The organism is Paenarthrobacter nitroguajacolicus (assembly GCF_007786235.1).
GTDB lineage: Bacteria > Actinomycetota > Actinomycetes > Actinomycetales > Micrococcaceae > Arthrobacter > Arthrobacter nitroguajacolicus_A.
The window spans coordinates 230,687-286,757 of the sequence record NZ_VNFK01000001.1 but is presented as its reverse complement, the minus strand read 5'-3'; the positions used below and the strand labels follow the sequence as shown (position 1 = coordinate 286,757).

General features: G+C 62.8%; 57 protein-coding genes (2 of these 57 cut by a window edge). 31 read left to right on the top strand and 26 right to left on the bottom strand.

Annotated features, from left to right (window positions below):
• On the bottom strand, positions 1-2,043 hold the 5' portion of the coding sequence (locus tag FQP90_RS01300) for a hypothetical protein (RefSeq protein ID WP_144647921.1). Its footprint begins 246 nt before the window's first position; only the first 2,043 of its 2,289 coding nucleotides appear in the window; its start codon is at positions 2,041-2,043; its stop codon lies beyond the left edge, outside the window.
• A gap of 326 nt (positions 2,044-2,369) precedes the next feature.
• Between FQP90_RS01300 and FQP90_RS01295 the strand changes: the two genes are divergently transcribed.
• The gene (locus FQP90_RS01295) at positions 2,370-2,804 is read left to right on the top strand and encodes a CBS domain-containing protein (RefSeq protein ID WP_144647919.1); all 435 of its coding nucleotides are present in this window, start codon (positions 2,370-2,372) and stop codon (positions 2,802-2,804) included.
• Between the two features lie 43 nt (positions 2,805-2,847).
• Here FQP90_RS01295 and FQP90_RS01290 read toward each other — a convergent pair whose 3' ends face one another.
• Positions 2,848-3,144, bottom strand: coding sequence for a hypothetical protein (locus tag FQP90_RS01290; protein ID WP_144647917.1), 297 nt, complete (start codon positions 3,142-3,144; stop codon positions 2,848-2,850).
• A gap of 87 nt (positions 3,145-3,231) precedes the next feature.
• Here FQP90_RS01290 and FQP90_RS01285 point away from each other — a divergent pair, with 87 nt between their 5' ends.
• Positions 3,232-5,628: a Tex family protein gene (locus FQP90_RS01285; protein WP_144647914.1), complete on the top strand. Its 2,397-nt coding sequence runs from the start codon at positions 3,232-3,234 to the stop codon at positions 5,626-5,628.
• Between the two features lie 3 nt (positions 5,629-5,631).
• On the opposite strand, the gene FQP90_RS01280 is transcribed toward FQP90_RS01285, so the two are convergent.
• From FQP90_RS01280 to FQP90_RS01270, 3 genes are all read right to left on the bottom strand, one after another.
• Positions 5,632-6,651, bottom strand: coding sequence for an alpha/beta hydrolase (locus FQP90_RS01280; protein WP_144647912.1), 1,020 nt, complete (start codon positions 6,649-6,651; stop codon positions 5,632-5,634).
• The gene (locus FQP90_RS01275) at positions 6,648-7,040 is read right to left on the bottom strand and encodes a DUF1622 domain-containing protein (protein ID WP_144647910.1); all 393 of its coding nucleotides are present in this window, start codon (positions 7,038-7,040) and stop codon (positions 6,648-6,650) included. Before FQP90_RS01275 ends, FQP90_RS01280 begins: the two co-directional genes overlap by 4 nt.
• A gap of 118 nt (positions 7,041-7,158) precedes the next feature.
• The gene (locus FQP90_RS01270) at positions 7,159-8,073 is read right to left on the bottom strand and encodes an MSMEG_6728 family protein (protein WP_144647909.1); all 915 of its coding nucleotides are present in this window, start codon (positions 8,071-8,073) and stop codon (positions 7,159-7,161) included.
• A gap of 82 nt (positions 8,074-8,155) precedes the next feature.
• Between FQP90_RS01270 and FQP90_RS01265 the strand changes: the two genes are divergently transcribed.
• The 3 genes from FQP90_RS01265 (at position 8,156) to FQP90_RS01255 (ending at position 10,438) form a co-directional block, all read left to right on the top strand.
• On the top strand, positions 8,156-9,187 hold the full coding sequence (locus FQP90_RS01265) for an adenosine deaminase (RefSeq protein WP_144647907.1): 1,032 nt from the start codon (positions 8,156-8,158) through the stop codon (positions 9,185-9,187).
• Positions 9,188-9,331: 144 nt separating this feature from the next.
• Complete coding sequence (locus FQP90_RS01260) at positions 9,332-10,135, top strand: pullulanase X25 domain-containing protein (RefSeq protein WP_144647905.1); 804 nt, start codon at positions 9,332-9,334, stop codon at positions 10,133-10,135.
• Between the two features lie 18 nt (positions 10,136-10,153).
• Positions 10,154-10,438 carry an acylphosphatase gene (locus FQP90_RS01255; protein WP_144647903.1) on the top strand — a complete coding sequence of 95 codons (285 nt, stop codon included), beginning with the start codon at positions 10,154-10,156 and terminating at the stop codon, positions 10,436-10,438.
• On the opposite strand, the gene FQP90_RS01250 is transcribed toward FQP90_RS01255, so the two are convergent.
• Both FQP90_RS01250 and FQP90_RS01245 read right to left on the bottom strand, forming a co-directional pair.
• On the bottom strand, positions 10,435-10,836 hold the full coding sequence (locus FQP90_RS01250; RefSeq protein ID WP_144647901.1) for a type II toxin-antitoxin system VapC family toxin: 402 nt from the start codon (positions 10,834-10,836) through the stop codon (positions 10,435-10,437). The two genes, FQP90_RS01255 and FQP90_RS01250, sit on opposite strands and share 4 nt — an antisense overlap.
• Positions 10,833-11,099, bottom strand: coding sequence for a type II toxin-antitoxin system Phd/YefM family antitoxin (locus FQP90_RS01245; RefSeq protein WP_144647899.1), 267 nt, complete (start codon positions 11,097-11,099; stop codon positions 10,833-10,835). Before FQP90_RS01245 ends, FQP90_RS01250 begins: the two co-directional genes overlap by 4 nt.
• 83 nt (positions 11,100-11,182) lie before the next feature.
• Here FQP90_RS01245 and FQP90_RS01240 point away from each other — a divergent pair, with 83 nt between their 5' ends.
• Positions 11,183-11,785 carry a TetR/AcrR family transcriptional regulator gene (locus tag FQP90_RS01240; protein WP_144647897.1) on the top strand — a complete coding sequence of 201 codons (603 nt, stop codon included), beginning with the start codon at positions 11,183-11,185 and terminating at the stop codon, positions 11,783-11,785.
• Positions 11,782-12,843: an SDR family oxidoreductase gene (locus tag FQP90_RS01235; protein WP_144647895.1), complete on the top strand. Its 1,062-nt coding sequence runs from the start codon at positions 11,782-11,784 to the stop codon at positions 12,841-12,843. Before FQP90_RS01240 ends, FQP90_RS01235 begins: the two co-directional genes overlap by 4 nt.
• On the opposite strand, the gene FQP90_RS01230 is transcribed toward FQP90_RS01235, so the two are convergent.
• Positions 12,789-13,697, bottom strand: coding sequence for a ribokinase (locus tag FQP90_RS01230; protein WP_144647893.1), 909 nt, complete (start codon positions 13,695-13,697; stop codon positions 12,789-12,791). The genes FQP90_RS01235 and FQP90_RS01230 overlap by 55 nt on opposite strands.
• A 33-nt stretch (positions 13,698-13,730) precedes the next feature.
• Positions 13,731-14,504 carry a GntR family transcriptional regulator gene (locus FQP90_RS01225; RefSeq protein WP_144647892.1) on the bottom strand — a complete coding sequence of 258 codons (774 nt, stop codon included), beginning with the start codon at positions 14,502-14,504 and terminating at the stop codon, positions 13,731-13,733.
• Between the two features lie 135 nt (positions 14,505-14,639).
• Between FQP90_RS01225 and FQP90_RS01220 the strand changes: the two genes are divergently transcribed.
• Entirely contained in the window at positions 14,640-16,100 is a 1,461-nt protein-coding gene (locus FQP90_RS01220) for an MFS transporter (RefSeq protein ID WP_144647890.1), read from the top strand.
• Between the two features lie 93 nt (positions 16,101-16,193).
• Positions 16,194-17,192, top strand: a complete 999-nt coding sequence (locus FQP90_RS01215) for a nucleoside hydrolase (RefSeq protein ID WP_144647887.1) — start codon at positions 16,194-16,196, stop codon at positions 17,190-17,192.
• A 70-nt stretch (positions 17,193-17,262) separates the two neighbouring features.
• On the opposite strand, the gene FQP90_RS01210 is transcribed toward FQP90_RS01215, so the two are convergent.
• Positions 17,263-18,015: an ArsR/SmtB family transcription factor gene (locus FQP90_RS01210; protein WP_144647885.1), complete on the bottom strand. Its 753-nt coding sequence runs from the start codon at positions 18,013-18,015 to the stop codon at positions 17,263-17,265.
• A 400-nt stretch (positions 18,016-18,415) separates the two neighbouring features.
• Here FQP90_RS01210 and FQP90_RS01205 point away from each other — a divergent pair, with 400 nt between their 5' ends.
• Genes FQP90_RS01205 through FQP90_RS01185 form a run of 5 tightly spaced genes read left to right on the top strand, consistent with a single transcriptional unit; the run spans position 18,416 to position 24,757 of the window.
• Positions 18,416-20,479 carry a beta-galactosidase gene (locus FQP90_RS01205; protein ID WP_144647883.1) on the top strand — a complete coding sequence of 688 codons (2,064 nt, stop codon included), beginning with the start codon at positions 18,416-18,418 and terminating at the stop codon, positions 20,477-20,479.
• A 9-nt stretch (positions 20,480-20,488) separates the two neighbouring features.
• Positions 20,489-21,469: an ABC transporter permease gene (locus FQP90_RS01200; RefSeq protein ID WP_144647881.1), complete on the top strand. Its 981-nt coding sequence runs from the start codon at positions 20,489-20,491 to the stop codon at positions 21,467-21,469.
• Positions 21,463-22,395: a carbohydrate ABC transporter permease gene (locus tag FQP90_RS01195; RefSeq protein WP_244296419.1), complete on the top strand. Its 933-nt coding sequence runs from the start codon at positions 21,463-21,465 to the stop codon at positions 22,393-22,395. Before FQP90_RS01200 ends, FQP90_RS01195 begins: the two co-directional genes overlap by 7 nt.
• A gap of 5 nt (positions 22,396-22,400) precedes the next feature.
• Positions 22,401-24,050, top strand: coding sequence for an ABC transporter substrate-binding protein (locus FQP90_RS01190; protein ID WP_144647879.1), 1,650 nt, complete (start codon positions 22,401-22,403; stop codon positions 24,048-24,050).
• Between the two features lie 5 nt (positions 24,051-24,055).
• Positions 24,056-24,757, top strand: coding sequence for a YesL family protein (locus tag FQP90_RS01185; protein ID WP_144647877.1), 702 nt, complete (start codon positions 24,056-24,058; stop codon positions 24,755-24,757).
• Here FQP90_RS01185 and FQP90_RS01180 read toward each other — a convergent pair.
• From FQP90_RS01180 to FQP90_RS01165, 4 genes are all read right to left on the bottom strand, one after another.
• Positions 24,754-26,091, bottom strand: coding sequence for an amidohydrolase family protein (locus FQP90_RS01180; protein WP_144647875.1), 1,338 nt, complete (start codon positions 26,089-26,091; stop codon positions 24,754-24,756). The two genes, FQP90_RS01185 and FQP90_RS01180, sit on opposite strands and share 4 nt — an antisense overlap.
• Before the next feature lie 143 nt (positions 26,092-26,234).
• Positions 26,235-26,738 carry a DinB family protein gene (locus tag FQP90_RS01175; protein WP_144647873.1) on the bottom strand — a complete coding sequence of 168 codons (504 nt, stop codon included), beginning with the start codon at positions 26,736-26,738 and terminating at the stop codon, positions 26,235-26,237.
• A complete protein-coding gene (locus FQP90_RS01170) occupies positions 26,735-27,166 on the bottom strand; it encodes a VOC family protein (RefSeq protein ID WP_144647871.1) in 432 nt (143 codons plus the stop codon). Before FQP90_RS01170 ends, FQP90_RS01175 begins: the two co-directional genes overlap by 4 nt.
• A 36-nt stretch (positions 27,167-27,202) precedes the next feature.
• Positions 27,203-27,973 (bottom strand): SDR family NAD(P)-dependent oxidoreductase, encoded by a 771-nt coding sequence (locus tag FQP90_RS01165; RefSeq protein ID WP_167510390.1) that lies wholly within the window; start codon positions 27,971-27,973, stop codon positions 27,203-27,205.
• A 160-nt stretch (positions 27,974-28,133) separates the two neighbouring features.
• Between FQP90_RS01165 and FQP90_RS01160 the strand changes: the two genes are divergently transcribed.
• Positions 28,134-28,823 carry a hypothetical protein gene (locus FQP90_RS01160; RefSeq protein ID WP_144647867.1) on the top strand — a complete coding sequence of 230 codons (690 nt, stop codon included), beginning with the start codon at positions 28,134-28,136 and terminating at the stop codon, positions 28,821-28,823.
• Positions 28,824-28,872: 49 nt separating this feature from the next.
• On the opposite strand, the gene FQP90_RS01155 is transcribed toward FQP90_RS01160, so the two are convergent.
• Both FQP90_RS01155 and FQP90_RS01150 read right to left on the bottom strand, forming a co-directional pair.
• The gene (locus tag FQP90_RS01155; RefSeq protein ID WP_144647865.1) at positions 28,873-29,373 is read right to left on the bottom strand and encodes a GNAT family N-acetyltransferase; all 501 of its coding nucleotides are present in this window, start codon (positions 29,371-29,373) and stop codon (positions 28,873-28,875) included.
• A 134-nt stretch (positions 29,374-29,507) separates the two neighbouring features.
• Entirely contained in the window at positions 29,508-31,853 is a 2,346-nt protein-coding gene (locus FQP90_RS01150) for a glycoside hydrolase family 3 N-terminal domain-containing protein (RefSeq protein ID WP_144647863.1), read from the bottom strand.
• 200 nt (positions 31,854-32,053) lie between these two features.
• Between FQP90_RS01150 and FQP90_RS01145 the strand changes: the two genes are divergently transcribed.
• Genes FQP90_RS01145 through FQP90_RS01130 form a run of 4 tightly spaced genes read left to right on the top strand, consistent with a single transcriptional unit; the run spans position 32,054 to position 35,944 of the window.
• Positions 32,054-33,160: a Gfo/Idh/MocA family protein gene (locus FQP90_RS01145; RefSeq protein ID WP_144647861.1), complete on the top strand. Its 1,107-nt coding sequence runs from the start codon at positions 32,054-32,056 to the stop codon at positions 33,158-33,160.
• A gap of 25 nt (positions 33,161-33,185) precedes the next feature.
• Positions 33,186-34,148, top strand: coding sequence for a PmoA family protein (locus FQP90_RS01140; protein ID WP_144647859.1), 963 nt, complete (start codon positions 33,186-33,188; stop codon positions 34,146-34,148).
• Between the two features lies 1 nt (position 34,149).
• Complete coding sequence (locus FQP90_RS01135) at positions 34,150-34,896, top strand: cupin domain-containing protein (protein WP_144647857.1); 747 nt, start codon at positions 34,150-34,152, stop codon at positions 34,894-34,896.
• 25 nt (positions 34,897-34,921) lie between these two features.
• On the top strand, positions 34,922-35,944 hold the full coding sequence (locus FQP90_RS01130) for a LacI family DNA-binding transcriptional regulator (protein ID WP_144647855.1): 1,023 nt from the start codon (positions 34,922-34,924) through the stop codon (positions 35,942-35,944).
• 18 nt (positions 35,945-35,962) lie between these two features.
• On the opposite strand, the gene FQP90_RS23545 is transcribed toward FQP90_RS01130, so the two are convergent.
• Entirely contained in the window at positions 35,963-36,370 is a 408-nt protein-coding gene (locus FQP90_RS23545) for a hypothetical protein (protein WP_244296417.1), read from the bottom strand.
• Positions 36,371-36,637: 267 nt separating this feature from the next.
• On the opposite strand from FQP90_RS23545, the gene FQP90_RS01120 reads away from it, so the two are divergent.
• Positions 36,638-37,375, top strand: coding sequence for a GAF and ANTAR domain-containing protein (locus FQP90_RS01120; protein ID WP_144647853.1), 738 nt, complete (start codon positions 36,638-36,640; stop codon positions 37,373-37,375).
• A gap of 96 nt (positions 37,376-37,471) precedes the next feature.
• Here the strand turns inward: FQP90_RS01120 and FQP90_RS23210 are convergent, their stop codons facing one another.
• Positions 37,472-38,005, bottom strand: a complete 534-nt coding sequence (locus FQP90_RS23210) for a TetR/AcrR family transcriptional regulator (protein WP_167510389.1) — start codon at positions 38,003-38,005, stop codon at positions 37,472-37,474.
• A 286-nt stretch (positions 38,006-38,291) separates the two neighbouring features.
• Here FQP90_RS23210 and FQP90_RS01110 point away from each other — a divergent pair, with 286 nt between their 5' ends.
• The 4 genes from FQP90_RS01110 to FQP90_RS01095 all read left to right on the top strand — a co-directional run bounded on the left by FQP90_RS01110 (position 38,292) and on the right by FQP90_RS01095 (position 42,413).
• Positions 38,292-39,656 carry an MFS transporter gene (locus tag FQP90_RS01110; RefSeq protein WP_144647849.1) on the top strand — a complete coding sequence of 455 codons (1,365 nt, stop codon included), beginning with the start codon at positions 38,292-38,294 and terminating at the stop codon, positions 39,654-39,656.
• Between the two features lie 262 nt (positions 39,657-39,918).
• Complete coding sequence (locus FQP90_RS01105) at positions 39,919-40,914, top strand: NADP-dependent oxidoreductase (RefSeq protein ID WP_144647847.1); 996 nt, start codon at positions 39,919-39,921, stop codon at positions 40,912-40,914.
• A 29-nt stretch (positions 40,915-40,943) separates the two neighbouring features.
• Positions 40,944-41,798: an alpha/beta fold hydrolase gene (locus tag FQP90_RS01100; RefSeq protein ID WP_144647845.1), complete on the top strand. Its 855-nt coding sequence runs from the start codon at positions 40,944-40,946 to the stop codon at positions 41,796-41,798.
• A gap of 12 nt (positions 41,799-41,810) precedes the next feature.
• Positions 41,811-42,413, top strand: coding sequence for a TetR/AcrR family transcriptional regulator (locus FQP90_RS01095; protein ID WP_144647843.1), 603 nt, complete (start codon positions 41,811-41,813; stop codon positions 42,411-42,413).
• Positions 42,414-42,426: 13 nt separating this feature from the next.
• Here the strand turns inward: FQP90_RS01095 and FQP90_RS01090 are convergent, their stop codons facing one another.
• Positions 42,427-43,614, bottom strand: coding sequence for a TerC family protein (locus tag FQP90_RS01090; RefSeq protein WP_144647841.1), 1,188 nt, complete (start codon positions 43,612-43,614; stop codon positions 42,427-42,429).
• Between the two features lie 182 nt (positions 43,615-43,796).
• On the opposite strand from FQP90_RS01090, the gene FQP90_RS01085 reads away from it, so the two are divergent.
• Both FQP90_RS01085 and FQP90_RS01080 read left to right on the top strand, forming a co-directional pair.
• Entirely contained in the window at positions 43,797-44,240 is a 444-nt protein-coding gene (locus FQP90_RS01085) for a hypothetical protein (RefSeq protein ID WP_144647839.1), read from the top strand.
• Entirely contained in the window at positions 44,237-44,542 is a 306-nt protein-coding gene (locus FQP90_RS01080) for a winged helix-turn-helix domain-containing protein (RefSeq protein ID WP_144647837.1), read from the top strand. Before FQP90_RS01085 ends, FQP90_RS01080 begins: the two co-directional genes overlap by 4 nt.
• Positions 44,543-44,594: 52 nt before the next feature.
• On the opposite strand, the gene FQP90_RS01075 is transcribed toward FQP90_RS01080, so the two are convergent.
• The 5 genes from FQP90_RS01075 to FQP90_RS01055 form a co-directional block, all read right to left on the bottom strand.
• Positions 44,595-45,665: a hypothetical protein gene (locus tag FQP90_RS01075; RefSeq protein WP_144647835.1), complete on the bottom strand. Its 1,071-nt coding sequence runs from the start codon at positions 45,663-45,665 to the stop codon at positions 44,595-44,597.
• A 103-nt stretch (positions 45,666-45,768) separates the two neighbouring features.
• Entirely contained in the window at positions 45,769-46,173 is a 405-nt protein-coding gene (locus FQP90_RS01070; protein WP_144647833.1) for a DUF6188 family protein, read from the bottom strand.
• Positions 46,170-46,676: a hypothetical protein gene (locus tag FQP90_RS01065; RefSeq protein WP_144647831.1), complete on the bottom strand. Its 507-nt coding sequence runs from the start codon at positions 46,674-46,676 to the stop codon at positions 46,170-46,172. The genes FQP90_RS01070 and FQP90_RS01065 overlap by 4 nt, the downstream gene beginning before the upstream one ends.
• Positions 46,677-46,916 (bottom strand): PLD nuclease N-terminal domain-containing protein, encoded by a 240-nt coding sequence (locus FQP90_RS23205; RefSeq protein ID WP_167510388.1) that lies wholly within the window; start codon positions 46,914-46,916, stop codon positions 46,677-46,679.
• Between the two features lie 110 nt (positions 46,917-47,026).
• The gene (locus tag FQP90_RS01055) at positions 47,027-47,893 is read right to left on the bottom strand and encodes a hypothetical protein (RefSeq protein ID WP_144647827.1); all 867 of its coding nucleotides are present in this window, start codon (positions 47,891-47,893) and stop codon (positions 47,027-47,029) included.
• A gap of 292 nt (positions 47,894-48,185) precedes the next feature.
• Between FQP90_RS01055 and FQP90_RS01050 the strand changes: the two genes are divergently transcribed.
• Together FQP90_RS01050 and FQP90_RS01045 are read left to right on the top strand one after the other, a co-directional pair.
• Entirely contained in the window at positions 48,186-51,080 is a 2,895-nt protein-coding gene (locus tag FQP90_RS01050; protein ID WP_144647825.1) for an NPCBM/NEW2 domain-containing protein, read from the top strand.
• Between the two features lie 238 nt (positions 51,081-51,318).
• Positions 51,319-52,044, top strand: coding sequence for a hypothetical protein (locus FQP90_RS01045; protein WP_144647823.1), 726 nt, complete (start codon positions 51,319-51,321; stop codon positions 52,042-52,044).
• A 703-nt stretch (positions 52,045-52,747) separates the two neighbouring features.
• Here the strand turns inward: FQP90_RS01045 and FQP90_RS01040 are convergent.
• On the bottom strand, positions 52,748-53,335 hold the full coding sequence (locus FQP90_RS01040; protein WP_144647821.1) for a hypothetical protein: 588 nt from the start codon (positions 53,333-53,335) through the stop codon (positions 52,748-52,750).
• Between the two features lie 31 nt (positions 53,336-53,366).
• Entirely contained in the window at positions 53,367-53,870 is a 504-nt protein-coding gene (locus FQP90_RS01035) for a MarR family winged helix-turn-helix transcriptional regulator (RefSeq protein ID WP_144647819.1), read from the bottom strand.
• A 96-nt stretch (positions 53,871-53,966) separates the two neighbouring features.
• Between FQP90_RS01035 and FQP90_RS01030 the strand changes: the two genes are divergently transcribed.
• From FQP90_RS01030 to FQP90_RS01020, 3 genes are all read left to right on the top strand, one after another.
• Entirely contained in the window at positions 53,967-54,857 is an 891-nt protein-coding gene (locus FQP90_RS01030; protein WP_144647817.1) for an EamA family transporter, read from the top strand.
• 233 nt (positions 54,858-55,090) lie between these two features.
• Entirely contained in the window at positions 55,091-55,507 is a 417-nt protein-coding gene (locus FQP90_RS23740) for a serine hydrolase (protein WP_144647815.1), read from the top strand.
• 26 nt (positions 55,508-55,533) lie between these two features.
• On the top strand, positions 55,534-56,071 hold the 5' portion of the coding sequence (locus tag FQP90_RS01020; protein ID WP_144647813.1) for a serine hydrolase. It continues 191 nt past the right edge of the window; 538 of the gene's 729 nt are visible here — the first part of the coding sequence; the start codon lies at positions 55,534-55,536; its stop codon lies beyond the right edge, outside the window.

The window sequence follows — 56,071 nt, the reverse complement described above, 5'->3', positions numbered from 1 at the left end:
TTGCTGATAACTGGCGAGGCCGGCATCCGTCAGCGCAAGCGCCCGCTCGGGGTCGGCGCTGTGGTGCTTGACCATCTTTTCGTCCTTGCGGCGGTAGAAGTCATCTCCCACGGATTGCGCGACGGCGGTGGCCGCCTTGATGCCCAAAGGCTCACCGCCGAAACGCTCGGCTGCTTCAGTGAGGGCATCCAACCCCTTGCTCAAGTGCGGCGACATGGACCCCTCGAAAGCCAAGGTCAGGCCCACCTCACGGGTAAAGAACTCGGGAGCAAACCTGTCCTCTTCCCGTGTGACCGGGAAGCCGACACGCACGGGCAGGGTGTTGGACGCCTGGACGATGCCCTCCGTGGAGTACACGGCCCGGATCAAGTACTGGCCGGGTTCATCGAATGCGAAGCCCTCCACTCCGTAGGCGAGTTGCACCAACTGGCTGTACCGGTCGCTGCCATCGCTGTCGCCATCCGGAGCAGGGCCCAGCGTGACCATCTCAGGGAGGCCATAGAAGCACACCACCGATTCATGCAGCACGATGGTCCCGTTGGGTTTCTGGACGTAAACCGTGGTGTTTCCGTAGCGCGGATCCAACCTGGCGTCCACCATCACCGGAACGTCGCTGGTGTTGCGCAGCCGGAACTCTATGGAGACCGGCTCCATGTAGTCGAAGAGGCTCTTCGCTGACAGTGTCAGTTCAACGTCGCTGCCCGGCCCGGTCACGGTCATGGCGCCCGCAGGGGATTCCAGATGACCGCCGGATGCCCAGGGATCGCCGCCCATGATCACCGCCGCGCGGTCGCCGTGACGCATATGGAGTAGTTCGTCGTCGTCGAACCGGAAGCGGAAGTTGCCCCAGAAGGCGTCTGTGCCGTTGCGCTGATCGTATTTCCAGTCGTAATTCATCCAGGACAAGGAGTCCGGCCTGGCTTTGTCCCAAGCATGCAGGAAGTTGAAAGCGTGCCCTGCCTCGTGGACCCAGGTGTACAGGAAGTGGCGCATGGCCCACGCCTGGTCCTGGTTTGCGGGGTTGGAAACCAGGTTGGTGAACCATGAGTGGTTGCGGAAGACCGCGAAACCTTGGCGATCCGGTCCGCGACCAGCGCCGCCGAAGCCCGCGGCGGCGTCGAACATGATGCCACCCACACCGGCACTGTCGAAAATCCCGGCCTGTATGCCCCACATGTTCCAGGCTGGCCAGCCTGAGTTGAACTTGCCGAACGACGTTTCCATCGCGTCGTGCAGTTCGCCGACGTTCCACGAAGCGAACCCGGCGGCGCTGTCGTCAATCACCGTATGGACCGGATCAACGGTGACGGCGATCCCGGCATCCCGGTAGGACGATTCGATGGTGATGGTCCGGTTGGATAGATCGGCAGGACGGTTATTGTGCGCGTGGCTGTTGTAGACCGGCACCTTTGGTTCCACATCCACCGATGAGCAGTAGTCCAGCTCCAGGGTGATGTCGCGGAAGGAATCCGAGCGGTAGGAACAGGAATACGGCTTTCCCGCCACGCCACCGGCCGTGAACGTGGCGACGGCTCCAGTGATGGCACCGCCGGACCATGACACCAGGATGTCCACGGTGGTGGCCAGATGGGTTCCTTTCCAGTAACGCACGGTTCCGGAGATACGGGCGTTGCACCGGGTGATGGACACCGTGGGGTTGTCCACGATCCAGGACTCGACATACGTCTTCACCAGTTGGAAGCGGCCGCCGACCCGTACGAACCGCGTGCTGTAGAAGTCGCCGCTGACCTTGTTCAGGACGGGAGATTCAACGTTCCGGCGCGGATCAACGTCCAATCGGAGGTCAAGCGAACTTCCAATCAGGGCAGGTCCACCTTGAGTCCCTTCGTAGCGACCGCTGATGGCTGACGAACGCCAGCATTTCCACCAATCGTCGGGTGGCCAGGGGATCGGTACGGGATGCGGAACGGGCAGCGGCTCCGGAAACGGCGAAGGGCCCGGTGGGAATGGTGGGACGGGGACGGGCGTGGGGCCGTCCGGGACAGGGGTGAATTGGGAACTGGGGACGTTGGGGGTGTCCATGGGGGGATCTTTCTCGCTCTGCAAGCAACCAGTAAAACGTCCGCACCGGCGCGGTCGCGCAGGTGCGATTTGACGGTTCGAGGCGTGGCGGGTGCGCGTGAGGAGAGCTCGAAAGGAGTCGATGTGGCCTATGCCCAGAAGCCGTATGTAACCCAAGTTGAGGATACTCCAGCGAATGGATTATATCTAGGGAATCCTTGGTGTTTTCTTGCTCCACAGGTGCCACGATCGTCTGGTCAGGGGTTCCCTCCGAGCGTAGGCTGACCTCATCGGCGTCGGTGCCGAGAGGCCCCTCGTCGATGACCCCAATCGATGAAGGAGTACCCATGAGTGCCGTACGTGAATTCATGACCACCAATGCCCAGTGCATAGAAGAGGACAAGACTCTTCAGGAAGCCGCCATGCTCATGAGGGACCTGGACTGCGGTTCACTTCCTATCTGCGGCCACGACGGCAAGCTCACCGGCTTCATCACCGACCGCGACATCGTGGTCAAGTGTTTGGCCGAAGGCAAGGACGCCCGCGAAGTCCGTGCCAGTGAGCTGGCCACCGGCAAACCGTACTGGGTTGATGCCGATGCCAGTGTTGACGAGGCCGTGGCCATGATGGAGGACCATCAAGTTCGCCGCCTGCCTGTCATCAGCGACCACAAGCTGGTTGGCATCATCAGCCAAGGCGACATCGCCCGCAACCACTACGCCGAGCAGCGCCTGGGCGAAATGGTGGAGCACATCTCCGCCAAGGAGCACATGGCCCACTAGGGCGCACCGTGACAACAACCGCCAGCCGCCGCGAGGCACTCCTCTAGAGGAACGCCTCGCGGCCCGTTCCTTCACGCAGCACGAGTTCGCCGTCTTCGATCGAGACGATCAAGCTTTTTGGCTTTCCTGCGAGCTTCTTCGTGGCGCTGAGTTTCCGGCTGCTGACCTCGACGCCCACGGTGGCACCTTTGGCCGGCAGTTCCACCGTGACTTCGTCAGCCATTCCCAACAGCATCTTGGTGGATACACCATGCTCGGACACGGCTTCCTTGCCGTTGACGGTCACAGTCACGTCATCGGAAACAAACCCGTCCTGAAGGATGATGAGCAGTTCCTGCATGGTCCAACTACAGCACTAACAGGGCCGCCGGGATAGGCCTGCCGGGTACCCGGACCTGAAACTGTCAGCCGGGTGAGGCAAACTGTCATGGTGACTTCAAATCTCCAACACCAGTCAGCTGACTCTGCCATCCACGCCCTGATCGCCGAAGAACTCGGCGTCAAGGCCTGGCAGGTCAAGGCCGCAGTGGAACTGCTCGACGCCGGATCCACCGTTCCCTTCATCGCCCGCTACCGTAAGGAAGTCACCGGGACGCTCGATGACACCCAACTGCGCGACCTTGAGGAGCGGCTTCGCTACCTTCGTGAACTGGAGGAACGCCGCAAGACTGTCCTCGAGGCGATTGCCGCTCAAGACAAACTAACCCCCGAACTGGAGGCCGCCGTCGTCGCGGCCGATACCAAGGCCCGGCTGGAAGACATCTACCTTCCCTTCAAGTCCAAGCGCCGCACCAAAGCCCAGATCGCCCGCGAGGCAGGTTTGGAGCCGCTGGCCGACGTCCTCCTCGCCGACCCGCAACGTGACCCCGCCACCGAAGCCGCCAAATACCTGAACGCCGAGCACTCCATCGAAGATGCAACCACGGCGCTCGCGGGTGCCCGCGCCATCCTGGTGGAGCGTGTGGGGCAAGACCCGGACCTCGCGGAAGACCTGCGAGAACGACTGTGGAAGCAAGGGCGCATGGTGTCCCGCGTCAAGAAGGGCATGGAGGCCGAGGGCCAGAAGTTCAAGGACTACTTTGAGTTCACGCAGGTTCCATCCGGCATGCCGTCGCACCGTGTGCTTGCCCTCTTGCGTGGTGAGAAGGACGGGGTGCTTGAGCTGGATCTCGCCGAAGCGGACCCCGCCGACGACGACGCCCTGGCCGCCGCTCGCGGCAAGTACGAGAACGCTGTGGCCAAGTGCCTTGGGGTCGCCAACCAGGGGCGTCCCGCCGATACCTGGCTGATGCAGACCGCGCAGCTCGCCTGGCGTGGCCGGATACTGGACCGCCTCACCACGGACCTTCGCGGGCGCATGTTCGCTGATGCGGAAGATGAAGCGGTCCGTGTTTTCGCCGCCAACCTCCGGGACGTGCTGCTCGCCGCCCCCGCGGGTAACCGGGCCACCCTGGGCCTGGACCCGGGACTGCGCACCGGCGTGAAGGTGGCAGTGGTGGATGGCACCGGCAAGGTGGTCACCACTGACACTATTTATCCGCACGCGCCCGCCAAAAAGTGGGACGAAGCCTTGGCCACCCTCGGCCGGCTCGCCAAGCAGTACAACGTGGAACTTGTGGCGATCGGCAACGGAACGGCATCCCGCGAGACGGACAAGCTGGCCACGGAGCTCATCAAATCCCTGGAAGCCGCCGGCTCCAAGGGGATCCAGAAGCTCGTAGTCTCCGAGGCCGGAGCTTCGGTGTACTCCGCGTCTGCGCTCGCCGCCTCGGAACTGCCCGGCATGGACGTTTCGCTCCGCGGCGCTGTCTCCATTGCCCGTCGCCTGCAGGATCCCTTGGCCGAACTCGTGAAGATCGAACCAAAGTCCATCGGCGTGGGGCAGTATCAGCACGACGTCACCGCAGCGAAGCTGGATCGCTCCCTGGATGCCGTGGTGGAGGATTGTGTGAACGCCGTGGGCGTGGATGTGAACACCGCCTCGCCGGCGCTCCTGAGCCGAGTGGCCGGCGTAGGCCCGCTGCTGAGCGAGAACATTGTGGCCTACCGGAACGAGAATGGTCCGTTCGCCAAGCGCAGCGACCTCAAGAAGGTTCCCCGGCTGGGCGCCAAGGCGTTCGAACAGTGCGCCGGCTTCCTCCGGATCACCGGGGGAGCGGAGCCTCTGGACGCCTCCAGCGTGCACCCCGAAGCGTATTCCGTGGCCCGCAAAATCCTGGTGGCAGCGGGAGGCGGACCCGCCACGGCGTTGGATCCGCAGGCGTTCGTTGATGGCATCTTCGGCCTGCCAACGGTCAAGGACATCATGTCCGAGCTGGAGAAGCCCGGCCGCGATCCCCGTCCCGCGTTCAAGGCCGCGTCGTTTTCTGAAGGCATCGAGAAGATCTCCGACCTCAAGCCCGGAATGATCCTGGAAGGCACAGTGACCAACGTTGCCGCCTTTGGCGCCTTCGTGGACGTCGGAGTGCACCAGGACGGACTGGTCCACGTGTCGGCACTGTCCAACAAGTTCGTCTCGGATCCGCGGGAAATCGTGAAGTCCGGCCAAGTGGTTCGCGTCAAGGTGCTTGAGGCCGATCCTGAACGCAAGCGCATCTCCCTGACCCTGAGGCTCGACGACGAACCGGGCGCTGCCGGTGGGCGCACCTCCGGCGGTCGTGCCTCGGGAGCGCAGCGATCAGGTGGACAGCAGGGCCAGCGTGGTGGAAACCAAGGCCGGCCCCCGCAGGGCAACCCCCGCCAGGGCAAGCCCCAGCAAGCGCCGGCCGCTCCCGCCAACACAGCCATGGCTGAGGCGCTGCGAAGGGCCGGACTCGGTAAGTAGCTCCTAGAGGCCCGCGGTCCTGGCTGCCCACTGCACTGCATCCGCCGGTTGCAGTGCAGTGGGCAGCCAGCGGCCTATGCGGGCGAAGGCATCCCGCCGAATGGGTTCGGGCGACAGGAAGATGTCGTGGAACGCGTTCGGTAACCGGCTCACTGTGACGGTGTCAGCCAACGACAGCGAGCGGTGGGCCACGGCGTCAACGTTCAGCGCGACGTCGGCCGTGAGGGCGTCCGCGGACCATTTTGGCTGAAGGTAGCTCTTGTCCGAGAGCAGCACCAGTACGGGTACGTCGATACCAAGGCCCGCTGCCACGGTGGCTTGGCCACGGAACACTGCGTCGAGGAAAGCCGGCGTGATAGGGAAACCTCTGTCCGGCCGCCACTCGAGGTTGTACTCCCATTCGCCGTCCAAAGCGGCGGACACGGCGCGGGTGTAGATGCCCGGATCCACCGGCGGCAGGGGGGCCAACGGATGGAGCTTGGCGTGGAGTCCCACCAGAGGCGCAATGGCACGCCGGCCAAGTTCGGTGGCTTGGAATTCCAGCCACGGGCTGTTGAGGATCAGGGCCGAAGCGACGCCGGGGTGACGATGGGCCCACAAGCTCAGGGTGAGACCACCCGTGGAGTGGCCCAGCAGAATGAGGGGCCTGTCCCGGCCAGGAACACCAGTACGACCCATGGCTTCGAGGGCTGCTTCGATGTCGGCGTCGTAGTCGGCCAGGTTGGTGACGAAACCTGGCACGAGCCCAGGAGCGAGACTGCGGCCGTAGTTGTGCAGATCCAAGGCGTAGAACTGTGCGCCGGCACGATGCCAGAATTCTGCAAGGTGGCGCTGGAAGAAGTAGTCGGACCAGCCGTGCACGTAGAGGACGTCAGCATCGATACGCATGCCTTCCGGCCCGTCCAACCATTGCGGACCGGAACCGACGTACCGCACCAAGGTGGCGACAGCGCCGTCGTCGAGTTTCAGCGTTTGCTGTTCAAAGCCTTCGCCAAGAATGTCCGGTCCCCACGGCTGCGTCATGAAGTTGATCGTAGCCTCTCACCGGCGTCGGGCTTTTGTTCTTTCTGCCAGGGCCAGCGGCCGGTGATTTCCAGTTCGAGGGAGAAACTGAGGAACGTACGGATCAGCACAATGATCGCCAGGACCCCGACGCTCTCAAAGGTGGGGGTGACCGCGACGGTGCGGATGATGTCGGCGGCCACCAGGAGCTCAAGGCCCAAGAGAATGGACCGGCCCAGCAGTTGCCGGTACGAGCGGTAGGGGGAGAACGGCGCGAGGCCGGAGGCGCGCTTTGGCTGGTAGCCCCTGAGGGCCATGGGGATGGAGACCAGGGCCCCGATCACCATGACTGCCACGCCGGCGAAATCCATGTACCGGCCCACTGCTTCGATGATGTGCTGGAAATCCATGGCCCTCCCCGGGTAGGTGCGTGCACCCACCGTCTCACACAACAACTAACGACGGCGGCAGCCGGGCTCCGTAGCTACGGAACCGGCTGCCGCCGTCGTTAGTCAGTGAAGAGTGCCGCTATAGCGCGGGCGCCGGGACCGGGAAGAACACCCGGGGATCCTGCAGCAGTGCCGGGTAGTCGAAGTCGGAGCGCTTGATCACGCTGGTGACCTCGAAGTTGCGGGCGAAGCGGCCATCAACCGTGATGGGCCGGCCTTGGATCAGGCCGACGGCGAAGGTCTGCCCACCGTCGAACGGAACGGCCAGCTCGGTCTTGCCGGGCAGGGTGTTGAACGCCTGCTCCTGTGCCTGGCGCTTCCGGGTGGGCTTCTTCTCGCGCTGCTGGACCGGACGCTTCTTGGGGCCGCCCACCTGCCGCCGGGACTTCTCCTCGGCATACACGAACTGGTATTCGTCGGGGTCTGCAGCAGGCGCAGCCTTGGCCTTGCCATGCGGCGGCATGCTGACGGTGGTGAGCTGCTCAGGGGTGAGGTCCTCCACGTTGGCACGCAGGATGAGCAGGCGGTCGTCCTCGGGGTCCTCCGGGTGGAATTCGTGCTTGGGCTCCGGCCAGACGTACTCGAGCTTTTCCTCGGTGCCCGGGAAGACCTGGGCGTAGTGCTTGGGGTCCTTGCCCATCAGCTTGGAACGGTGGCTGAGGTGCAGGTCCTCGTGTCCCAACCACGGCGGCATGATGATCCTGGAGGCGTAGTCCGGGTGTGCGGCCTGCGGGGCGAACTCCGCGATGTTGTCCCGGGTGTTGTCCGGGTGGCCGCGCTTCATCCACTCATCAGCCATCGCGAGGCCGTACAGGGTGAGCGCCGGGACGTGTCCCATCCACATTCGGACGGCCGGGTGCTGCTGCCAACCGTACTCCGGGATCACCAATGCGCGGAGGACCTGGAGTGCTTCGACGCGCTGTTTGCCGAGCCTTGAAGTGTCGAGCGCCGCGGCACTCTCACGGAAATCGGCGAAAGGGAGGAAAGTCTGCATCCTTTCAGTTTGAGGGTGCCGGGCTTGAGAACCAAGTTGAGTGCTCCGGGACACGTGCGCGGATGGGGCCTAGAGTTGTCGGGTGGAAACTTTTGGCGAGAAAACTACGACCACGGCGCCCCCGGTTGCCGAACTGCACCTGCACATCGAAGGGACTCTCCAGCCAGAGCTGATCTTTGCGCTGGCCGAACGCAACGGCATCGAACTGCCATACGAAGACATTGACGAACTGCGCGAAAAGTACCAGTTCACTGACCTGCAGTCCTTCCTGGACCTCTACTACGCCAACATGGCGGTCCTGCAGACCGAGCAGGACTTCACCGACATGACGCGGGCCTACCTCAAGCGGGCAGCGGCTGGGGGAGTGCGCCACGCGGAAATCATGATGGATCCCCAGGCGCATACCTCCCGGGGCGTGGCGCTGGAAACCTGCGTCAACGGTGTGGCCAACGCCCTGGCGACATCCGAGGAGGACTTCGGAGTTTCGACCCTCCTCATCGCGGCATTCCTGCGGGATATGTCCGAGGATTCCGCGCTGGAGGTGCTGGACCAGCTCCTGGCCATGCACGCTCCCATTGCGGGCATCGGGCTGGACTCCGCAGAGGTGGGCAACCCGCCGTCGAAATTTGAGCGCTTGTACCAGCGCGCCGGCGAGGCGGGCCTGCGAAGGATTGCCCACGCTGGTGAGGAAGGACCGGCCTCCTACATCACCGAGGCGCTGGACATCCTGCACGTGGAGCGGATCGATCACGGTATCCGGTGCATGGAAGACACCGATGTAGTGCAGCGGCTGGTGGCCGAGCAGGTGCCGCTCACCGTTTGCCCGCTGTCCAACGTCCGCCTCCGTGCCGTGGACACCTTGGCTGACCACCCCCTGCCCGAGATGCTCGCGATCGGTTTGAACGTTTGCGTGAATTCGGACGATCCCGCCTACTTCGGGGGTTACGTGGACGACAACTTCGAGCAACTGGTGAAGGTGCTGGAATTTTCGGTGCCAGAACAGGCCACGCTTGCTGCCAACTCCATCCGGTCCTCCTTCGCCAGCGAAGCCCGAAAAGCGGTGCTGCTGGACGAGGTCACTGAGTGGGTCAAAGCTTCGGTGCCGCACGCCTGAAGCGGGCAGCCGAGACCCGTAGATCACTTGCGGCGCCTGGGATGTCACACTCGGTCACGACACACGGTGTTTACCTTCAGCAGTCGCGGGAATTAACAATTCATTGGCAAACTGCAAGGGAGTATCCACCGTAGAAGGAGAAGCATGGGCGCGAACACCGCCGAGAACACCAACCTTCGTCTGAAGGCCGTACTGGACATCCTCGCTGAAGGCGTGTGGTCCGGGGCAACGCTGAACGCCGGCGAAGTGCTGGCCGAAGCGACTGCGCGCGTTCCTTTCAACGATCACGAGGCCGAATTGCTCAGTGGCGGGATTCCGCGGGGGCACAAGACCCTGACCTCGGCGTCGGCCAAGTTGGTCAAGGCCGGCTGGCTGGTCAAGGGCCGTTCCGGCTGGACCATTCCGGAGGACGGTCTGCGTGCGACGGTTGCCTTCCCGGATGTCGCAACTTTTGCAGCAGCGCTCGACGCCGGAACGCCGGTTCCAGCCGATGTTCCGGTGCCCACGGCCCCGCCGGCAAAGGCACAAACAAAGAAGGCAGCGACGACTAAACGCGCCGCGACGAAGAAAACTGCTGCACCCGCAAAGAAGCCCACCACACGCAAGGCGCCTGCCAAGAGCAAGGCGGCCTCCGCCGTCGAGACTTTGCCGCAGCCGGACGCCGTTGCGATCGCGGGAGACTTCAACAAGATCCTCGGTGCACCCGAGGACTGGGCTCCGCAGTACGACGAAGCCCAGATGACGTTCAACCCTCTGGTCCAGCTATGGACGCTGACGGCCGAACTGCCCGCTGGCTTCTACACGTACAAGATCGCATTGAACCGCTCGTGGGACGAGAACTACGGTGCGTTCGGCACCCGCGATGGCGCCAACCACGAGTTGAACCACGACGGCGGAACCGTCACCATCACGTACAGCCACGAAACGCGTGACATCGTGATCGGCTAGCGTGGTTAGGGTGAGTCCATGACTAACGAAGCCCTTCGCCTCACAGCCCGCATCACCGGCGTTGTCCAGGGCGTGGGTTTCCGCTACTGGACTGCCCGAAGAGCCGAGGAACTGGTGCTGAGGGGGACCGTCCGCAACAACCACGACGGTTCCGTGCAATTGATCGCCGAGGGTTCAGCGGCCGACGTTGACAGCCTTGTGAAGTGGCTGCACTCAACGCGGGCACCTGGCCGCGTTGAGAAGGTGGAATTCGAGGTCTCAGACGGAACAGGGGAGTTCGACGACTTCCAAATCGTCGATTAGGTGCCGCTGGGTCCGGGCGACGCAGTCATGAGTCCGGATTCCTTGGCTGCCAGCAGCAGTTCCTGGTCGTATGCCACCACGGCGTCCACTTGCAGTCTGATGGCGGTCGCCAGATGAATTGCGTCTGCGCTCCGAAGTTGCCTGGGCAGCGCTGAGGCATACATCAAGTCCGAGCGGGTGACGTCTACAAGGTTGAGGCCGGAAAGAACATCGTTGACCTGATCGAAGGGCAGGCTGCGGCGGCGTGCTGCGCAGTGAAGCTCGGTGTACAGGAGCATCGAAGCCACCAAGTGGCCTCCCGCGACCCTGACTTCTTGGAGATGGGCGGCCAGGGCGTCGGATTCGTGCTCTTCCACAACAAGCTTCAGGATCGCGGACGTGTCCGCGTAGACGATCACCGATCCCCACGTAGATCGGACAGGATCTCGGCTGTGGTCATGTCGCTGCTGACGCGCTGCAGTAGGCGGAAATCCACGGGCGACTCACTGGCTGGCCGGACGCTCCCTGCTTGGAGCAATCGCTCGAAGGGCGAAGCCGAAGGTGGAATGAGGGTGGCCGTCACCTCGCCGTTGTTCGTGACGTCGATGACCTCGCCATTCTTGACGCGTTCGAGGATCTTACTGCTCTGGTTGCGTAGTTCGCGGTGCGGAATAGTGGTCATGATCTACCTCCGTAGCAATCGTAGCACTTGACGCTTTGGTTCGGACATTGCCGTAAATATATAGACTGGTCTATTATTTAGCTATGCCCTCTTCGTACCCCAAAGGACTCGCAACGCGGCAGCGCTTGGTCGACTCCATGCTCGCCCTCATTCAGCTGCACGGCTATCACGGCACAGGACTCAACACGGTGCTGGCGCGATCCGGTGCCCCGAAAGGCTCCCTGTACTTTCATTTCCCTGAGGGTAAGACCGAACTCGGGATTGCCGCTGTAGGGCTGGCCGGAGATCAATTCGGTGAGCTGATCGGCACGGCTGCCACGGCGGCCTCTTCGCCCAACACCGTGGTAGACGCCTTGGTCGCCGAACTCAAGGGCATCTTGGAAACCAGTGACTATCAGGCCGGTTGTCCGGTCTCCTCCGTTGCCTTGGACGCAGGTTCTGAGAACGAGCCGCTCAGGGAGGCGTGCAGCCAGGTGTATGGCGCCTGGGTCGGCGCTGTGTCCAGTTACCTTTCCACCTTCGGGCTCAACAAAGAGCAGGCGCAACCTTTGGCGACGTCGATGATCTGCCTGGTGGAGGGTTCGCTCATTCTGTCCCGCGCCCACAAGTCCACCCAACCCCTGGACGCTGCTGCCGGGACGCTCAAAATGCTGATGAAAGCAGTTCCCGGCGAGGCGGGCGCATGAGCTCCCGCCACGCTCTGGTGTTCGGGGCCACTGGCCACATCGGGCAATGGCTGGTCCGCGAACTCTTGCGGCAGGGTGTGGCCGTCACAGCTGCGGTGCGCACCGAACGTTCTTTCCGCCGGTTGGCTGACTGGTTGTCTCGCCACGACGCCAACGGAACCGCAACGCCGCTGCTGGTGGACTTCAGCATGGGCGACCTAGGCCTCGATCCGGCGTCGGGCGCCTTTCGGTCCGTGACTGAGGTCCACAACGTCGCTGGCGCATTCGCCTTTGGGATGGCTGCCGCGGATGCCCATTCTGCCAACGTGGCCAGCGCCGAACGCGTGGTTCGTTTCGCCGCGAAGTTGCCGGCGCTGACCAGGTTGGTGCATCTGTCCGGCTATCGGGTGGGCGGTCAGGATCCGGCCGAGGTTCCGTGGGCTGTAGAGCGCCGTGCCAGGGAGTACAAACGCCTGGGCGTCTATGAGGGATCCAAGGTGGAGTCAGACGCCGTCGTGCAGGCGGTCGCGCTCTCCTTGGGCGTTCCCTTCACCATGGTCAATCCGGCCACTGTGATAGGAGACTCCGTCAACGGCGAGTCCAGCCAGGTGCTGGGCCTCGCCAGCAGCGTCCTGGACCTCTTCCATGGAAAACTGCCCGCGCTGCCCGGGAACAACCGCACGTTCGTCCCGGTGGTGACGGCGGACTACCTGGCCGCATTCATGGCGCTGGCCCCCGTCACGTCCGAGGCAGAAAACGCCTCGTACTGGGTGCTCGATGACGCCACACCGCCGTTGCCGGAGTTGCTGAGGATGCTCGGGAAGCACTTGAATGTTCGGGCGCCGTGGCTGAAAATCCCCAGCGGTCTGCTGAAGAGGCTGCCACCCAAACTCACCGGCGCGGATCCGGAGACGCTGTCCTTCCTCTCGGAGGACCGGTATCCCACCATCCCCGCACTCTCCTTGGCGGAGCAACACGGACTGCACCATCCGCCCGTGGAGACGGCTTTGAGGCGATGGGCGGACTATCTGGTGGCGGCGGAACTCGCTGCGTCAAGCAAGTGCGTGGCCTCGATGTAGTGTTCCAACGGCTGCAAAGCGGGCTGGGAAGACGCATCGCGCACAGCATCCGCGCCAACCGCATTGGCTACCGCAAGGGCATGGCTGTGCTCAAGGCCGGAACCAAGTGCCAGCACCAAGGCTGCGCAGAAGGCATCCCCGGCTCCAATGGTGTTGGCAATGTCAGTGACGCGCACGGCCGGGGCTTCGGCCACGCGTTCGCCATCGACGAAGAGTGCCGAGCCATCGGCACCATAGGTGACGGCCACCAACGGAGCGTTCTTGAGGGCCGGAATCAGCTCATACTCGGTCTCATTCACGATCACCAGGTCGCAGCGTTCCAGGAGTTCAGGAATGATCGGCGCGGCCGGGGCGGCGTTGAGCGCAAAGAATCCCGGTGCGCGGCGGGCAGCTTCCAGCACCACGTCCTGGTCCACTTCGAGCTGGCAAAGCAGGGCCTCATCGTCACGGAAGGTGATGCCGTCCAAGGCCACCGAACCGTTGGCGCCCGGGCAGACGACAATTTGATTCTCGCCTTGGCTGTCCACCAGCACCAGCGCGGTTCCCGTTGCGCCTTCCACTTGGGCAATGTCCTGAACATCGACGCCGGCACCGGCCATGGCGCTGAGCAGTGTCCGTCCGGCTTCGTCCTGGCCCACGGCCCCCACCATGCGGGCGTTGCCCGCTAGCCGGGCGGCGGCAACAGCCTGGTTGGCGCCCTTGCCGCCGGGCTGCTGTCGGAGGACGGCACCGCCCACGGTTTCACCCGGGGAGGGGAGCCGGCTGGCGGTCGCGGTGATGTCGAGGTTGATGCTGCCCACAACCGTGAGCGTGGAGGACAAAGTAGGCGCAGAAGGCTGAACGGGAGTGCTCATGGAAGGTCCTTTTTGGAAGAAATAAGCTGAATGTCAGGAGGACTGAATAACGGAGAGGTGGCCGGCTTTGGCGGCCACGAGGCACTTGGCGAGGTAGAACGGGGAGCCATTCCGGCGCACGTATTGCGTCAGGACCAGCACGGGATCGGAGGGACGGAGTCCAAGTAACTTCGCACGGCTGGGACCGGCGGTGCTGAGGCTGATCTCGCACTCGCCGGGTCCTAGGTTTGCGCCGGGAAGCCCGCTGAGGACTTCCAAGAGAGTGGAAGCCGGGAGCGTGGGGGCCTCAGCTGCCTCGGCCAGTGCTTCGGCTTCAGGAATTCCCTGTGAGACGTTCTCCTGAAGGTGGGCCACGGGCTCCCCGTTCCGGATGAGAACGCTCTCCCAGAACCACACGTCCTCATCGGGTTCCACCCCGATGCCCGGGGCCACGAACTCCGATGCCGGTTGCTTGATGGCGGCTACCCGCTTGACCTGGATGTCCTGGTCCGGTCCGCCAAGAAGTTGATCGAACGGACGGATGTGTTCGATGCCAATGCGGGGCAGGGAATCTGCCACGAAACGCCCAACTCCACGGCGTGCCCGGGTGAGGCCGTCTTCTTCGAGCAACATCAAGGCCTCCCGGATCACGGTACGGCTGACGTCCATCATGGCGCCCAGCTCGGTCTCCGTGGGGAGCAGCGAACCAGGCGGCAGGATCTTGGTCCGGATCGCTTCGGCGATGCGGGAGTAGGCCGCGACGCGCAAAGGCTGACCCGGTTGGGTGGCGATGGGTCTGGACAGGAATTGGACGGCGTTGTCGGTCAAGGGTGCCTCACTTGAGATGGGTTACCGACACTGTACCGGAAGACTGTGACAGGTTGCACAAGCTCGTAATACATGCTTGTATAACAACTCACATCTCGTGGCGCCGCCCCGCGCCCTCGGACAAAGGAGTTTGATGTGAACATCCCCACCGCCACAGGCCAGCAGACTGCAGACCCGCAGTCCCCAGCCTCACCTCAGGCCCCTGCAGCAACGGCAAACACGGACGAAGGCCGCTTCCACGGCAAGGCCGCCGCCCTGCTGATCACCACGTTGGTCCTGGCCGTGCTGGCCTTCCAGCTCAACGCCAGCATGATCACTCCAGCCCTGCCGCACATCGGTTCCTTCTTCGGTGAGACGCCGGAAGCCGTGGCCCAAGTGCAGTCGATGTTCTTCCTCGCCGGTGCCATCGCCGGTCCCGTGATCGGCCGCTGGAGTGACTTCATCGGCCGGCGCAATGCGCTCCTGCTGGTGCTGGCCATCATGGGTGCCGGTACGGTGCTGTGCATCTTCGCCCCGACCCTCCCGTTGCTGGTCACAGGACGCTTCATGCAGGGTGTCTCAAGCGCCATCTTCGCGCTCTCCTACATCGTCCTCAACGAGTACCTTCCCGCCCGCCTCTTCGGCACGTCCATCGGCATCATCGCCGCCATCAACGGCGGCGTCGGCGGCGTGGACGGCTACTTCGGCGGGCTCATGGCCGAGACCCTTGGCTTCCAATCGATCTTCGTTGCAGTGCTCGTCCTGGCCGCGATCGCCGTCGTATGGGTCATCAAGGTTGTTCCGGGCGGTAGGTCCACCGTGGCTCCGGGCCGGATGGATTGGTGGGGAGCGGGTTCCCTGTCCGTGTTCCTGGTGTTCATCACCTACTTCGTGTCCACGGGTTCCTCTGCCGGCTGGACCTCTCCTGCCGCGCTTGGCCTGCTCGCCGGCAGCATTGCGTCCTTCACGGCCTTCTGGCTCATCGAGAAAAAGCGCGAAACCCCGTTGGTTGCAGTCCACCACCTCCGTTCACGCCAGGTGTGGCCCGTCATCGCCACCACCGTGCTGACCCTTGCGGGCATCTTCGCCATCATCAACTTCACCGTGGTATTGCTTAGCCAGGACAAGGAAAACGGCTTCGGATTGACCGCATCACTGGCAGCCTTGCTGTTCCTCACCCCTGCCGCATTGATCGGCGTGTTCGCCGCCCCGCTTGCCGGTTGGATCGCCGACCGCCGCGGCTGGATCAAGACCGTCCGCGTAGGCACCGCAACCAGCCTCGCCTGCGCGATCGTCGCCGCACTGTTCGCCCACAACCAGATCGCGGTCCTCATCGCGATCGCCGCCTTGGGTATCTTCTACAACGGCTTCTTCCTCACCGCCATCAACGGCCTGTCCGTCCTGCTTTCGCCCAAGGAAGCACCTGCGGCACTGCCGGGCATCAACGGTGCCTCCTTCGGCATCGGGGCGAGCCTCGGCGTCGTGGTTGTTGCGCCGTTCGCAGGCCAAGGCACCGCGGCCGGGTACTCTGCTGCCCTCTGGATTTCGGTGTCCATCACTGCCCTCGCGTTCATTGTCAGCCTGTTCATTGCCGCCCCGAAGGGCGAAAAGATCTAACGCACGACGCCGGCACGCGGCCCCGACGTGCCACCCGCCCCAGCTTCACCCCACCACAGAACCAGCAGTCCGCTACACCTGAAACGAGAGACCATGAACCAGCGCACCGCCGCCCCCTTCTTCCTTGACTGCGATACCGGCATCGACGACGCCCTTGCCCTCGCCTACCTCCTGGCCTCCCCGCGGGCGGACCTGGTGGGCATCGGCACGGTCAGTGGCAACGTCAGCGCAGCCGGAGGCGCCCGGAACACCCTGGACCTGCTGAACCTGGCCGGCCACCCGGACATACCCGTGGCGATCGGGGCGCACGATCCGCAGGTGGGCACCTTCCACGGCGGCGCGCCGCATGTCCATGGTGACAACGGCATCGGTGGAGTGGACCTGGTTCCGTCAGACCGCGAGCCGGTCAAGCAAACAGCAGCCGAACTCCTGGTCCAGTTGGCCCACCAGTACGCGGGGGAGCTGCGCCTGGTGGCCATCGGCCCGCTGACCAACATCGCCGAAGCCTTGCGCCTGGAACCCCAGCTGCCGCAGCTCATCGCCGAAGTCACCATCATGGGTGGTGCCGCGCTGGCGCCGGGAAACATCTCTCCTGTGGCTGAAGCCAACATCGCCAACGACCCCGAAGCGGCAGCCGAGGTTCTGGCCGCCGACTGGAACGTGACGTTGGTACCCCTGGACGTCACCATGACCAACGTCCTGGAGGAACACCACCGCCAGGAACTGCTCGCCACCGAGCACCCGGTCTCGCAGGCCCTCGGCGAGATGCTGGGTTACTACTTCGGCTTCTACATCGACATTTTCGGACGTGCTTGCTCGGCGATGCATGATCCTCTCGCGGCCGCCATCGCGGTCAGGGGAGTGGAGCTCACCCTGGCTCCGACCGTTCGCGTCCAGGTGGACACTACCCACGGCCCCGGTCGCGGCCAGACCGTCTGCGATCTCCGCGGGCAGTACGCCGGCTTCCCGGAGCAGCGCGGTGCGCGTTGCCGCGTGGTGCTGGGTATCGGGGAAGACTTCGCCCCTCACCTGCTCGGCACCCTGCAGGCGGCTTGGCTCACTGAGGAACAGGCAGCGGCGCCCGTCGCCTGACCGGCGGGAAACCAAGGCATGGACGACGACGGCGGCAGCGGCCCGCCGTCGTCGTCCTCGTTTAAGGCCTCTAGGCGTACATGAGCGAGCCTGGCGTGGTGAGTTTCTCGCCGGTCTCGAGCCAGGTCTTGAGGCCGGAGAGGATCATGGGCCAGCCGCCGTAAAGCTGGTCGTTGGCGCCCTCGCGGAGCTGGTCGTGCGTGACGGTGAGGTGGCAGGAATCGCCGACTGGCTCGATCTCCCACGTGATCCGCGATGTTCCCTCGGCCTTCACGTCCTCGCCCCAGAGCGCCCGCATGGTTTGAACCAGCCGGCGCGGGGGATCGACTTCGATGTTCTCGCCCTCGCCCAGCGGTGCATCGGCTTTGACGTTGTGCATCTCGAAGCGGCTGCCCGGGGTCCAGTCCGAAGTGAACGTGTTCCCGAACTGGTACTTACTGCGGATGTCGCTGTCCGTGATGGCTTCCCAGAGCAGTTCCGGCGTGGTCTTGATGTAAATCTCGAAGATCTTTTCCATGGGACTTTCCAATCTGGATTTGAGGTCGCTGAGCGCAGCGGCCCATGGTTCTGCGTATTTACTCACCCAGCGATCGTGGATGAGGCGGATGGGAACCGGGTTCAGGAAGTGCAGCTTTTCGCGCCCCCGACGGCGGGTGACCACCAATCCTGCATCTTCCAGCAGCTTGAGGTGCTTGGCGATGCCAAAACGGGTCATCTCAAACCTGGCTCCGAGGGCGGTGGCGGACTGGCCATCCTCGCGGAACAGCTCATCAAGCAGCTCTCTGCGGGTGGGGTCTGCCAAGGCCTTGAACACGGCGTCCATGGACTCATGATAGGTGACTGTTTGGTCACGTGTCAACGGATTGCAGCGAATCTGCCGGAGCGCTGCGAGACCGCCGGAACTCTGCGACCCCGCCGTTCCTAGCCGGTGTTCTCGCACGCTTCCCGCGTTATCGGGGCGACCTGGAGAAAACATAGTCCGATAGTTTCCAAGACAATCCGGAAAGTTAACATCACCCTGTGGCTCCCTCGCCCGTCAGTACAGTGATTCCGGGCTCGTAAACTCCCAGTCATGCGAGCAATTGCGCGGATTGGCTGACCTCTGGTTGCTCTGAATTTTCCGATACCGACCTGTTGTTATTGCGTAAACTTTACGATAGTTTCTCTCTGTGATGTGAGTCGCACTGCGGTGCAGGGCGACGACGGCCGAGTGAAGGACAACGATGACCATCCACCCTGAGGATTTGCGGACTGCCGAGGCGCGGCTGCAGCAATTGCATCAACGAATAGGCGGCATTGCGTACGGCGGGGATTACAACCCCGAGCAATGGCCGCGCGAAGTATGGCTCGAGGACGCCAAGCTCATGCAGCAGGCGGGAGTGAACCTGGTGACCTTGGCGGTCTTCTCATGGAGCCGTTTGGAAACCAGCAACGGCGTTTTCGACTTTGGCTGGCTGGACGAGGTCATGGACCTGATGCATCAGCACGGCATCGGGGTGGACCTGGCAACGCCTGATGCTGTCCCTCCGGCTTGGCTGGTGGAACAGCATCCGGAGATCATGCCCGAACGCCCGGACGGAAGTATCTTCGGATTCGGTTCCCGCCAACACTTCGATGTCTCCCATCCTGTGTACCGCGCCAAGTCGCTGGTCCTCGCCGAGAAAATGGGGGAGCGCTACGCCAGCCATCCCGCACTCCGCATGTGGCACGTGGGCAACGAGTACGGACCCACGTCTTATGGACCGTGGGCGGAGAAGGCCTTCCGGGAATGGTTGCAGCGGAAGTACTCCACTTTGGATGAACTGAACGAAGCCTGGAGCACTGCAGTCTGGGGCCAGCTCTACTCGGACTGGAGCCAAGTCCGAGTCCCCGCCCAGCCCCGCACATGGTCCAACCCGTCGCGTCGGCTGGATTTTCATCGCTTCACCTCAGACAGCATGCTGGAGCACTATAAGGCCGAGCGGGATATCCTCCGGCGCCACAGCCCGGACCTGCCGATCGTCACCAACTTCATGCGCTTCTACAAGACCAACGACTACTGGGCCTGGGCAGCCGAAGAAGACGCCGCCGCCCTGGATATCTACCCGGACCCGCGTGAAGAGGACGCGCATATCGCTGCTGCCTTGAACTTCGACCTCATGCGTTCCCTCCGCCAAGGCCAGCCGTGGATGGTGATGGAACAGGCCACCGGTGCCGTCAGCCAGTGGTCCGTGAACGTGTCCAAGCTTCCCGGCAAGATGCGCCTGGGTTCCTATCAAGCCATTGCGCAGGGCGCGGACTCGATCCTCTTCTTCCAATGGCGTCAGGCCAAGGGCGGGACTGAGCGCTACCACTCGGCCATGGTGAACCACGCCGGACCCAACACCCGCATCTTCCGCGAAGTTTGCGAGCTGGGGCAGGAGCTCAAGACGCTGGGCGACGTGACGGGCACCCGGTCCACAGCCAAAGTGGCCATCGTTTTCGACTGGGACTGCTGGTGGGCGCTGGAGTTGGGCAACTCGCCGCGCTCGGACCTGAACTACGCCCAGGAAGTCCTGCGCCTCTACCGCCCGCTTTTCGACGCCAACATCACCGTCGATTTCGTCAATGCCAACAGCGACTTGTCCGAGTACAGCCTGGTGATCATGCCGGCGTCGTACCTCCTCACGGACCAGGCCGCCGAGCGATTCGAAAGCTACGTGACCTACGGCGGTCGGCTGGTGGTCTCGTATCTGTCCGGGATCGTGGACCAGGACAACACCATCCGCTTGGGCGGTTACCCGGGTGCGCTGCGGAAAGTGCTGGGCGCCTGGAGCGAGGAAATGCACCCGCTCGCCGGGGATGGCGAGCAGGTGAAACTGTCAACGCTCGACGGCGGCACCTCCTCCGCGAGCTACTGGACCGAGCATCTGCACGCCGAAACGGCGGAAGTCCTGGCCAGCTACTCGTCCGGTCGGTTGGCGGGCGCGCCGGCCGTCACACGCAATTCATTCGGTCAAGGCATGGCACTGTACCTGTCGGCGCGCGTCGAGGACGGCCTGCTGGCGCAGCTCCTCCACGACGAACTCCGGAGCGCCGGTGTGGAGCCGGAACTGAACGCACCCACGGGAGTCCAGGTCCGCCGTCGTACTGGCTGCAGTGCCGACGGCACCAACAAGAGCTTCCTCATGGTGCTCAACCACAACGACGCGCCGTCCAGCGTGGACGTCCTCGACGGCGGCACGGACCGGATCAGTGGACGCACGGTTCAGGGGGCGGTCGAGCTCCCTGCGAACGGCGTCCTGATCGTCGACGAAACAGCAGGATAGGCGGGGACCATGGCACTACGACTGGATGTTCCACCCAAGGTGGTTCCGGGCACCGAGGCAAGCACAACGAAAAAACGTCGCGACAAGCCCGGGAGCTGGAAGCTGGCGATCAAACGCGACTGGCGTTTGTACACGCTGTTAGCGCTGCCACTGCTGTACCTTTTGATCTTCAGGTACCTGCCCATGGCCGGTAACGTCATTGCATTCCGCCAATTCCAGCCCGGCGGCAGTATTTTCGGCGAGAAGTGGGTTGGCCTCAAATACATCACCCTCTTCATCAACGATCCCAGCTTCTGGCAGGCATTCCAGAACACCATCATCCTGGGTGTCCTGACGTTGGTTTTCTGCTTCCCGATGCCCATCATCTTCGCGCTGATGCTCAACGAATTGAGGTCGCAGAAGTTCAAGAAATTCGTACAGACCGTGGCCTACCTGCCGCACTTCATGTCCGTGGTGATCATCGCCGGCATGATCCTGCAGAACTTCTCCATGACGGGCACCGTAAACCAGATCGCGGAGTCACTGTTCGGCACCACCGTGAACTTCACGCAGGACCCGGGATGGTTCCGGCCCATGTACATCAGCTCGGAGGTTTGGCAGACCATGGGCTGGGGAGCCATCCTCTACCTCGCCGCGCTGACGCGGGTGGACGAGTCCCTCTATGAGGCGGCCCGGATCGATGGTGCCAACCGCTGGCAGCAGACCTGGCACGTCACGCTTCCAGCCATCCGCCCCACCATCATCACGTTGCTGATCCTGAATATCGGCACGTTCATGGCGGTGGGCTTCGAGAAGATCCTCCTCATCTACAACCCGCTCAACTTCGCGACCTCAGACGTCATCTCCACCTACCTGTACCGGGTAGGCCTGGAATCCAGCAACTTCAGCTACGCGGCCGCCATCGGAATGTTCGAATCCGTCATTGGCCTCACGCTGATCCTCTCAGCGAACGCGGTTTCCAAGCGCCTCGCAGGAACGAGCCTGTGGTGAACAAGACAGCTACTGCCAACAAGGGTTCTGCAGCCCAAGGCGTCCTCCTGAAGGACATGCAGGTTTCGCGCGGCATGCGGATCTTCCGGGTCTTCAACCTGGTGTTCCTGCTGCTGGTGGTGTTCCTGACGGTGTATCCGTTCCTGAACATCATTGCCCAGTCGTTCTCCAGCGAAGGGTTCATCAACGCCGGGCAGGTGAACCTGTTCCCGATGGGCTTCAACACCGAGACGTACAAGTTGATCCTGGCCGACTCCACCTTCTGGAACAACTACGGAAACACCGTCCTGTACACGGTGGTGGCAACGGGCATTTCCATGGTCCTCACCACGTCCTTCGCCTACGCGATCGCCAAGAAGGACCTCAAGGGACGCAGCCTGTTCATTGGACTCGCCGTGTTCACCATGTTCTTCAACGGCGGGCTGATCCCCAACTACGTGCTCATCAGCTCCTTGGGCATGAGGGACTCCATCTGGGCCGTGGTGCTGCCGAATGCCATCAGCGTGTTCAACCTGCTCATCATGAAATCGTTCTTCGAGAACATGCCCCGCGAACTGGAGGAAGCAGCATCGATCGACGGGCTCACGCAGTACGGGATCCTCTTCCGGGTGGTGCTGCCGCTCAGCAAAGCGATCATGGCCACCATGGTGTTGTTCTACGCCGTGGCCAACTGGAACTCCTGGTTCCAGGCCTTCCTCTACCTCGATAACCCGGATCTCTTTCCGGTCACCATCTACCTGCGCAACATGATCGCCGGAGTCACCACAGCGGGCTCAGCCGGCGGCACAGCGGAAAACGTCGGTCAGATCGCCGCCAACATCCAGTCGGTCACCATCGTCCTGACCGTCATCCCCATCCTTTGTGTCTATCCCTTCGTCCAGAAGTACTTCTTCTCGGGCGTCATGCTCGGCTCCGTCAAGGAATAAGCCTTATGAAAGGAAACCCCATGATTCACACACGAGAGTTCCGCCGCCGGGACTTCCTGGGACTCGCTTCCGTTGTCACTATCGGACTGATGATGACCAGCTGCGACTCCGACACCTCCGAGAAGGTGGATACGTCCAAGTCCCGCAACGGTGCGATGGAAAGCTTCAAGGTAGGAGACACGTTCAAGGCGACGGTGCCGCTGACGTTCACCTTCTTGTTCTCCGACCAGCCCACGTATCCGTACAAGAAGGACTGGCTGCTGTTCACCAAGATGGCCAGCGACAACAACGTCACCCTGGAACCCACCATCGTTCCCAACAGCGATTATGAGCAGAAGCGCAGCCTGCTCATCAGCTCCGGCAGCGCCCCGGAGATCATCGCGAAGACTTACCCGGGCCAGGAGTCGGCGTTTGTGTCCGCCGGTGCCGTGTTGCCGGTCAGTGACTACGTGGACCTGATGCCGCACTTCCAGGAGAAAGTGAAGAAGTGGAAGCTCGAGCCTGAAATTGAAGCGCTGACCCAGGAAGACGGCAAGTACTACGTCCTTCCCGGTTTGCATGAGGAGCTGTGGCCCGACTACTCGCTCTGTATCCGGAAGGATGTGCTGAAGAAGGAAGGTTTGTCCGAGCCCGCAACGTGGGAGGAGTTCCGCGACGTGCTGCGCGCCCTGAAGAAGGCCTACCCGGACCTGGTTCCCTACTCCGACCGCTTCAAGGGCGATAGCGTCTTGAACATCGCCGGTGCGGCTTTCGGGACTGTGGCCGGCTGGGGCCTGGTGGATGGACTCCAGTTCGATGAGGACAAGAAGGAGTTCGGCTTCGCTGCAGGGTCGGGCAAGTTCAAGGACTTGGTGACGTACTTCAACTCGCTGGTGTCCGAGGGTTTGATGGACCCCGAAAGCTTCACCCAGACTGACGATTCCGCCATCCAGAAGTTCGTATCAGGCAAGTCGTTCGTCATCAGTGCCAACTCGCAGAACGTCATCACGTACCGCACCTCCATGGAACAGTCCCTGGGCAAGGGCAATTTCGAGATCGGCAAGATTACCGTCCCCGGAGGGCCTGCCGGCGATGTCATCGGCGGCACCCGGCTGGAGAACGGCATCATGCTGAACTCGTCCGTGAAGGACAAGGACAGTTTTGTGGCACTGATCCAGTACATCGACTGGTTGTTCTACAGCGATGCCGGGCAGGAATTCTCCAAGTGGGGCGTGGAAGGCACCACGTTCACCAAGGACGGCGGCAAGCGCAAACTCGCTGCCGACATCAACTTCCAAGGACTCAACCCGGCCGGTACCAAGGACCTGCGAGTGGACTACGGCTTCTCCGGCGGCAACTTCGCCTACGGCGGCGCCACGGAACTGCTCCACTCCACATTTAACGAGGAAGAGCTGGCGTTCCAAAAGGCCATGAAGTCCAAGAAGCCGCGCCCGGTCGCCCCGCCGGTGCCGTTCAACGACGTCGATCGCGAACAAGCCACGTTGGCGCTCACCCCGCTCAAGGACCACGTCAAGCAGAACACCCTGAAGTTCATCACCGGACAGCGCAGCCTCAGCGAGTTCGACGCCTACGTGAAGGAACTCGACAGCAAGGGCCGGACAAAATACGTTGAGCTGGCCAACAAGGCCTACAAGGCGTACGCGGACAAGAAGTAGTACTGATGGCAGGCAGGAAGCCGGAATACGGGTCCGGACCATTATTCAAAGCAGCCGGAATTGTCTACGGCGTCATGATCGGCGATGCATTGCTGGTACTTTCCAACGTGCTGGTGGTTCTGGTGCCAGTGCTGGTTGGCGTGATCGGTCCTGTGGCGCTACTGGGTTTTGTGCTGGTCGGACCCTCCGTTGTGGCTTCCTGCTACGCCTTCAATCGGCTCCTGTCAGGCGAGGACAGTGGGGTGTTCCACGACTTTGTGAAATCGTATCGGAGCAACTTCGGCCAAGCAGTGGTGGTGTGGTTGCCCTACCTGCTGTTGCTGGCCATCATCGGCTTCAACCTGGCTGTCCTGCCTGGATCCTTGGACGCCGGTCTCCTGACCGCAGCACGAACAGGACTGGTGGGGCTCGCGCTCATGGTCTGCACCGCAGCCCTGAACGCGATGCTCCTCCTGTCCCGTTTCACCTTCAGGACACGTGACATCTACCGCTTGTCCCTTTACGCCTTGGGGGCCCAGAGGCGGGTGTCCCTGGGCAACGCCGGAATCCTGTTTGTCACTGCCTTCGGCTTGCTGATGACCACGGCGTGGTTAATCCTCTTTGCCGGCGGGCTGGTGGCGTACCTGTTCTGCCTGAATTCCCGGCCCTTGCTGGCGTTCGTTGAGGGCAAGTTCACGGTGCCCGCTGGGCCTGCAGCGGCCGGCTAGAGATTCGTCCGCACCACAGCTCCCTGTGCGATGACAGTGCTGACCTTCTCCAGCGCTGAACCATCGGTCAGGGGATCGGTGTCAACCACCACGACGTCGGCCATTGAGCCGCGGACCAAGCGTCCCACGTTGTCGCCGCGTCCAAGCAGGCGGGCGGCGTTGGTGGTGGCGGCCTGCAGTGCTTCCAGGGGTGTCAGCCCCGCTTCTGCGAGCAACCGGGCTTCTGTACCGATCGGTGTCACATCCGTTCCGAACGAATCGGTTCCGGCCACGATCGTGACACCGGCATCCTTGGCTGCCCGAACAGCGGCCTGCAGGATCGGCGTGTATTCCTTGCCGCGGGCGGCCAGGATGGGATTGGTGGAATTGGCCATGCTGGTGATCGCATCCATGGTGGGCGTGAAGAATGTACCCCGCCGGGCCATATCGTGGATGGTCTTCTCCGTCATGAAGACGCCGTGCTCGATGCTCCGCACACCGGCACGGACGGCGCCGTCAATGCCCTCTGCGCTATAGGCATGGCAGAGGACGCCGGCGCCCTTGGCTGCCTTGACGATGGCGCCGATCTGATCCACGTTGTACACCAGCTCGCGGGGGTCCTGCTCGGGAAGGCCTGCGCGTGGGTTGGCGCGGGTCTTGATGACCTGGGCACCCCGCTTCAGGTTCACTCGGGTGAGGTACGCCAGGTCCTGGGGCTCCTTGACGCCACCGCTCAGTGTCGCCAAAGGTGCCAGATCCGGATCGGCCAGGAGGGAGTCGCCCTGATCCGGCGAAATGAACAGGCCCGCTGGAGTCATCCTCGGTGAGAGGCCGGGCGCCCACGACGGCAGGGCGGCCAGGGCAATGTCCTGATAGAAGGTACTCGAACCGCTGCGGACGCTGGTGGCACCGCCTTGCAGAAGCGCGCGGGCGTCGGCCAGCGCATTGGCGTGGACGTGTGCATCGACGAGTCCTGGAAGCACCCATCTCCCCGAAGCGTTCAGCACCCGGGCACGTTTGGCGACCGCGGCCACGGCTTTTCGGGTCTCGTCCCGGCTTCCGACCGCGGTGACTTTGCCGCCATCGAGAACCACCACGGCGTCGGACACAGCGCCGCCGGTCTTCGGATCCACCACGGTTCCACCCTCGATGATCACTGCCTGGGTGGGCAGCGGCCTGCCGGGATAGTTCGGTCCTGACTGCGGGCTGTCCGCAAGGGCCGACGGCGCTGAGGCCAGTTGGGCAGCGATTCCGGCTACGGAGATTCCTGCCAGTGCGGCGGCTCCGGCGAGGATACCGCGACGAGGCAGTTCACCTTGTGGTTTGGGGGCTGAGGCGTGGTCGTGAAGGCACATCTTTGTACTCCTGGGGAACGAACGGCTGGCGCCGTTGGGGACGAGCGTTCAGCTATTTGGTATTCCAGAATGCCCTATTGCAAAGCCTTCAGGCAAGTATTTATAGACGTGAGGCTCGAATGCTTCTATTTGGTATGCCAAAGCTAGGAGTCTGTAGTTGTCACTTGTTCCCGCAGGATGTCCGCATGTCCGCAGTGCTGCGCCAGTTCACGCAACATATGGAGGTAGACCCATCGCAGGGGGAGTGGGCCGCGGCGGTTGCCCAGCACGAGGTCGTCGAGTCCCAAATGCGCGGCAGCCCGGCGCGAGGCCTCGCACGCCTCCATATGAGCCGCCTGGATGCTGGCAACAGTGTCATCGTCGTTCAGGATGAATGAATCGTCGGGCGTGGCTGGGATGCCAATCTCCGCACGGGACCTTTGGGTGATGGCTTCGTCAAACCAGACCTTCTCCACGAAGATGGCGTGCTTCACCAAGCCCAGGAGCGTCGTACGCGAGGGGACCAGCCGCCGTCGTGCCTGTTCTTCGGTGAGCCCGTCCAGGCTGGCGTTCAGAGCCCTCCGGTGCTCGTCCAGAAAAGTGTCGAATTGCGCACGTGCATCCTGGTTGATGACGTCGTCGGCGAAGGTCGGAGGGAAGCCGCTCATCCGAAAGCCACGGTCCCGTCGTCGTTGATCTTCCAACCGGGGTTGTGCGCAATTTCCCAGACGATGCCGTTCGGGTCCTTGACATGACCGTGGAAGATACCGCCGAAGGCGCCGGCCTGGGCGGGCTTCACCACAGTGGCACCCGCCGCCACCAGCTGATCGATGGTGCTGGACACTTCCGCGGCGCTTGCCACGTTGTGCGAGAGTGTCACCCCGCTGACGCCGGCCGTGGGCGTAACGCTGTTGAGGTCCTGATCGAACTTTTCGGCGTCGAACAGCCCAAGCACCAGGCCCGGCGCGACGTGGAAGAAGATGATCTCGCCGGGCACGTCCATCAGCGGATCCCAGCCCAGCCCGTCCTTGTAGAAGGAACGGGCGTGGCCGAGATCCGCCGTGGCGAACGTGATGAAATGCAGTCGCTGGTCCATACCGGACATGCTAGCGACAAGGTACGACGGCGGCGCTCAGCTCAGGTGCTGACGCGCACCGTTAAGGTGGGTAGCCGGGGCATCGAACAGCGCCGAAACGTGATCACCCAGTTCGCTGACGTGGGTGTAGCCGGGGAACTTGCGGTGCGGTGCAGCTTCCCGCATGGCGTCGTCCAGGAGGGCCTTAACGACGAAGACCACGGCGGCGGAGGTCTGCTCCTTGGGTTCCGTTTTGTGGCCTGACTGGGCCTGGTGGAAGCCATCAGCGACGCCGAGGACCCAAGCTTCGGAGGCGGCCTTAATGGCTGAGTAGCTGGCGCCGGAGGCCGTGGGGTTGGCTGCGGCAGTAGCCGAGACGATGGCCAAGCGTCCCCGGGGAGAGGATTCCAGATCGGTGTAGAACGCGCGGGACGTGTTCCGGAGGGTCGTCATGATGCTGGTGTGAAGCACCTCCCAGTCCTCGTCTTTCTGTCCAACGATGCCTTCGCCGCCGCGCCAACCACCCACAAGGTGGATCAGCCCGTCCACGCTTCCAAGCTCGGCGCGCACCGACTCAGCCAGATCCTGCACCGCTGCCGCGTCCGCCAGGTTGCAGGTGTAAGGCACCACGTGGTGGTGGTTCCCGGCCTGCGCTTGGAGGCGTTCGGCGTCGAGGTCCACTGCAGCAACGTGAGCGCCCAGTGCCGCAAGCGACGCCACCACGGCCTGGCCGGCAGCGCTTGTTGAGCCGGCAACCACAACGGTGAGGGGTCGGTTGGCGGGCGTGTTGGCAGATGCCACGTCATTGTGGTCATTCGAAGTGGGCAAGGTGTGTCCTTCCAAACGGTGATCATGGTCAGAAGGAGCTTACCGAGCGGCATCGAATGCTTATGCTCCGATTACCCGAGAGTAAGAATCTTTCATGCTGAGACAAGAGGTGGCGGGCTAAGGACTCCCGACAGTGGGGCTCAAGTGGGAGGATGGATCAGTGGATTCCCTCTTCGACTTCCTTGGCAGTTACTGGTGGCTCATCTTCCCCATCGGCGGTATGGCCGGCGGTTGGGCCAGGTCGTGGTCCAAGGCCAGCGAGGAGCGCCACCGCCGCAAGGTTGAGCTGCTGAAATTGCGGAACCAATTGGCGGTGCACGAGGAAGCCAACCAGGCGGAGGTGGTCTCGCTGATGGCTGCGCACGACTCGGTGAATCACCGGTGGCTGGATTACGAGCTGGACGTAGGCAACCTCATTGATTTCCCGCTCATGACCGACGTCCGTGAGCCCCTCACGGTTGCCTTCCTGCGTGCCAAGAAAGAAGCCGACGGCCTGCGTCCCGAAGCGGCGGAAGACATTTCGACGCCGGCCCGCCTGGCTGAGTACCGGGCCGCCGTGCACAGCTACGAACTCGCTTTCGATGTTGCCGAGCGGGAGGCCAGGCGCATCAAGGACGGCAACTTCTCCGGTCCTGAGCGGCAACGGCTGGCAACAGCCAGGAAGCTGCTGCGCATCGCAGAGGATACCGCCGCCACCCCGGCCGAACGTCAAACGGCATATAAACGGGCCCGCAAGGAACTCGATGGTTTGATCGTCCTGCCGGAGGCAACGGTTGCCGCGCTGGAGAGCAAGATCATCAGCATGTTGGACACCCGCAAGGACCCGGACACGGACGTGAAGTTCGCTTGATGCGCAGCTGCGTACAAAAGTCCGTACCTTCGCATCCCGCTTTGGGTGGCTAACGGAGCTTGACGCCCATCACGGTCCGCACCATCGTCCCCGCCACGTCGTCTTCGAGGTGCCGCATTCCGATCCGTTCAGCTACCCGTCGCGAAGCCATGTTGTCCGGGTGAATGATGGCCACCAGGCGACCCGCCCCCACCACATCCCGGGCGTACTCCAGGCAGGCCAATGCCGCTTCCGTGGCATAACCGCGGCCCTGAAGCTCCACGCGCACGTGATAACCGACCTCCAGCTCCAACCGGCCATTGACGTTTTGCCACGTTAGCCCGCAGTCGCCCACGAATTCGCCGTCGTGCGTCTCCACGAGCCACAACCCGTATCCGTGGCGGGCATAGTTCGCCTGGTTCCACTCGATCCAGGCGGTTGCTTCATCCCGGGTTTTCGGCGCCGGGTAAAACGTCATCACCTCGGGATCTCCGAGCAAAGCGCTCATCGCTCCGAGGTCGGGGAGCGTCATCTCGCGGAAGCGCAGCCGGTTCGTAGGGTGGGGAAGCATCTCCGAAGCCTACCTGCCGCTGAGCTGTGCCTTCACTACCTTCTTTGAACCCTGCCGGGCCACTTAGCAACCAAAATAGGCTGACTTTGGGCCTTGTGGAAGCCAAAGTGGGTGGTGGCGGCACAGGCCGGTGGTTAGCCCAAGCCGCGCACCTCCACCGGGGTCAGCATTTCCCGCTCGAACCCCACAACACGCCGAGGCCCGTGCAGGATGACCTCGTGGGAAGCAGCATCGGAAGCACTGGATGTGCAGACGTGCAGCTTCACCAGCCCGGGCGTCACCACGCGCTGAAGGTCCAGCCCAGTGAAAGACGTGCGGTCGGCGTGAACCACAAAATCGACGACGGCGGACGCGCCGGCTTCCAGCTCGACGCGGGCGTAGCCGATCAGCTCGCGGACCGGACGAACCACTTCGCCCACCGGATCTTCCATGTACAACTGGACGATCTCGGCTCCGCTGCGGGATCCGGTGTTCGTGACCGTACAAGCGACGGTGACCGAGTCCGACGTCGACATCGTGGGAGTGCTGCATTGGTGATCCGACAGGTCGAACGTCGTGTAGGACAGGCCGTGCCCGAACCCGAACAGTGGCGAGGGGTCCAATGCGCTGACTCCGCTGGGCCCGGCGAGCTTCGAATGCAGGTACGTGCCTGGCTGGCCACCGGACGTTCGCGGCACCGAGACGGGCAGCTTCCCGGAAGGATTGACGACGCCGGTCAGTACGTCCCAGAGCGCCTCGCCGCCCTCTTCGCCCGGGAAGAATCCCTGAACGATCGCGTCGGCACGGTCCACGAAGTCGCCCAGCGCGTAGGGCCGGCCGCTGAGTACCACCACCACGGCCCGGGTCCCGGAGTCGGCGCAGGCCTTCAACACACGGTCCAGCATCCGGTGCTGGTTGCCCGGAAGGCGGAGGTCGGCGGCGTCGTTCCCTTCGCCCGAGGTGCCCCGACCGAACAGTCCAGCATTGTCACCCACCACCACCACGCACGTCTCCACAGCGGAAGCCACCTGGCAGGCCTCAGCAATCTGTTCCTCCGTGGCTGACTCACAATTGCCCGTGACGGACGTGGCCACGGAGCCGAACCGCTGAGCAGCAACCGCCGCCACCGAAGGAACAGAAATCCCCATGGGGACGTCAGGGTGCGACGCTCCCACGTGGGCATCGAAGGAGTAGCAGCCCAGCATCGCGAACGGGTCGTCTGCCAGGGGCCCGACAACAGCAAGGGAGCCGGACGCGGGCAACGGCAGGGAGGGAGTTCCGTCAAAAGTCCGGTTGCTCAGCAAAACCAATGACTGCGCCGCCAGTTCACGAGCCAGCGCCCGGTTGTCCAACGGATCCAAGTCAATCGGGCCGGACAATGCCGGCGGAACAGCGGAGAAATCTGCGGACAACAGTCCCACTTGGGCCTTCTGCGTCAAGACCCGCCGCAACGCCTCGTCAACAACGGACTCGTCCAGCCCGCCTTCGCGGATGCGACGCAGCAGCGGCTCACCAAAGCAGTTCACAGTAGGCAGTTCAACGTCGACGCCGGCACTCAGGGCCAGCACGGCAGCGTCACCGGAGTCCGCGGCAACGCCGTGGGTGACGTCCAGGAACGCGACGCCGAAGTAGTCCGCCACCACCGTCCCGCCGAAGCCCCAGTCCTCACGAAGCAGCCCGGTCAGCAGTGCGCGGTTCGCGGCGGCCGGTACGCCGTCGACGTCGGTATAAGCGTGCATCACCGAACGGGCGCCGCCGTGGCGGAGCGCCATTTCAAACGGCGGCAGCATGACGTCGGCGAGTTCGCGGGGGCCCATGGAGACGGGTGCGTGGTTGCGGCCGGCCTGGGAGGCGGAGTAGCCGACGAAGTGCTTGAGCGTAGCGACGATTCCCGTGGACTCCAGGCCCTGGACGTAAGCGGTGGCCACGGTTCCCACCAAGTAGGGGTCCTCACCGATGGTTTCCTCCACGCGTCCCCAGCGGAGGTCGCGGACAACGTCCAGCACGGGAGCCAAGCCTTGATGCACGCCGAGGGACCGCATGCTGGTGCCAATCCTGGCGGCCATCTCCTGCACCAGTTGGGGGTTGAACGTGGCACCCCACGCCAGCGGCACGGGAAACGCCGTCGCCTTCCAGGCGGCCAGCCCGGCCAGGCATTCTTCGTGGACCTGTGCGGGAATGCCGAAGCGGGAGGCAGCCATGATTTGCTCCTGCGCGGCGGCCAAGCGTCGTGCGCCCTCGGCCGGATCCACGGGAACGGTGCCATACATGCGGGTGATCTGGCCCAGCCCGTCGGCGATGATGTCGTCCCAGGAGCGCGTGTCTCCGGCCATCTGGCTTTGCAGGGGAGCAACGGAGTCGCCGTCCGTGGAAGCGTTGACCCAGACGCCCACCAACTGCGCGAGCTTCTCCTCGAGGGTCATTTCACGGATGAGGTGCTGGACGAGGTCCGACGCGGGAACGCGGGCAAGTGCTTGCTGATCGGCGGCGCCGGTGCTCACAGGCTTCTCCTTGGATTCTGCTGATGTTTTTTAGAAACTATCAGAAACTTGCATTTACTTTCTAGCCTTGAAAAGTGTTGATTTACGAACAGAATCTCCCTAGCGTTGACGGAGTGCCACGCAGAAGCGGAAGAACGGCACCGAGATAAATCCGAAACTTTCGGAACTTTCTACTCAAGAGACCTAACGGAGAGACGCGCATGCAGACGTACAAAGTGGCCATCGTGGGAACGGGCGGCATCGCAGCCGTCCACGCATCCAACCTGGCCCGCACCGACAACCGTGCGGAGTTGGTGGCCGCGTGCGACGTTGACGACGCACGCCTGCAGGCCTTCGCCGACGAACACGGAATAGCCGGGCGGTATCAGAGCCTCACCGAGCTGCTGGCTGAGGCCAAGCCAGACATCGTGCACCTATGCACCCCGCCGATGATGCACATCGACCAAGCGATCGAGTGCCTTGAAGCCGGCGCGCACGTGCTGTCCGAGAAGCCGCCGGCTCTCAGCTTGGCCGATTTCGACCGCCTCAACAATGCTCAAGCAAAGGGCGGCGCGCAGTTCTCCTGCGTCTTCCAGCACCGGTTTGGCGATGCCTCAGCTGCGGCCCAAACCCTGATTGGTGGCACGGACTTCGGCCGCCCGTTGGTGGCCCGCTGCGACACCCTTTGGTACCGGCCCGACGAATACTTCGACCTCCCGTGGCGCGGAACCTGGAAAGCGGAAGGCGGCGGACCCACCATGGGCCACGGCATTCACCAGTTCGATCTCCTCCTCCACCTGCTGGGACCGTGGGAAGAGGTGAACGCCATCGCGTCACGGCAGGCCAGGGCCACGTCCACCGAGGACTTCTCCGCTGCGTTGGTCCGCTTCGAAAACGGTGCCGCAGCTACGGTCATCAACTCCTTGCTCTCGCCGCGCGAAACCTCGGACATCCGGGTGGACTGCGAATTCGCCACCATTGAACTCAGCCACCTCTACGGCTACGGCACCAAGGACTGGACCATCACCGCGGCACCCGGACACGAGGACACTGTGGCATCCGCATGGGCTGGACAGCCGTTGGAGCGGGGAAGCGGCCACTCCGCCCAGTTCCTGGCAATGTATGACGCGCTCGACGCCGGATTGCCGCTCCCAGCCGGCGCGGACTCAGCGCGGCAAACACTGGAGTTCGCTGCCGCGATTTACGCCTCCGCCTTCACCGGCCAGCCCGTGCGTCGCGGAGAAATCGTCCCCGGCCACGCCTTCTACGAGGGAATGGACGGTGAGGGCCGCGGCACCCGCGTCCTGGCCTCCTCAGCCCGTGCCTGATTCCACACCCAACAGGAGTACCCCAATGACCACCACAGCGCAGCCCACTCTGACCGACACCATTACCTATGCCGACGACGGCCGCTCCCTGACGTTCACCGTCGGAACCCGGGACATCGCCACCTATACGTACCTCCCCACCGATGACCAGTACGAAAGTCCTCGCCCGTTCTTCCACCCGCTCACCACCTTGGAAGGGGACGATGTCACCATTTCCAGGCCGTGGGACCATGTCTGGCACAAGGGACTTTCCTGGGCACTGCCCAACGTGGGCGAACACAACTTCTGGGGCGGAGCAACGTATACCCGCCAGACCGGCTACGCGAACCTGGACAACAACGGGGCCATGAGCCACCAGGCCTTCACCAGCATCGATGACACCGGCAAAGGCATCACCGCTGCAGAAACACTGCTCTGGACCGGGCAACCCTCCGAAGCCGGGCAGGACGGCCGGCCCCTCATCGCCGAGAAGCGCAGGTTCGGCATCCAGCTCCTTCCCACGGTCAACGCGTGGGCACTCCTCTTCGAAACAGAGATGAGCAACGTGTCCGGGGCCGAGATCGGCATCGGGAGCCCCACCACCGAGGGTCGGGACAACGCAGGCTACGGCGGACTGTTCTGGCGTGGGCCGCGTTCGTTTACGGGCGGCGAGTTCCGCTCCGCGGCCGGGACAGGCGCCGACGAATTCATGGGCACGCGTTCAGAGTGGATCGCCTTCACCGGTCAGCACGATGTCACGTGCCGGAAGTCCAGCATCCTGTTCGTCGAGGACCAAGCCAACCCTGGTGCCTCCAACCAGTGGTTCGCCCGCTCCTCCATGTTCGCTTGCCTCGGGTCGGCTCCATTCTTCAGCGAAGTAGTCCCGCTCAAGGAGAACGAACCGCTCACGTACCGGTACGCCGTCGTGATTGCTGACGGTACTGTCCCGGAAGAGCGCGCCGCAGCGCTCGCGGACGCCGCCAAGGCTGCACTGGAGGGCTGGGCCTGACATGTGCACCTCATTCCCGGGAGCCACGGCCGTATCCGAGGTCAGTATCTACGACTGGCCGGGGGCGGATGGCGCAGCCGGCGGCTCACCGCACGTGCATACCGCGTCTACGGAGGCCTATGTGGTGCAGCAGGGGGCTGGCCGCTTGGAAACCCTGGACTCGCGAGGGTTCACCTCCACGCCGTTGGCGCCCGGAACGGTGGTCTGGTTCACGCCCGGTACCGTCCACCGCGCCATCAACGACTCCGGCGATTTGAAGGTGCTGATCGTCATGCAGAATGCCGGGCTTCCCGAGAACGGCGACGCGGTAATGACCTTCCCGCCCGAGCACCTGGTGGACGTCGACGCTTATGCGCGTGCTGCGTTTCTTCCGTCCCGGAATGCCGACGGCGGTGACGCGGCGGCGGAAGCAGTTGCGCGCCGTCGTCGGGACCTGGCTTTGGAGGGTTATCTGGCGCTGAAAGCCGCTGTGCAGGAGTCAGGTGTCGGGGCGCTCGCGGAATTTCATGCCGCGGCCGCGAAGCTGGTGAGCGGCAGGACCGGAACCTGGCGCGATTACTTGGCTGGGGGCGCCGAGCGGCAGGCGGACCTGACAGGGCGGCAGTTGGAGTCTCTCGAATCCATGGAAAGTTTCTACTTGCAGGACGCGAGGACTACGATGGGCGAACGGAAAACCCGCAGGATCTACGGCATGTGCGGCCGGATCCAGGCGTGGGAACTTTCCGAAACTGTCGTCGCCGGGACCTGATTCCCGGCTTGAAAGGTGGGGACCCATGGTGACCAAGCAGGACTCGGGACGGGCTACGATCAGCGAGATAGCCCGGGAGGCCGGCGTCTCGGTGCCCACGGTGTCCAAAGTCCTCAACGGCCACGCCCACGTCGCCGCCGCCACCCGCGCGAGGGTTGAAGAAATCATCGCCAAGCGCGATTACGCCCGCCGGCCAGCCAAACGGCGCCAGAAGGCCGGACTTATCGACCTCGTGTTCCCGGGTATGGGCTCGGAATGGGCATGCGAGATCATCGAAGGCGTGGAGCGCGTTGCCCAGGAAGCCGGGTACGGCACAGTGGTCAGCAGCCTCTCCCTGGACGGCTCGCGGATCCGCCCCTGGCTGGCGAACCTGGCTGAGCGAAAGTCCGACGGCGTGCTGCTGGCCGTGTACGAACTGGACTCGAAGCAGATCCAACGCATCAAGTCGCTCGGCATACCGGTGATCCTGATCGATCCCGTGGGGCAGCCTGGGCCCGACCTCATGACCGTTGGTGCGGCCAACTGGGACGGAGCTTTCTCGGCCACGGAGCACCTCTTGAAGCTCGGCCACACGCGAATCGGCATGATCGGCGGCCGCGAGGATTTGCAGTGCAGCAGTGCCCGCGAAGACGGGTATCTTGCGGCGCTGCGCCGTGGCGGGGTTGAGGTTGATCCTTCGCTGATGGTGCCCGGCGACTTCTCCACCGAGTCGGGAGCGCGGGGGACCGAGGCTCTCTTGGCACTGCCCGAGCGGCCCTCTGCGATCTTCACCGGCAACGACGCTCAAGCGTTGGGCGCCTACCGGGCCGCTCGCTCCGCGGGGCTGCGGATCCCCGAGGATCTCTCGATCATCGGCTTCGACGATATCCCGGCCGCGGAGTGGATCGAGCCCGGCCTCACCACCATCCGTCAACCGGTGGTGCAGATGGCCGAAACCGCCATGCGCGCACTGCTCCGGCACCTTGAGGGCGACGAGGAGTTGCCGCAGCGGATCGAGTTGGGAACTGAGCTGGTGGTGAGGGGCTCGACGGCGGCGCCTGCTGCTTAGTCTGTTTTGGTGCGCCGCTTAGCTGCGGCCCATGCTCGTTGACGGGTCGCCGCCGCCTTCAGAGGGATCCGCGCGCAAGTCGTCCGGGTCGCCACTCGGAAGTCCAGCTGGACCCGCGACGTCGCCCTCGGCTTCGGGGGTGTCGTCGCTCATGGGGCGAGTTCCGCCGTCGCCATCTTGCGTGCGGGACTGTGTTCCGCCGTCGGGTTCTCCGGGCGCGCGGTGACGACCAGCGGGCGGAGTGCGCTCCTGGGACAGGTCCTCGTCCATGGCGTTGGACCCTTCGCTGATGGACGAGTGGACTTGGATGTCGTCGTCCTTTTCGCCCGGCTCGGGGACGCGCCCGTCGTTCACGGGGTCCGAGGTGCCGGCAAGATCTTCCATGGCATTCTCGGTGGCCTTGCGGATGCTGTCTTCTACGCCCATCAGATGGCTCCTTTGCACGAATGGCCCGCACATCGGGCCCGGATAACATAGTAAGCCTACTTAGTTATTGCCCCATGTGACACCACCTCGGGGTTTGACAACGCGGTGGTTTGCAGGTCTTGTGCCCGCAGGTCAACGCGTCCCGGGGCCAACTTTGTACCGTCGATCGTTGGGCGCTAAGGTATTTCCAGACCGTTTTGCAGAGGGCGGCAATCTTCGCTCCTTTGCTGTCTGCTGGGGACGCTTTTCAGTCAGTAGGAACGTGCCATGGTCAACCCCCGCCCCGAGCAGGAAGCTCTCCAAAATGGATACTTCCTGGATCTCGTTCTCGGCAGCGAAGATGTCGAGGCCTTTCTCAGCGACCTTGCTGCCTTCTCCGCAGAGAGTCTCTCCCACCCGGACGCCCCCATGTTTTGTGGCATTACCGTGCTGCGTCGGAAGAGGTCGGCTACGGCTGCCAGCAGCGATGAACGCGCCCGCGTGATGGATGAGCTGCAGAGTACCTACGAGGGGCCCTGTCTCACCGCCATGGACAAGCTCACATCCGTCCTGGTCCCGGACCTTCGTGGAGAATACCGCTGGCCGGATTACGTGGCGGCGGCAGCAGATCAGGGACTGCGATCCATCCTCAGTGTTCCGCTGCTCGTGGAAGGTGACACCCGTGCAGCGCTGAACCTGTATTCCGAGCAGACCAACGCGTTCAGCGACGACGATGTGGAGCGGGCCGAGGTCTTCGCCTCCCACGCTGCCAAGTCGCTTCGCCTCGCATTGAAGATCGCGCAGCTCAGCGACGCTCGGAATGACCTCGCGGCCGCCATGCAGTCACGCACCGTCATTGACCTCGCTGTCGGTGCGATCATGGCCCAGAATCACTGCAGCCAGGACGAAGCCTTCACCATTCTGCGCACGGCATCCAGCAACCGCAACATCAAGTTGCGGCATTTGGCGGAGTCGATCATCTCGGCGGTTTCCTCGGGGAAGATTACGACGCACTTCGAAGAGTAGGGGCGACTTTCTGCTGGATCATTCGCGTCAGCAATGCCCGGCAACGGCAAAAACGGGTGGGCGCCTCGGTATCACCCTGAATGATCCAGCACAAAGTCAACGCCGCAACGCACCCTCCCACACCAGTTTCACGGCGTTGCGCACGCGCTGCTGGGTTTCGGCCACCGATGCTGTATCTGGACGCGGCGGCCGCACCACGAACTGGTAGTAATAGAGCCCATTGATCAGGTCGATCATTGCCTCGACATCAACGTCGGGAGAAAGTTTGCCAGCGGAGATGCCGCGACGGATTTCCGCAGCGATCGGTTCACGGCGTCGCGACACATGCCGATCCCATGACAGTGCGCGGAGTTGGTCGTTCTCCAGGCCCATGGCAACGCGCTTCTTCACCAGCACGCCCACCCGGCCGTCAACGTCGATTGCGGCCTCCTCGTAGGAATTGAGGATGGTCTCCAGGGTGGTGCCCGCGCGCTTCAGCGCGATGCCTGTGCGAACACTGTCCAGGGCAGCCGCCAGAAGTTCCTCGCGGCTGCGCCACCGCCGGTACAAGGCGGCCCGGCTCACGCCTGAATGCTCGGTAATCGCGGACACCGTGACTTCCCGGGTGTCCCGTTCCAGCAACAGTTCCACCGTGGACGATAGGGCCGCGGACTCCAGTGCAGTGTCGCGGGGCCTGCCGGGGTGTCGTTCAACAACCCTGCGGCTTCTTCGTCGAGAACCCGGTCCGGCATGAGCCCGTTTGGGATGGGATGCAAATTTTGCTGGATCATCGCTGGCCGCACTCCTCCGTGCCCGCGGAATTCCGGGGCTTGTTCCTGAGCCAACCCGGATGATCCAGCAAAATGTCTCGCCCCTGAAAGTCCGCACTGCGGGCCCGTTTCGTGACCCGAGGCAACAATGGACCAGACTGGGTTGGGTGACCGCCAACAAACCCCGTCCCGGCCTCGCAATCGCCGCGCTGAGCCTCGGGACGGCGCTGAACCCGCTGAACTCGTCCATGATCGCCGTCGCGCTGGTGGTTCTGCGGGAGCACTTCGAACTCGACGTCGCCAGCGTTACCTGGGTGATCACCTCGTTCTACTTGGCGTCCGCTGCGGGGCAGCCCCTCATGGGCCGGCTGGCTGATCGCTTCGGCCCGCGTCGCTTGTTCATGTTCGGGATGGCGCTCGTTGCGGTCACGTGCGCGATCGCGCCGTTCCTGCCCAACTTCGCGCTGGTCTGCGTGGCCCGCGCACTCATGGCTGTGGGGACCGCGACGGCGTACCCGTCCGCGGTCGTCATGGTTACCGAACTGAGCCGGCTGGCTAACCTGCCGTCCACGCGACCGCTTGGCCGGATCCAGATGGCGAATACGTCCGCGGCCGCCGTTGGCCCGGTAGTGGGCGGCCTGTTGGTGAGCCTTGTTGGCTGGCAGGCCCTGTTCGCCATCAACGTTCCCATCGCGTTGCTCGCCATGATCGTGGTCTATAAGGCGGCGCCGGTGGATACAGGCCGGGAGACAGGTTCGCTTGGGACGCTGATCCGCGATTCCGACATTCCCGGCATCCTCGCGTTCGTCACCTCGCTCATGCTCGCCATGATGGCGCTGCTCAACGTGATGCCCGGCTACCGTTGGCACCTCCTGGGCGCGGCCACCGTGATCGGCGCGCTCTTCGCCTGGCGCGAGCTGCGCTTCCAGCCACCCTTCCTGGACCTCCGTCTACTCGGACGGAACCGGCCACTGCTGCTGGTCTATCTGCTGTTCGTCGTGTTCAGCGGCGTCTACTATTTCGCGTTCTTCGGCCTTCCGCAGTTGCTGCAGGAAGCAGGCCACTACGACGCCGGTGTGGTGGGCCTGCTGATGCTGCCCCTTGCGGCGTTGTCTGTGGTGGTGACGCCGCTGACCGTGCGGTTCATTGAGCGGTTCGGCGTGCGGTCCGTGCTGATCGCCGGGGTGCTGATTCTGACCATTGCTGCGGGGACGCTTGGCTTCCTGACGTTGACCTTGTGGGCACCGTTGGTGTTCGTGCTGGCCGCGTTGATGGGTGTGCCCTATGGGGTAGTTAGTACTGCGTCGAACCAGGGCCTGTACGTTTCTGCCCGACCCGAGGAGAGGGGGGTGGCGGCCGGAATCTTCCAGACCTGCCGCTACCTCGGCGCAATCACGGCCACCGTGCTGATCGGTGTGCTCTACGGCCCTGGTGTGAACCAGGCGAACTGGGGGCTTATGGTCCTGGTGATGCTCGGGCTCAGTGCCGTGGTGCTGGTGCTCGCGGTGATGTGGCGTAAGCCTGCGGTTTAAGGCTCCAGTGGGATCAGTAGTCCCACGGCTCCGGTGATCGAAAGGGCCGCGCGAGCATGATTGGCCGGTACTCGACCCCGCAGGAACTGATCCCAATCTTGACTCGGGCCGAGGGCCAACCGGTTATTGAGCGGCACATTGATCGCCATGGCTGAGGCGAATCCAAAAGCCATTTGGAAACATGGCTCGAGACTACCTTGACCAAATAACTGAGTGCACTCATAATTGAGTTAAGTCAGAAATCTAGTAAGGGAGAATCGACATGAAAGCCTTCGTCCTCACCCAGTACAAGGAACAGCTGCGGCAGATCGACGTACCTGAGCCTGAGCTCGGGAATCACGATGTATTGGTGGAAGTCCACGCAGCAGGCCTGAACCAACTGGACGAGAAGATCAGGTTGGGGGAGTTCAAGCAGATCCTCCCGTACAAACTGCCGCAGGTCCTGGGGCACGATGTGGCAGGCGTGGTTCTGCAGGTCGGCCCAGAGGTGCGGGCCTTCAAGGCGGGCGATGAGGTCTTTGCACGCCCCCGCAAAGACAGCATTGGCACGTTCGCTGAACGCATCGCCGTCCCCGAGGAAGACCTGGCCATCAAGCCGGCCACGATCAGCATGGAGGAGGCTGGCTCGCTCCCGCTCGTGGCCTTGACGGCATGGCAGGCGCTGGTGGAACGCGGAAACGTTGGCCCCGGCCAGAAAATACTCATCCATGCCGGCGCTGGGGGAGTGGGCTCCATCGCCATCCAGCTGGCCAAGTACTTGGGAGCCACGGTAGCCACCACGGTCAGCGCAGGGAACAAGGACTTCGTTCGTGAGCTCGGCGCTGACGTGGTGATTGACTACCGAACCGAGGATTTCGTGGAGATCCTTCACGACTACGACCTCGTTCTTGACAGCCTCGGCGGCGAAAATCTGGAGAGGTCCCTGAAGGTCTTGAAGAAGGGCGGCAAGGCCATCGGCATCGCGGGGCCGCCGGATGCCGGATTCGCCCGACAGTTGGGTGGAAATCCTGTGCTGGTGGGTGTGACCACCCTGCTGAGCTCGGGTATTCGCCGCAAGGCCCGCCGTCTGGGTGTGATCTACGAGTTCCTCTTCATGCGTGCCGACGGGAACCAATTGAGGGAAATTGCGGCGCTCATCGATGCCGGGGACATCAAGCCGGTTGTTGGCCGTGTGGTGCCGTTCGACCAGACGGCCGATGTCCTTGCTGCCTTGGAAAAAGGCGGCGTCCGCGGCAAGACCGTCGTCAGCCATCAGTAGCCAAACCACAAACCGACAGGACAAACATCATGAGTGAGCAGAACATCCAGGCAAGCGGGTACCTGAACGTACCCGCTAAGACAGTGACGGCCGACGGCATCAGCTATGCGTACCGGGAGATGGGGCCCAAGGGCGGGGTTCCGGTGGTCTTCCTGATTCACCTCGCCGGGACCATGGACAACTGGGATCCGCGCATCATCGATCCCATCGCGGCGAAGCACCACGTGATCACCTTCAGCAACCGGGGAGTGGGCGCGTCCACTGGTAGCGTTCCGGACAGCATAGAAAGCATGGCCGACGACGCCTCCACCTTCATTCATGCACTCGGCTATCAGAAGGTGGATCTGTTCGGCTTCTCACTCGGTGGAATGATCGCCCAGTCGCTGGTCCTCAAGCACCCATCCTTGGTTCGCAAGCTGGTGCTGGCCGGTACGGGTCCTGCCGGTGGGGAAGGCATCCAGAAGATCATCGGAACCACCTACTACGACATGCTCCGCGCCACCCTTACCCGGCAGGATCCCAAGGAGTTCCTGTTCTTCAACCGGAACGCCGCCGGTAAGCCGGCCGCGCGAGCCTTTATCAATCGGCTCAAAGAACGCACCACCAACCGTGAGGCGCCCATCAAGCTCCAGGCGTTCCAGACGCAACTTAAGGCCATCAGACGGTGGGGGCTGTCGCCGTCGGCCGATCTGGGCGTCATCACCCAGCCGGCGCTGATCGCCAACGGGGATAACGATCGCATGGTGCCGTCAGTGCTTTCAAGTGATATGCACCGACGGATTCCCGGCAGCGAACTGGTCATCTACCCCGATTCCGGACACGGTGGCATCTTCCAGTTCCATGACAGGTTCGTCCCTGCAGTCCTTGAGTTCCTGGGCCGCTGATACGGTAGCTGAATGCAGCCTGCGCCCCAGACCCTTGGCCGACGCGAGCGGAACAAGCAGGAAAAGCTTGACCGCATCACCGCCGCCGCACGAGAGCTTTTCACCCAATACGGAGTGGACGAGGTCACCACCCAGCAAGTGGCGGAGAAGGCCGACGTCGGATCGGGAACCTTGTTCCTCTACGCCAAGACCAAGGCGGAACTGCTGCTGCTGGTGCACAACATGAAATACGCTGAGGCGCTCGCCTCGGGCGTCGATGCTGCTTCCACGGAAAAGGCTGTTCTCGACGCAGTGATGGCCATCATCACTCCCATCGTTGAGTGCAATCGAGTCCAGATCGAGAACGGCCGAACCTACCTGAAGGAAATCGTCTTCGGAGATCCCGCCGAGCCGCACCATGCAGAGGCGCTGTCTCTCACCATTCGCACAGAAGAAGCCATCGCCGAGGTCCTTGGTAGGGACGAGGCTCTGGTTGCCCGCGATCCGTCGAAGCTGGCACGGATAGTCTCCTCCATCATGTTCGTCAGCATGTCGTCGTCGGCCACCATGGGACTCACGGACGCCCAGGTTGGCGATGAGATCCGGGATCAGATCAGCGTGCTCCTGGGCGCCTGACCTCGAACGGGGACTAGCGGTTGAGGAACGCCTCGTGCTGGCGGTGCGCTTCCTTCACCTGCTCGCGGATCTTCTCCACGTCCTTGGCCTTGTTCCGATACTTCAGCGGCATCTGGACGATCTGCGCCTCTTCCGCTGTCAGTGCGCGGTAGATACGCTCGCGCTCGTTGGCGTCGGCGGTGTAGTCGAGGTCGAGGTAGTCCACCGCGTGACGGCGGGCGTTGTTGATGGCCGTCTGGGCCTTGCCCGCTGGGCTGATCAGTGAGAGCACCACGGTGACGACCAGGACGCCGATGATGACGCTCAGGGAGAGCCCGGTGGTGATCTCGATGACGTTGACGTGTTCGCCACCATTGATGAACGGAAGGTTGTTCTCGTGCAGGGCGTGGAGGATCAGCTTGACGCCAATGAAGGCGAGAATGGCTGCCAGGCCGTAGGAGAGGTAGATGAGGCGGTCCAGCAGTCCGTCGATCAGGAAGTAGAGCTGGCGCAGGCCCATCAAGGAGAAGGCCGTCGCGGTGAAGACGATGAAGACGTTCTGGGTGAGGCCGAAGATTGCCGGGATGGAGTCGAGCGCGAAGAGGATGTCCGTGCCGCCGATGGCCACCATCACCAGAAGCATGGGAGTCAGGGCCCGCTTGCCGTTGACGACGGTGAAGAGCTTGTCGCCGTCGTACTTGTCCGTGGTGTGGAAGAGCCTCTTGGCCAGACGGATGATGAAGTTGTTCGCTTGGTCGTCGCCATGGCCGTCCGGCTTGAGCAGGTTGCCTGCCGTGAGCAAGAGGATGAGTCCGAAGATGTAGAACACCCAGGCGAACGAGTTGATCAGCGCCGCACCAAGGAAAATGAAGCCAGTACGGGCAATCAGCGAGAACACGATGCCGAAGAGCAGGACCTTCTGCTGATCTTCACGCGGCACGCGGAAGCTCGCCATGATGATCAGGAACACGAACAGGTTGTCTACCGACAGGGCCTTCTCCGTGATGTAGCCGGCGAAGTATTCCGAGCCCATTTGGGCCCCGCCGAACACCAGGACCAAGATTCCGAAGACCACCGCCAGGCCAACGTAGATAGACGACCAGATGGCCGCTTCCTTCAGGGACGGGACGTGTGCCTTCCGGATGTGGAAGAAGTAGTCGAAGGCCAAGAGCGCCAAAATGACGACGATGGTAATACCCCAGATAAGGGGAGAAACGGTCATGTGATCCTGCTTTCGTGAGGCTGGGGCGTGTAACTCACCGAGGGTCAAAAACTCTTGGGTCCAAATTTACCGGGACTGGTGGGGTGGGTGGTAACTAGGTGGCCGAATGTTTGGAAAGTACTTGACAACATGGAAAGTACTTTCTAGTGTTCATTTACTGATCATTCAACTTTGGGGGAACCATGAACGAGACCACAGGCAACTTGTCAGCAGCTGAAGCACGCGAACTCCTGGCCAAGGCAGACTCACTCGGCGCAACGTCAGTCAACGCGGCTGCCTGGCCTGTGGCCGTGATGTTCACCAGCCTCGCGATCATGGGTTCCCTGCTGATGATCGGGATGCACATCGTCCTCCACACGGGGTACGGCGCGGCCCTTCTGGCCTGCTCGGTGGGAGCTTGGGGTGCCATCACCGCGTGCGTCTGGCCCATGTTCCAAAGGTCAACAAAAGCCGGGTACACCAAACGGTTCCTAACGTCCCTGATCGCCTACTTCGGCCTGTACGTTGTGGCGCTCGTTTGCGGAGCCTACTTCTTCCCGAGTGGCAACCTCTGGTTCTTCATTCCGGCTGCTGTTGCCTTGGCTGCCATCGGCATGGGTGCCGCGTTCCGCGAGCTGCGCGCATGAGCACGCCGGCCGAACACCCGCGCCACAAGCTCAATGAGCTGGTCCATTCACCAGTGCGGTTTTCCATCATGGCCGCGCTTGCTAAGGCAGAGTCGCTGGACTTCAAGGACCTGCGCGATGCAATCCAGGTCAGCGACTCCGTTCTGAGCAAGCAGCTCGCGATTTTGGAGAAGGCCGAGTTCGTGAAGATCAAGAAGAGCTTCGCCGGCAAGATGCCCAGGACGTCCGCAAGCCTGACGGCCGCAGGGCGGGACGTGTGGGCAGCGCACCTGCAAACGCTGCGGGAAATTGCGGGCGGCTGACCTGCCGCACCCGCGCGAGGATGTACGACGGCGGCCGCGTCCGGTTTCGCGGTTAGTCGCCGGAGGCCAACTCCCACTCGTCCTGGTTGTGTTCCCGGTGCCAGTGCTGGCGGGGCTCCCCGGATTCGCGGACAACGTCGTTGAGCCAGAACGTGGAGTCGGGGTTCCACCCGGCGATGACACTTGCCGTTCCTTCGTCCACTGTGAGCGCGCGGCCGGCCAAGCGAAGGTAGCCCACGACAGTGAGGTGGACGGCGTCCCATCGTGAGCTTGCCCTTTCCCAGTCAGGGATGACCCAGCGGCCATGGCGGCCCGTGGTCCGGAACCAGTCGTGCCTGCGGGAGGCAGTGACCTCCAATGGGAAAGCGCGGCAGAGTTTGGTCCAGTCCTCTTCTGTGCGAATCTCCAGAATCCGGCCTGTCCCGCTGACGGCGATGGTGGTGGCTTCCTCCCAACCGAGGGAATCCTCCACAAGACTGAGCCCCTCGGGGATTCGCGCCACTGTCTGGATCAGCCCGTGGGGGATCGACCACCACTCGCCGCCCACGTTGGCCCTAATGTCTGCAGGGCGTTCCCACGCAGCACGGACCTCCCCGGCCCGTTGGTTGCGCGCCCACTCTGCCAACTTCTGGCGGGGATTTCCTGGGAGGGGCGCAGGGTCTTCCGATGAGCGCCAGTCGATGGCCCACTGCCGCACCTGAGACTCGCGGGTCCATGATTCTGCGGCGGATGTCCTCAGAACGCCGCCTGCGACGTGGGCTAGCGCCCTTGATGTTGCGGGCGCGGCGGCAAGGACGTCCTCGCCGTCGGGCTCCTGCCAATACCGCGCGGTGTCAACGGCCCGCTCCAAGGCTTTCTGAACCTGCCCGTTGGTGATGCCGGTGAGGTCCAAGGACGTGATCATTGCTGCGAGTTCATTCACGGTCGGCTCTGGAGGGGGAGGTGGCGCCTCGCCGTACGGAGACATGGTCAACATCTTCCGTGATCTCCCGGCCCCAGGATCGAGGTTGAAGCCGAGGTGGAAGAGGGCGATCCGAATGTCCTGGTCCATTTCCATCGCGAGTTCAAGGCACAGGCGCCGCCCACGCGGTCCGCCTAACAGCTGCTCGACGTTTGGCTCCATGAAGTCATCCTTGCAGCTGAACTCCCAGCACGCTGAAGCACGACGCCGGAACGCGCCCTGGGTGCCTGCAGCGTGGCAAATAGTTGTGCAGGCTCCGCTGGGATTACTCTGTGCCCAGACCCCACCTTGCAAGGCTGCCGCCAGGAGTGGAAACCAACAGCAAGCCGTCAGGCCCATTGAGAGTCCACGCCTCGTATTGTTCATCGGCCGGGACAGCAATGGCGCTACCGTCGGCGAAATCCAGGTGAAGGGTTCCACGGTCGTCAGCGATCCCTGCCGTGACTGAGGAACGTGCGATCGAGAGTGCTGGACCCAACAGGGAAGGAACCCCGGCGGGGTCGAGACGATGAGTCAGGCCGGAAGCTGTCTCGTAAATGAATTCATTCTCGACCCTGAGGACAATGCCGCCTTGGGTCTCGATGCTGAAGGCATAATCGACCATGCAACGGACAATCTCGTCCGGCCCGAATGTCGTGGGCCACGTCCACAGCATGCGTGAGGGCTTCATTGGCTCGCCGCTCCTGGGCGCATCCACTTTTGAATCTCCGGCCCGGCTACGTCCATAAAATTAGTGACCACCTGCATGGCGTCGTCGGGTTGCCCACCCCATCCGTCATACGCATCATATGCGTCATCAAGTTCAACCAACTCTTGCGCTATTGGGTGTCCTTCGTGGCCGACAATCCGGTGCGCCCACGATGCGAGTTCCCTTAAGGGCAGGGTTCCATCGATGGTTTGGCTGGCGTAATGGTAAGCCGCCACAAGCTGGGCATCGTCCTTGCTCATGTCGCCCGTCGCCACGCCCAGCTCTCTGAGAGCATCGTCCATAAGTACTCCGAGCTCGAAGACGTTGATGTTCGGCGAAGCGCCGGCAAGTTCGCGGAGGGCCGGACCGTCGAGCCCTTCGACCAGGGCGTCCGTCGCGGCCGCGATAGCCGCTGCTGCCGCATCTTGCCTGATAGCCCACAATGCTTGTGCGGCAATCAAAGCCACAGTGGCTGTACCCAACACCTAAAGAGTCTTCCGCAATCGCAGGCGACTACCCAAACCATTTAGACGTGGCTTGGCATAGAGCCACACCACAACCCCGAACAGCGGCATCACGAACAACAACAGCACCCAGATGACCCGGCGTGTTTGATCGAGGCGGTCCTCCCGCAGGACATCGAAGATTGCCCAAATGTTAGATCCTATGACGAAGACGGCGGACAGTCCCGCCAACACTGCTAGAAGCCACTGCCAAGCTTCCACGCCGTCCCCCTCAAACCAACTGGTTCGGCCCAAAATAGCACTCGCTTTATAGGAGCACGACGGCGGAACGCGCCTTCGTACCGAGGGTTCCGGCTCGCGCTTTGCTCGCTTCAGACCAAGGCGGTCATCACATTCCAGCCTTCGCCGATCTTCTTCCGTGGTTCAAGGAAACGGCTGCCGACACCGGGGTAGAGCCAGAGGTCTCCGTTGGTGTCGCGGGCGATGATCTGCGAATAGCCGGGGTAGTTTCTGTCGAACCGTCCGGTGGCGATGATGGCCGTCATGGCGTTCCAGCCTTCGCCTACCTGCGAGCGGGGCAGCCACCCGCCCTTGCCGTCACCGGGGTAGAGCCAGAGCCGCCCGCTGGTGTCGCGCGCCATGACGTCCCGCTTGCCGTCTTCGTTGAAGTCGCCGCGACCGATCAGCGCGGTCATCACGTTCCAGCCGACACCGATTTGGACCCTTGGGTGCCAGCCTCCTTGGTGGTCGCCCGGGTACAACCAAAGGCGGCCCTCCACGTCGCGGGCGATGACGTCGGCACAGTAGTCGCCGTCGAAGTCGCCAGGTCCCATGATGGCGGTCATCGCGTTCCAGCCGACGCCTACTTTGGTTCGTGGTTTGAGGTACCCGTAACCACCGGGGTAGAGCCACAGATCGCCGTTGATATCGCGGGCAAGGAGGTCATCGTTGAACTCACTCTGGAATTTCCCCGCACCGATGATGGCGGTCATCACATTCCAGCCTTCGCCCATTTTGGAGCGGGGTTTCTTCCAGCCACCCAGACCATCGCCGGGGTAGACCCAGAGGTCGCCGGCTGCGTCGCGGGCGAGGACGTCGTCGTCATAGCCGGTGTTGATGTTGACGTAGTCCCAGTTGTTCGCAGGGACACTGAAAGCACGCGCGTTTGGCTGGCTCGCGTGTGCCGGAACCGCAGTTGGCCCGACGAGAAGAGCAGCCGCTGCGAGAGCGGTTCCCACGAGCAACGGGCGTCTCTGCTTTTCGGGCGTTTTCCGGCATGGATTCGTGGTCGATTTTGATCGGAACATCACTGTTACCCCCATTAGCAACATAGCCATCACGCGATGCACCGGAGCATAGTCCGATCGGGCGGATTTTGTTAGAGGCGGCAGCCAAGCACCCGAGCCGCCAGCGGTCTGGCGGCGATTCTCGCTGTTCATACCTGTGCATTTCGTTGCCCCCACCGCGCAAGGAACAGAAACTCCTTGAGGAAACCCACTCAATGAGGAGCCTCACTTGCACCCACAACCCATGGCCAGGCGTCTGGCAGCAACAACTGCTTCGGCGGCACTAACGGCAGCATTGCTGGTCACCGGAATCGCAACCAGCCCAAGCGCCACCGCGGCAGAACAACCACCGCCGCCCACCGGCGTCGTCTATGCCAGCGACGTTCCGTGGGCGAGCATGACCAACGGTTGGGGGCCGGCGGAACTGGACATGAGCAACGGGGGCCAGGCCGCCGGTGACGCGAACCGCCGGCCGCTGACTATCGGTGGCACTGTTTACGCGAAGGGGATCGGCACCCACGCGGCGTCGTCCATTACGTACAACCTGGGGGGTCAGTGCAAGCAGTTCCTTGCGCAGGTGGGGGTGGATGACACTCAGGGCGACCGCGGACGCGTGGACTTCAAGGTGTTGGTGGATGGCGTGGAGCGGTTCGCGGGGGAGCGGAAGGGGACCGATGGGTCGCTGCCCGTCAACGTGGACCTCAGCGGCGGCAACACGCTGCAGCTGAAAGTGGAGACCGGCCCGGAAGGGAATGGCAACGACCACGCCGACTGGGCAGATGCACGGATCAACTGCTCGGACGCGTTCATCGCGGCGCCGCTGCGCGTCGAGGGCTCAGCCGGGACCAACCTCAACGGGCTGGTCCCCGGGACGCCGGCCACCGTCGTCGTGCGTGACCTCAAGCCGCTCAGTCCTGTTAGCTTGAGCCTTCGCGGCGAAAAGCTGGCCGACGCCGTCGCTGACGCCACCGGCGCTGCCACCATCACCGTCGTGGTGCCTGCTGGAGCCGCGGGCGGGGCCACGGAATTCGTCGCCACCGGGACGGGCCCCTTTGATGTGGCCACGACAGGCAAGATCGGCGTGTTCATCGTGCAGCTCAGCGACGCGAAGTTTTATGTGGATTGCTCGGCCCCTGCGCCCGGTGACGGCAGCCAGGGAAGCCCCTTCAACTCGATCGCACAGGTCAACGGGCACGGGGCGTTCAACGCCGGCGAGTCGATCCTTTTCCGGGCGGGCACCGACTGTGCCGGCGCGCTGACCCCGGTAGGTAGCGGCGTCGCAAACCATCCCATCACGCTCTCCAGTTACGGCGATGGCGAGAAGCCCACCATCAACGGTGGCGGCGCAGTGGCGGCCATCCAGATCACGAATGCCAGCCACTGGACGGTCAGCGGCCTGCGTGTGGTGAACCCTTCGGACACTCCGGTCCGCCGGGTGGGGATCCTGTTTGAGAACAGTGGAACGGCGCAGACCGCCGGAATTGTGGTCACGGGAAACCATGTGGAAGACGTGGCAGGGTGGCGCAATAAGGCCACGAACGGCGCTGGCTTTGCGCAGTCGGCCGGCATCATGGTGCGCACTTGGGGCAAGGGCTCAGTGGACGGCATCACCATCACCGATAACGAGGTCAACGACACCGCCGGCGGTGGTGTCAAGATCTCCGCGCCGGACACCACCGAGCGCTACAACACCAAGGTCTACGTTGCGCGGAACGAGATCCATGACGTGGGCGGCGATGCGATCGTGATCCACAACTCGGACGCGCCGCTGATCGAACACAACAGGGGCCTGAACCTCGGGCAGGGCGCCCACCCGTATGAAGGCGGCAACTTCGCGGGCATGTGGCCGTACAACTCCAAGAACCCGGTGTTCCAGTTCAACGTGGTGGGCAACAGCACCACCTCCACGTACGATTCCACCGCCTGGGACTGCGACATGAAGATCGTGGGAACCTGCCTCTTCCAGTACAACTACTCGTACGGGAACGCCGGCGGCTTCTACCTCAACTGTGTGTCCAATTGCGGCGGCGGCGCTACTGCGGCGAACGTGGTGCTTCGTTACAACATCGCCCAGGACGATTGCCGTCTGGGCGGCAGCAGCAGCGGCACCGGCAAGCACTACATCTACAACAACACGTTTTACTGCCCGTCGCGTGTGTTTTTGGATGACATGACCGGCCCACGCGAGGTGCGGAACAACCTGTTTGTGGCGCCGGGCGGCGTTCTTAAGTCCGCTGCTGCTGTGTATGCGAACAACGCGTACTTCGGCGGGATCCTGCCACCTGCTGGAGAGATGGGGTCGGTGCTGGGTAATCCGCGGTTGGTTGCGGGTGGTTCGGGGCAGGCTTCGTTGGACGTTCCCGGATACCGGTTGCGGTCAGGCTCGCCGCTGTTGGGTGCCGGCACTGTTGTGGCCGACGACGGCGGCAGGGACTTCTTCGGTAACGTCACCTCTGGCGGGGGTTCTGTTGGGGTTCTTGTTGGAGCGCCGAACATCGGTGCGTACCAAGGGCCGGGAGTTGCTGCTTCTGCGTTGCCGTTGGGCGCGTTGGTGAATCAGACGTCGGTGGCGAACGCGGCCAATCCGCGGAACGGAGCTGTTAGTTCGGATCGTCGGACGTTCTCGGAGGAGGCGCTGGCTGCGGCCGGGCTTGTCTCGGGCTCGTCGTATTCGGCCTTTGGTGTCTCGTCCGTGTGGCATCCGACGGCTGTGGGGACTCCGGACACTGTGAAGGCTGCCGGGCAGGAAGTGGCACTGTCAGGGCGCGGCCGGACTTTGCTGGTGACTGGCTTCTCCACCGGCAACGTGTCCTCCGGGGTGGCGACGGTGCATTTCACCAACGGGCAGAAACGCGACGTGGTGCTGTCGCTGCCGAACTGGCGCACGGGGGTTGCTTCGGATACTTCGGTGGTTGTAGCTTCCTCGGCCTATCACCAGCGGCACACGCAGGCCTACATCGGTGGCCCGTCGACGGTGGTGCGGGTGGATGAACCGGCCCGGGTGTTTGCCACGAAGATCGACATTCCGCCGGCTTTCGAGGTCTCCAGCGTGACGCTGCCGCAGGGGAACGCGCTGGTCAATGAGGGGCTCAACATCATGGGCATTGCCGTGGGTAATGTTCCGCCGGGGTTGAAGTAATTCGTTGGTTGCTTGAGGTAGGTCAGGTGTGGGATCCGCTGGTGGCGGGTCCCGCGCCTGTTTCATTCAGCGTTGAGGCCACCACCTAGACGCTGCGTTTCACCACTCATTTTTGGGCTTCTCGGCACCTAATTTGGCCCTGGCAGCACTCATTTTCCGGGTTTCCGCCACCTAGAGGGCATTCTGCTGGCGCAGGCTATGCGAGTCAAAGCAGGATCGTTCGTCACTAGGAGTAATCGTGACCCTGAAGCGCATCAGCACCACAAGAACGAGTATGTCCAGTCCTCATACGTTGTCCGTCTCCTGGAGGAAGCAGGGACTTCAGATAGCTGCCGTCATATTGACCACTGCAACGCTACTGGCGTCAGTTCCCCTGGCGGCACATGCCGCTCCTCCGGAACCCGTAGCGTCTCACGACAACAAGACTGTCAGCACATCTACTCTAGTTGTGAACCCAGATCGCGTTGCATCTGAAGAACTCCACCACGCCATTGAAAAGGTAAAGGCGCAGGACCCGCTTGGGTTTGAAGTTCGGTTGAACCTCATCACTTCGTCTAAGGCAGTGTCCAAGTACCTGAAGAGTTTCAAAGGACTCGACAAAAACATGCAGATTGAGGGATTGGCGGCATCGATGCCAACTGATGCTCTCACTGGCATGGTCGATCTGATGGAGAAAAGGATCCTGGAGTACAAGGTCCGGCCCGCTTCGGACTCCAGCAACTGGGTGACAATGATCGTCCATAAAGACGCTATGGCGTCGTACACCAACGACTCCGGAGCGCTAACAACTTTTGGGTGGGGTTCGCTTCCTCAGTGCCCATCGGCGTGGGCAGCGTTTTGGGCTTGGTTCGCCTTCAACACCGCTTTCTGTGGTCCCTTTGCCGCCTACCCTCCAGCGGCAGTTGGCTGTGCTCTCGGGCTTGGTTTGGCAGGGATGTTAGTCGACTTCAATAGAGGTTGCTGAAGGGCAGGTAGGAACTTGAGTAGAGCCAAGCAATACTCAGTTGTTTTGTCTCTAATTATGGGAATTGGCATGGCGATAGTGGGACTGGTCCCCAGTTCGCTGGTTTTCCTTGCTGTTCTAGCGCTTATCGGCCTTCTCGTGGCTGCGACGTTCTACTACAAACGCTTGCGATGGGTCCCGGTCGAGACGGGACGACCGTATTCTGCCGCTTTGGGTGGGGGATGCATGATGGCGATGACTTCAGCGCTACTTCTCAGAGGATATGAATGGAGTTCCGTTCTGGTTCCCCTGCTCAGCTCGGCCGTCTCCATGGCTGTGCATAGGTGGATGACGAGGTTCGGGCACTTCTCAGACCCAGACGATGGTGGTTCGTCAGAATCTGGAGTGCCACAGTGAGGAGCGCTGGGCGTCGTGGATCTAACCACCAGAGCGTATTCACCGTCTTAGGGGGGAAATGGTGAGCAGGGTTCCGCATCCACTGCAAGTAGTGATGTTCTTCGCTATGGCCGTCAATTTCGCGGCCTGGCAGCCGTTTGTTTGGTGGCGTGCCGGTGCTGCTGTACTCATGCTGGGGTTCGGTTGCTACGGCGTTTATGTGTTGAGGCGGAGCAAACGTAAAGAAACCAACCAGGAGCCTAGCGAGCTTGAGTGACCGGGAAGTTGATGATGGCCTGTGGACTGACGTCTGCGGGCCATCTCCTTGTCAATGGGTGTTTTCGTCGGGGCGAAGGCGATTCTGCAAGTCTGGGTCACCGAAGCCGGACACGAATCCGAAGTCGTGTTCTCCGTTCTCCGGAGGGAGCTCGCGCTCCAGTTTCAGTGCCGTCGTGGGGGAAAACAGTGTTTTCGCGATTCCGCTTTCTGTATCGAAGGTGAAGGACCCGAAAATTGTCCGGTCTACCCTGTGCCTCAGCAGGAGTGTCGTGTCCGAGCCGTTCACTTCACAAGCGACAGGGTGGTAGTCGTCCAGTTGCCGACCCCATATGGGCAGGGAGAGCGGGAATGAAAGCTGGACGGCTTCAGGAAACGAGAACGGGATGCGGTCAATGGAAAGGCTGAAATCATCGACGCCATCCGTCTGAAGTGTGAGTGAGCGGGGTTCGAACGTTCTCGTTGGCCCGTCCGGTAACTCCTTCGCAGACCAGATGAAGGCCCTTGGGTGCACCGAAACTGCATGCCTCACCAAGTGGTTGCCGCTCTGGCAGTACGAGGTGCCGGTGTAGGCGCTTGCCTGTCCGCCGCCCAGCGCTTTGCCGATTGCGATCGCCAGCTGCTCAGAGGAAGTGTCCACGCCTCATCCTCGCATGGGTGACGCTACCCGCTCAGGAGGGTTCGCCGTCGTTGTTTGCCAGGAGGAACTTCCGCAAGAGGTTCGCCAGCTGTGTCCTCTCAGTCTTGGACAGGCCGTCGAGCATCTTCTGCTGATTCTCCACGTGGTGTTCCACCACCTCGTCAACCAGGGCAAGTCCCTCGGGCGTGAGGCTGACCAGCAGCTGACGGCGGTTCCCGGGGTTGGTCTCGCGGTGGATCAGGCCGCGGTTCACCAAGCGGTCCACGCGGTTGGTCATGGCTGCGGAGCCGATCATGGTCAGACTGGCGAGCTGCCCGGGCGTGAGTGGCGCCTCGGTCGCGGACCGACGCAATGTTGCCAGGACGTCGAACTCCCAAGGCTCCAGCCCGAACTGGTTCATGAATTTCTGGACATCGAGTGACGCCAGACGGTTCGCCCTTGCGAGCCGGCCCAAAATGCCCATGGAACTGACATCCAGATCGGGGCGCTCCCGGTTCCACTGGTCAAGAATCGTGTCCACTGCGTCGCGGTCCATTGGCCTCCCATGCTTGACCTCAAACAGTACAACACCTAGATTGTCATACATCAAATAGTTCGACATCAAAATGTATGGAAGTGAACAATGGCTCGGATGTCTCCCCGCGACCTCTTCATCACCGCGCTCGCGCCGATGGTCTGGGGCTCCACCTATCTGGTGACAACGCAATTCCTTCCCGCCGACAGGCCGCTCCTTGCCGCAACCGTGCGGGCCCTGCCTGCCGGGATCGTGCTGATGCTCGTCACCCGGACGTGGCCGCGGGGATCCTGGTGGTTCAAGGCCGCGGCACTGGGCGCACTGAACATCGGGCTGTTCTTCTTCCTGCTGTTCTTCACCGCGTACCAGTTGCCGGGTGGGTTGGCGGCGTTGGTTGGGTCGATCCAGCCGCTGTTCGTGCTCTTCCTGGGTGCGTTGCTGCTGGGGGAGAGGATCCGCCTCGCGCACATCGTGGCGTGCGCTGTGGGAGCCGCCGGGGTCGGTTTGCTGGTCCTGCGCTCCGACGCGTCGCTGACGGTCATTGGTGTGCTTGCCGGGATGGCGGGTGCGCTGAGCATGGCGGCCGGCATTGTCCTGACAAAACGTTGGGGAAGGCCCGACGGCGTGGGGCTGCTTGGGTTTACCGGCCTTCAGTTGGCGATGGGTGGGGTGATGCTGCTGCCGGTGACGCTGGTGGTTGAAGGACTGCCGACGTCGGTTACCTTGCCCAATCTTGCCGGCTTTGCGTACCTCAGTGTCATTGGTGCGTTGGTGGCTTACGCTGTGTGGTTCCGGGGGATCCAGCGGCTGCCCACGATGGTGGTCTCGTTCCTGGGATTCCTGAGCCCGCTCGTGGCGACCGCGCTGGGGTTCGTATTCCTGGGGGAGGCGTTGTCGGGCTGGCAGATTGTGGGCGCGGTGTTGGTACTGGGGTCGGTGTATCTGGTGCAGCGGGCTGGGGCCGATGCGGGTCGGCCGGTGCCGGCGAAGGTGAAAGTGCTTAGCTGACGGGAGTGGAGTTCTGATGCTTGTCCCGCAAGGGTGGCGGGAGGACGATCAAATTAGCGGTAGCGCTGGAATGCGCTCGCGGTGATGTGTCGTCGCGGCCCTGAGCCGTATCCAGGAGGCAGTGCTCATTGGCTGGACGTAAGCCGGATTGGTGCTGGCCCCGAGGTCTTACTTCGCGTTCAAGTTGGTGCGTTGATGAACCGCATGGCTGGCTCGTTCGACTGACTGGAGTGATGGTCGCGTCGGTGCTAGCCGGATCGGTGTTTGCCGGGTGCACTTCACCGGGCCCGCCGCCGTCGCCGTCTCCATCGCCTTCGGCCTCGCCGTCGGCGTCGTTCAGCGACGCAGAGGCCATCAGCTCCCTGGAGTACGCGATGCAGACCTTCATGGACCAAGACGCTGTGGCTGTCCTCGCCCAGCTGCGGTGGCCGGGTGGTGTATGGTCGAAGGCTTACGGAGTGCGCGACCTGGACACGAGGCAACCGGCCCGGCCGCAGGATCGAGTCCCCGTTTCAAGCGTTACCAAGACCATGACGGCGGTTTCCGTGCTGAAACTCGTCGACGATGGACTGATCGCACTTCATTATCCCGTCAACGGGCTTTGGAGAGATTTGGGGTTGGTCTCAAAGCTCCCGTGCCGATCACTCTGAGGCAATTGCCCTCCCAGACGTCGGGAATGCCAGATTACCTAGACGTCATGATCCGGAGCTTGGAGGACTTTGTGTCTGCTTCCTCTCAGGGGCTGACAACTCCGCAGGCTCTTCAGCTCGCCGGTACGTTGCCTTGGGAAGCGCGAACTGTCGGGCTATTCCACTACTCCGACTCGAACAACCTGGCCTTGGGACTGATCCTGGAAAAGTTCCGTGGCGAGTCGTATCCGCAGATTCTTCGCGACGACATCATCAGCCCGCTCGGGCTGACCCATACGACTATCGACGAGGAGGAGCCGGACGCTCCTGACTTGGTCAAGGGCTACGTGAGCGTCCGAGGCAAGCGCGTCACCGGTGGCCCGGTCCTGGAACAGCTGGGTTCCCCGCTGCCAGTAGTGGTCTCGACCATGGCCGACGTCAATGACTTCATAGCTGCACTCTTTGGTGGCCGGGTCTTGTCCGCCAGTTCCTTGACGGAGATGAAGAAGGTGGTGATCGGACCCTTTGCGTTGGGGCTGGTCAAATGGTCCCCGGACTGCGGCGGCGCACCGCGTTTCTTCACAA

Coding starts and splice junctions, on each gene's coding strand:
- FQP90_RS01295 (WP_144647919.1), top strand. CDS start 2,370: ATGAGTGCCGTACGTGAATTCATGACCACCAATGCCCAGTGCATAGAA.
- FQP90_RS01290 (WP_144647917.1), bottom strand. CDS start 3,144: ATGCAGGAACTGCTCATCATCCTTCAGGACGGGTTTGTTTCCGATGAC.
- FQP90_RS01285 (WP_144647914.1), top strand. CDS start 3,232: ATGGTGACTTCAAATCTCCAACACCAGTCAGCTGACTCTGCCATCCAC.
- FQP90_RS01280 (WP_144647912.1), bottom strand. CDS start 6,651: ATGACGCAGCCGTGGGGACCGGACATTCTTGGCGAAGGCTTTGAACAG.
- FQP90_RS01275 (WP_144647910.1), bottom strand. CDS start 7,040: ATGGATTTCCAGCACATCATCGAAGCAGTGGGCCGGTACATGGATTTC.
- FQP90_RS01270 (WP_144647909.1), bottom strand. CDS start 8,073: ATGCAGACTTTCCTCCCTTTCGCCGATTTCCGTGAGAGTGCCGCGGCG.
- FQP90_RS01260 (WP_144647905.1), top strand. CDS start 9,332: ATGGGCGCGAACACCGCCGAGAACACCAACCTTCGTCTGAAGGCCGTA.
- FQP90_RS01255 (WP_144647903.1), top strand. CDS start 10,154: ATGACTAACGAAGCCCTTCGCCTCACAGCCCGCATCACCGGCGTTGTC.
- FQP90_RS01245 (WP_144647899.1), bottom strand. CDS start 11,099: ATGACCACTATTCCGCACCGCGAACTACGCAACCAGAGCAGTAAGATC.
- FQP90_RS01240 (WP_144647897.1), top strand. CDS start 11,183: ATGCCCTCTTCGTACCCCAAAGGACTCGCAACGCGGCAGCGCTTGGTC.
- FQP90_RS01235 (WP_144647895.1), top strand. CDS start 11,782: ATGAGCTCCCGCCACGCTCTGGTGTTCGGGGCCACTGGCCACATCGGG.
- FQP90_RS01230 (WP_144647893.1), bottom strand. CDS start 13,697: ATGAGCACTCCCGTTCAGCCTTCTGCGCCTACTTTGTCCTCCACGCTC.
- FQP90_RS01215 (WP_144647887.1), top strand. CDS start 16,194: ATGAACCAGCGCACCGCCGCCCCCTTCTTCCTTGACTGCGATACCGGC.
- FQP90_RS01210 (WP_144647885.1), bottom strand. CDS start 18,015: ATGGACGCCGTGTTCAAGGCCTTGGCAGACCCCACCCGCAGAGAGCTG.
- FQP90_RS01205 (WP_144647883.1), top strand. CDS start 18,416: ATGACCATCCACCCTGAGGATTTGCGGACTGCCGAGGCGCGGCTGCAG.
- FQP90_RS01200 (WP_144647881.1), top strand. CDS start 20,489: ATGGCACTACGACTGGATGTTCCACCCAAGGTGGTTCCGGGCACCGAG.
- FQP90_RS01190 (WP_144647879.1), top strand. CDS start 22,401: ATGAAAGGAAACCCCATGATTCACACACGAGAGTTCCGCCGCCGGGAC.
- FQP90_RS01185 (WP_144647877.1), top strand. CDS start 24,056: ATGGCAGGCAGGAAGCCGGAATACGGGTCCGGACCATTATTCAAAGCA.
- FQP90_RS01180 (WP_144647875.1), bottom strand. CDS start 26,091: ATGTGCCTTCACGACCACGCCTCAGCCCCCAAACCACAAGGTGAACTG.
- FQP90_RS01175 (WP_144647873.1), bottom strand. CDS start 26,738: ATGAGCGGCTTCCCTCCGACCTTCGCCGACGACGTCATCAACCAGGAT.
- FQP90_RS01170 (WP_144647871.1), bottom strand. CDS start 27,166: ATGGACCAGCGACTGCATTTCATCACGTTCGCCACGGCGGATCTCGGC.
- FQP90_RS01155 (WP_144647865.1), bottom strand. CDS start 29,373: ATGCTTCCCCACCCTACGAACCGGCTGCGCTTCCGCGAGATGACGCTC.
- FQP90_RS01145 (WP_144647861.1), top strand. CDS start 32,054: ATGCAGACGTACAAAGTGGCCATCGTGGGAACGGGCGGCATCGCAGCC.
- FQP90_RS01140 (WP_144647859.1), top strand. CDS start 33,186: ATGACCACCACAGCGCAGCCCACTCTGACCGACACCATTACCTATGCC.
- FQP90_RS01135 (WP_144647857.1), top strand. CDS start 34,150: ATGTGCACCTCATTCCCGGGAGCCACGGCCGTATCCGAGGTCAGTATC.
- FQP90_RS01130 (WP_144647855.1), top strand. CDS start 34,922: ATGGTGACCAAGCAGGACTCGGGACGGGCTACGATCAGCGAGATAGCC.
- FQP90_RS23545 (WP_244296417.1), bottom strand. CDS start 36,370: ATGGGCGTAGAAGACAGCATCCGCAAGGCCACCGAGAATGCCATGGAA.
- FQP90_RS01120 (WP_144647853.1), top strand. CDS start 36,638: ATGGTCAACCCCCGCCCCGAGCAGGAAGCTCTCCAAAATGGATACTTC.
- FQP90_RS01105 (WP_144647847.1), top strand. CDS start 39,919: ATGAAAGCCTTCGTCCTCACCCAGTACAAGGAACAGCTGCGGCAGATC.
- FQP90_RS01100 (WP_144647845.1), top strand. CDS start 40,944: ATGAGTGAGCAGAACATCCAGGCAAGCGGGTACCTGAACGTACCCGCT.
- FQP90_RS01095 (WP_144647843.1), top strand. CDS start 41,811: ATGCAGCCTGCGCCCCAGACCCTTGGCCGACGCGAGCGGAACAAGCAG.
- FQP90_RS01090 (WP_144647841.1), bottom strand. CDS start 43,614: ATGACCGTTTCTCCCCTTATCTGGGGTATTACCATCGTCGTCATTTTG.
- FQP90_RS01085 (WP_144647839.1), top strand. CDS start 43,797: ATGAACGAGACCACAGGCAACTTGTCAGCAGCTGAAGCACGCGAACTC.
- FQP90_RS01080 (WP_144647837.1), top strand. CDS start 44,237: ATGAGCACGCCGGCCGAACACCCGCGCCACAAGCTCAATGAGCTGGTC.
- FQP90_RS01075 (WP_144647835.1), bottom strand. CDS start 45,665: ATGGAGCCAAACGTCGAGCAGCTGTTAGGCGGACCGCGTGGGCGGCGC.
- FQP90_RS01070 (WP_144647833.1), bottom strand. CDS start 46,173: ATGAAGCCCTCACGCATGCTGTGGACGTGGCCCACGACATTCGGGCCG.
- FQP90_RS01050 (WP_144647825.1), top strand. CDS start 48,186: ATGGCCAGGCGTCTGGCAGCAACAACTGCTTCGGCGGCACTAACGGCA.
- FQP90_RS01035 (WP_144647819.1), bottom strand. CDS start 53,870: ATGGACCGCGACGCAGTGGACACGATTCTTGACCAGTGGAACCGGGAG.
- FQP90_RS01030 (WP_144647817.1), top strand. CDS start 53,967: ATGTCTCCCCGCGACCTCTTCATCACCGCGCTCGCGCCGATGGTCTGG.
- FQP90_RS23740 (WP_144647815.1), top strand. CDS start 55,091: ATGGTCGCGTCGGTGCTAGCCGGATCGGTGTTTGCCGGGTGCACTTCA.